Raw genomic sequence first — 41422 nt, 5'->3', positions numbered from 1 at the left:
GAAACAGCGCGCAAAAGCCCTGCCTGTTGAACCGGTAGTACATCTCTATGCGCTCCGGCGTGTCATTTTCCAATACCAGCAGCAACTCTTTCGCAAACTCTAACGCTGCCGACCCGTTGGCCGTCACCGTCATTCCGTCGCTAACAGCCTGACTGTGCACATACATTTTCTCACCGGTATAGTTGCTGCCTCCCCACGACCGGAGTTGCTCCAAGCCGTTACCGGTATGCCTCACGGTATTGAGAAAACCATGCTTTGCCATGAACGACGCCCCGTTGCATATCGCGCCGACCACTTTACCTGCCTTTAGCGCCTTCTCCACAATCGGCACCACCCTGTCGGCCACGGGCTGATACCAGCCGAAACCGCCTATAAGAACTATTGCGGCATAATCGTCGGGCATCGTGTCGAACGAATAGTCGGGCATCGTGCGGAAACCACCGATAGACCTTACCGGGTCCATCGTGGGCGCCACAACCTTGTTGACATACTTTGGAGTCTCCTTCAACGACTGCTCATCCGATGCTATCGCCTGGGAGAGGTACACTGCCTCATGCGCTGCGTAATCAGGCAGAAGGATATATAAAACTTCGTTGCTCATAATTATATTCTTTAAAATGAATGTATTTATATCTGCATGGCTTCAAGCGTATATACGGATACGCCATCATGCGATGCCCCGTCATCCCAAAACCATTGGTCGTATATAAAATGGTTGTATATGAAAAAAATCTCCGCCCGGGCAAACTATCACGGGCGGAGACTATCATAAAGCCTTTGGCAAGGCTGTCTATTGCACTATAATCATTTCCGGAATGTATGCTACCCTACTCCGGAAACCATCTTCCACCGTTTAGAAATCCATGTGGTCGAGAGAGTCGTTGAAATCTTTCGGCTCGTGGTTTTCCTGCACCGGAGCTTCGTTGAAGTCATGATGCTGGCGGCGCTCGCCGTGCTCGGGGCGCGGACGACGCTCTCCACGATCAGGACGTGGACGGCGCTCACGACGCTCGCCGCGTGCGGGACGCTCCACATAATCGGCCGGTTTCTCGATGAGCACACGGTGAGAGAGCTTGTACTTGCCGGTCTTGGGGTCTATCTCCATCAGTTTCACCTGAATCTTGTCACCCTCCTTGATACCTGCTTCCTCGACGGTTTCAAGACGTTTCCAGTCTATCTCGCTGATATGAAGCAGTCCGTCTTTGCCGGGCATTATCTCCACGAAGCAGCCGTAAGGCATTATCGAGCGTACTGTTCCGTCGTATACCTCGCCCACCTCGGGTATTGCCACGATGGCGCGTATCTTTCCGAGAGCAGCATCGATGCTCGTCTTGTCCGGTCCGCTCACCTGAACCTTGCCCACACCGTCTATCTCGTCTATCACGATAGTGGCACCGGTGTCTTCCTGCATCTGCTGTATTATCTTACCGCCCGGGCCTATCACCGCTCCGATAAACTCCTTGGGGATCTCTATCTGTATGATGCGCGGCACGTGTGGTTTAAGTTCTTCGCGCGGCTCGGCTATCGTCTCGGTGAGTTTTCCGAGTATGTGCTCGCGTCCGGCCTTTGCCTGCATGAGCGCCTTTTCAAGTATCTCGAAACTAAGTCCGTCGCACTTGATGTCCATCTGTGTGGCTGTCAGTCCGTCTTTCGTACCGGTAGTCTTGAAGTCCATGTCACCGAGGTGGTCCTCATCGCCGAGAATATCGCTGAGCACGGCATACTTGTCTTCGCCCGGGTTCTTGATGAGACCCATCGCGATGCCGCTCACCGGTTTCTTCATCGGCACTCCGGCATCCATCAGCGCGAGCGTGCCGGCACATACGGTAGCCATCGACGACGAGCCGTTGCTCTCGAGGATCTGGCTCACCAGACGCACAGTGTAGGGGAAGTCCTCGGGTATCTGACCCTTAAGACCGCGCCATGCAAGATGTCCGTGTCCTATCTCACGACGTCCCACACCGCGCTGCGCCTTTGCCTCGCCGGTGCAGAAAGGCGGAAAGTTGTAGTGCAGCAGGAAACGCTGATAGCTCTTGTCGAGCACATCGTCCACCAGTTTCTCGTCGAGTTTAGTTCCAAGCGTACATGTGGAGAGACTCTGTGTCTCGCCGCGGGTGAATATCGAGCTTCCGTGAGGCATTGGCAGCGGGCTTACCTCACACCATATCGGGCGTATCTCGTCTGTCTTGCGGCCGTCGAGACGTATTCCCTCGTCGAGGATGCAGCGGCGCATGGCGTCGCGCTCCACGTCGTGATAGTAACGGTCCATCATGGCGCACTTCTCTTCCAGTTCGTCCTCGGTGAGGTCTGCGTGCGCAGCGGCATAGCTTTCCTTGAACTCTTCGATGATCTTCTCGAACGCTTCGGCGCGCGCATGCTTGTCGAGGGCCTGGCGTGTGATATCGTATGCTTTCTGATAGCACTCCTTGCTCACCTGCTCGCGCAGCTCCTCGTCGTTCACCTCGTGGTCATACTCGCGCTTCACATCCTTGCCAAGTTCTTTCGACAGTTCGGCCTGTAACTCGCACATAGGCTTGATTGCCTCCATGGCCACTTTGAGCGCTCCGATCATGTCCTGCTCGGACACCTCCTTCATCTCGCCCTCAACCATCATTATGTTCTCAGCCGAAGCACCTACCATGATATCCATGTCGGCGTCTTTCATCTGGGCGAATGTCGGGTTCACGACATACTCGCCGTTCACACGTGCCACACGCACCTCGCTTATAGGGCATTCGAAAGGTATATCCGAGCAAGCCAGGGCTGCGGAAGCCGCAAATCCGGCCAGAGCATCGGGCTGGTCAACGCCGTCCGCACTGAGCAGCATCACGTTGACGAATACTTCTGCATGATAGTTTGACGGGAACAGGGGGCGCAGCACACGGTCTACAAGACGAGAAGTGAGTATCTCATTGTCGCCGGGCTTACCCTCGCGCTTCGTGAAGCCGCCGGGGAAACGACCCGCCGCGGCATACTGCTCCTTGTAGTCGACCTGCAAGGGCATGAAATCTGTTCCGGGAACTGCATCTTTTGCGGCACAAACAGTGGCCAGAAGTACGGTGTTGCCCATACGCAGTACAACACTTCCGTCGGTCTGCTTTGCCACTTTCCCGGTCTCAATGGTGATGGTTCTTCCATCAGCCAGTTGAATACTTTTCGTAATTACGTTCATCTTTGTATTTAAAAACATCTAATAAATAAAATTCGGACAAAGATAATTAAATTCGCACTAACAAACGAATAATGTATGCTATTTTTCGTTTTATTATGATATGACGTGTCTCCTACCTGACGTTCCGATAAAATGGAGGATCCGGCAATCAAACGTGGACGAAGTGTTAAAAACGGTAATCAATATTTACAACAGCCTCAAAATTAAGACCTGTATTTCAAAAAACAAATCGCCTGGTCTCGATTTTCCGAGTATCCGACCGATTAGCGCAACCTCCTCAATACCAGCGATTAACACAAAAACACCCACATCATGACAAGCCGCCCGCGGCAAAAAATCCGGACTTTTTCCTGTAACGGGCATCCCGTTGGGTCGCGTTTAGCCGCCTTTCATCCTCCAACGGGATACCCGTCGCGTCGCAAAACCATGCCAAACGCGACCCAACGGGACGCTAAACGCAAAACCGAAGCCTGGAAACGGCCTCCCATATATCGTGCCGTATATCGTTTCCGCGTCTATTTCACACCAAATCCAAGTGTTAAATTATTGATAATAATATTTACATACGTCCAAAATTCCTATCTTTGCACCATCAATCGGCAAGCCCGTACGGTGTTGCCGGCAGACTTATATCCTCAAAACAATATATGAAAAAGATTATTTTCGTGGCCGCCACGCTGATGGCAATGGCCTCCTGCGATATCGGAAACAAGTATGTCGTGAACGGCGAGATTACCGGAGCGGAAGACTCGGTGCTGTATTTCGAGAACATGAGCCTCACAGGCCCCGTGGCCGTAGACTCAGCCAGGCTCGGTGCCGACGGCAAGTTCGCTTTCAGCGACAAGGCAGGCATGTCGCCGGAGTTCTACCGTCTGCGCATAGGCGACCGGATTATAAACCTTGCCTGCGACTCGGCACGCGATGTCACCGTGAAAGCGTCATACGCCACCATGCCCACAGGCTATACCGTCAGCGGTTCTGAGGACTGCGAGCGCATCAAGGAGCTGTCGCTAAGACAGATTGCGCTGCACAAGCGGGTGATGGCGCTCGAGAACAACCGCGACATGAACCGCGAGGAAGCGCTCGACAGCCTGATGAAAATCATAGACGAGCACAAAGCATATGTCAAGACAAACTACATATTCAAAGACCCCAAGGCGGCATCGTCATACTTCGCCCTCTTCCAGACACTCGGCAACTTCCTGATATTCAACCCACGCACAAACAGGGACGACATAAGGGTGTTCGCCGCCGTAGCCACGGCATGGGACACCTACTACCCAGAGGCCGAGCGTGGCAAGAACCTGCATAACATAGCTATCGAGGGAATGAAGAATGAGCGCATAGCCGCGGCCGACAGAGACAAAGAAATAGACCCGGCAAAGATCTCGACAGCCGGAGTGATAGACATCAAACTGCCCGACAACACCGGCACGATACACACACTGACAGAGCTGGCCGGCAACGTGGTGCTGCTCGACTTCCACATATTCGGCATGGAAGAGTCGCCCAAACGAATACTCATGCTCCGCGAACTGTACAACAAGTATCACGACCGGGGCCTGGAGATATACCAGGTGTCGGTAGACGCCGACGAGCATTTCTGGAAGCAGAAGACAGCCGCCCTGCCGTGGATATGCGTATACGACAAGAGCAGTCTCAGCTCGAGATACCTGTCATTATATAATATAAGCAACCTGCCTGAGTTCTTCCTGATAGACAGAAACAACAATCTCGTGAAGCGCTCGGAGCAGATGGACGACCTGAGCCTGGAGATAGAGAGACTGCTGTGACAACGGCATGACCGCATGAGAAGACCGGCGGAGACATGTATCAAAGTAAAAAAGGCAAAAAAACGTTGGTTAAAGGCTGCAGTATGATAATTCGGTCGGTCCCACCTTGGTGGTATGTTACTTGCCACCCGTCTCCTAACCACCCAACTACCAAATAGATAAGTAAAAAAAGCCATGCGGGCTCTTTATCGACAGGTTGTTCTCTGTCGCTCATTAGTCCGCATGGCTTTTTTACCTTTTTACTTTTTTACCTTTAAAAACTGTTCAGCCACGCTTTCAGGTTGAGAATCATCTCTATGTAGTAAGGGAAACTTTGCTGAATACCCCATCCGTGACCGCCGGCAGGATAGACATAGAGCGATGCCGGCACATCGTGGCGATAGCATTCAAGATAATAATTGGTGCCGTTTGCCGGAAGAACAACGTCATCGTCGTCGCTCAGGGCAATGAAAGCGCGTGGCGTGGTATGGGTGACCTGCTGATCGCTGCTGTACAGCCGCTCCAGTTTCTTGCCCGGATTGGCTCCGAGGAGATTGTCGTGTGAGCCTTTATGGGTGAAGCTCGGATCCATCGTTATCACCGGATAGAACAATATCTGGAAGTTGGGAGCGGCGTCACCCTTGGCCTTGGTAGCCACTGTAGAAGCAAGATGACCGCCTGCCGACGAGCCCATTATACCAACCTGATTGCGGTCTATATGCCAAGCCGTGGCATTGCGCCGTACCATCCGCATGGCCTCCTCGGCATCACTGACAGGAATGTTACGGTTACCGTGCGGCATACGGTACTTCAACACGATAGCCGCTATGCCCTGGCCATTAAAGAACTGTGCCCAGTCTTTGCCCTCGTGCCCCATAGCCAGCACCGTATAAGCACCGCCCGGACATATCACCACGGCACGCCCCGTGGCTTTCTTGGCATCCGGAAGATATACATACACTTTGGCAACGTCATTCGGGTCGCCGTTATTTCCCGGTGCTTTACCAGGCCACAAATCAAACTCCATGCCTTTCTGAGCCGACGCGGCGAGCACGGCGGCAAGCATGACAAACAGTGTTTTAAATCTTTTCTTCATAATTATCATAGTAATATTCATCCGCAAATATGGCACAAGCCGATGGCCGCGAACCAACATATAAACGGTGTCCCACAGCCTACCGACACACGCAAGCCACAATCTGTCCACTGCAAAGATAACGATTTTTTTCCGTTCGGCACAGTGTTTTCCCCTTTCAGTCGGCTCACAGCCCATCAAAGAGAAGCCGCAAAGGCATAATGCCGCATCATAAAACCCAAATGTTTCCACATAAAACCAATAACGCCGCCATCCGATAAAAAACATACGCTTTATATTGCGGCTGCAAATATTTTTTCGTAATATTGCACATGATATGACATCCGTATGGCTACATGCCCACGTAATTAATACGAAAAAACAGAATACCGAAATGCTGGACAAACTCAACTATTGCCCCAAGTGCGGCAGCAAGCACTTCAACATAAACAACGAAAAGAGCCGTGTATGCGCCAAATGCGGACTCGTGTTCTATGTAAACCCAAGCGCTGCAACGGCCGCTTTCATAGTAAACGACAAGGGAGAGTTGCTCGTGACAAAGCGTGGGAAAGAGCCGGGGAAAGGCACCCTCGACCTGCCGGGCGGTTTTGTGGACAACGACGAGACGGCCGAAGAGGGCATCGCACGTGAGATAATGGAGGAGACGGGACTGGAAGTGAAGAAGACCGAATACCTGTTCAGCCTGCCGAACATCTATCTCTACTCCGGCCTCGACATCCATACTCTTGACATGTTTTTCCGGTGCGAGGTGAGAGATTGCTCCTGCGCACGACCGGCGGACGATGCCGACGAGTGTTTCTGGCTCGCGCCCGGCGACATCCACACAGAGCAGTTCGGGCTGCGCTCCATCCGCCATGCGATAAGGACATATCTCGATATTCACAATAAATCATTAAAAAAGTAGAAATTTTACCTTATATATAATGTAGTGGAAAAGTTTTTGCTTACTTTTGCACCCCAATTATAATAATATCAGTCGATTATGCAAAAGAATTTAGTTATAGTCGAGTCTCCGGCAAAAGCGAAAACAATAGAGAAGTTTTTGGGAGACGAATATAAAGTGATGTCGAGCTACGGCCACATCAGGGACCTGAAAAAGAAAGAGCTTAGCGTCGATGTCAACACGTTGCAGCCCGACTACGAGATTCCCGAAGAGAAAGAAAAGCTCGTCAAGGAACTGAAAAGCAACGCCAAGAAAGCCGACAAGATATGGCTCGCATCCGATGAGGACCGCGAGGGAGAAGCCATATCATGGCATCTGTGCGAGGTGCTGGGTCTCGACGAGGCCAAAACAAGCAGAATAGTATTCCACGAAATAACAAAGCCTGCCATACTCGATGCCATCAACAAGCCGAGAAACCTCGACATGAACCTTGTCAATGCGCAGCAGGCACGCCGAGTGCTCGACAGAATTGTGGGCTTCAAACTCTCACCTGTACTGTGGCGCAAGGTGAAACCGGCTCTGTCGGCCGGCCGTGTGCAGAGCGTAGCGGTACGCCTGATAGCCGAGCGCGAACGTGAGATACAGGCTTTCAACAGCGAGCCATACTATCGTGTGAACGGTATTTTCGCCATCAAGGGCGGCGACGGAAGCGTGACAGAGGTGAAAGCCGAACTCGGTACACGCTTCAAGACGGAGGCTGAGGTTACAGATTTCCTCGAAAAGTGCAAGAACGCACGGTTCACGATAGAGTCGACAAACAAAAAACCGCTCAAACGCACCCCGGCACCGCCATTCACCACATCGACGCTTCAACAGGAGGCGGCACGCAAACTCGGCTTCACAGTGAGCCAGACGATGATGGTGGCGCAGCACCTGTACGAGAACGGACGCATCACTTACATGCGTACTGACTCTGTCAACCTATCCTCACTGTGCCTCAACGCGAGCAAAGACGAGATAATAAAAGTGTGGGGAAAGGAATACAGCCATAAACGGCAGTACCATACGAACTCGAAAGGAGCGCAGGAAGCGCACGAGGCGATACGCCCAACATATATGCACGACCATGAGATAGACGGCACCACACAGGAGAAACGCCTCTACGACCTCATCTGGAAGCGCACGGCGGCAAGCCAGATGGCCGACGCGGAGATTGAGAAGACCACCGTGTCGATAAGCATACGGCCGGAAACGGGCGACAAAAGCATGCCGCAGTTCATGGCAACGGGCGAGGTGGTTAAGTTCGACGGTTTTCTGAAAGTATACCGCGAGTCGGCGGATGACGACGAACAGCAGCATGACGACGAGGCCAACAGCCACATACTGCCCCCCATGAGCGAGGGTCAGGAACTGATGTCGAAAGAGATTACCGCTACAGAGCGCTTCAGCCAGGGGCCGCTCAGGTACACCGAGGCAAGCCTCGTGCACAAGCTGGAAGAGCTGGGCATCGGGCGACCGTCTACATACGCCCCTACAATCAGCACCATACAGCAACGCGAATACGTGCACAAGGGCGATAAAAAAGGTGAAGAGCGCACCTTTACCATCGACACTCTCAAAGACAACAAGATTACACGCCACACGAAAAAAGAGATGGCAGGCAGCGACAAAGGCAAACTGCTGCCCACAGACATAGGCATCGTGGTGAACGATTTCCTCATGAAATACTTCCCGGGTATAATGGACTACAACTTCACCGCCACCGTGGAACAGAAGTTTGACGAGATTGCCGAGGGCAAAGAGAAATGGACAGACATGATGAAAGACTTCTACTCGAAGTTCGAACCGATCGTAGAGAACACCATGAACACCCGCTCGGAGCACAAAGCCGGTGAGCGGCAGCTCGGCATCGACCCTGCAAGCGGCCGGCCTGTATTCGTGAAAATCGGCCGTTTCGGCCCCGTTATACAGATAGGCGCGGCAGACGAAGAGGAGAAACCGCGCTTCTCACAGCTGCCGTCCGACAAGAGCATGGAAACCATCACGCTTGAAGAGGCGCTCGAACTGTTCAAACTACCACGGGAAATCGGCGAGTATGAGGGAGAGAAAGTGATTATCGGCGCAGGCCGTTTCGGCCCTTACGTGCTGCACAACAGAAAATACGTGTCGCTGCCAAAGGGCGAAGACCCGATGACCGTGACACTCGACACGGCCATAAGCCTCATAGAAGAAAAGCGCAAGCAAGAGGAGCAGCGCCACATCAAGGCATTCGCCGAAGAGCCGAAACTTGAGATTCTCAACGGACGATACGGCCCGTACATCGCCTACGACGGCAAGAACTACCGTCTGCCGAAACCCGTTCACGACAAGGCGGCCGAGCTGACGCTCGAAGAGTGCATGGAGATAATAAAGGCCGCTCCCACAAAAAAGAAATGAAAAGAACGCACCTTCCGACGAGAAAGCGATAATCCCCGGAATTAAGAAGCTGATGAGGAGAATAATAATAGTAGGCTACATGGGAGCCGGCAAGACAACTGTAGGCAAGGCTCTGGCCAAGGAGACCGGCCTACGGTTCTACGACCTCGACTGGTACATCGAGAGCAGGATGCGCAAGACCGTACCCATGATTTTCGCCGAGCGTGGCGAGGAGGCTTTCCGGCAGATCGAGCACAACATGCTCCACGAGGTAGCTGAATTCGAAGACGTGATAATCAGTTGCGGCGGAGGAACCCCCTGCTTCTTCGACAATATCGAATACATGAACGGCCAGGCGCAGACAGTATATCTGAAAGCGTCGCCCGACGTACTGTACAAACATCTTATGATGGGCAAGACGGAAAGACCTCTGCTTAAAAACAAGACTCCGGAAGAACTGATGACATTCATACACGAGCAGCTCGGCAAGCGCGAGCCTTTCTATTCGAAAGCGCGTCACACGCTCGATGTAGACCTGATGGACAACTACGAGAAAATAAAAATATCTGTATCAAGACTCAGGGAAATCCTGAAAATATGATTGTTAACCGCCGGCGGGCATCCCCCTTTCCCGCCGGCCGTAATCCGTTGCGGACAGCACCGGCGCTCCGCAAGATTACAACCGCACCGTTAATATTTTATTCACAACCCCTAACTTCTTTATTTTTTTTAGCAAACGAGATGAAAAAGTGGACAATCGAAGACTCTAAGGAACTTTACAACATCAACGGCTGGGGCACGTCCTATTTCAGCATCAACGACAAAGGCAACGTCTACGTCACGCCAAGCAAAGACGAGGCACAGATAGATTTGCGTGAGGTGATGGACGAACTGGCGCTGCGCGACGTCACAAGCCCTGTGCTGCTGCGCTTTCCCGACATCCTCGACAACCGCATCGAGAAGACAAGCAGTTGCTTCAAGAAAGCGGCCCAGACATATAACTACAAGGCCGAGAACTTTATAATATATCCCATCAAGGTGAACCAGATGCAGCCGGTGGTGGAAGAAATAATATCGCATGGCCGCAAATTCAACCTCGGCCTCGAAGCCGGCTCGAAGCCGGAACTGCACGCCGTGATTGCCATCCAGTGCCAGAGCGACTCTCTCATAGTGTGCAACGGCTACAAGGACCAAAGCTATATAGAACTGGCCCTGCTCGCGCACAAGATGGGCAAGCGCATATTCATCGTCGTGGAAAAGCTCAACGAACTTGAAATCATTGCCCGCGAGGCAAAGAAGCTCAACGTGAAGCCCAATCTCGGAATACGCATCAAGCTGGCGGCAAGCGGCAGCGGCAAGTGGGAAGAGAGCGGAGGAGACGCCAGCAAGTTCGGACTCACAAGCAGCGAGCTGCTCGAAGCGCTCGAACTGCTCGACAAGAAAGGCATGCACGACTGCCTGCGCCTGATACACTTCCACATCGGAAGCCAGATAACGAAGATACGACGCATACAGGCCGCCCTGCGAGAGGCATCGCACTTCTACATACAACTGCACAAAATGGGGTATAACGTTGACTTCGTAGACTGTGGCGGCGGACTGGGAGTAGACTACGACGGCACACGCTCGCCGAGCAGCGAAAGCTCGGTGAACTACTCGATCCAGGAGTATGTCAACGATTGCATATACACATTCGTGGACGGTGCCGACAAGAACGGCATACCCCACCCCAACATCATCACCGAAAGCGGACGCTCGCTGACGGCCCATCACTCGGTACTCGTCATCGACGTGCTCGAAACGGCATCCCTGCCCGAGATGGACGAACAGTACGAACCGGATGATAACAGCCATCAACTCGTCAAAGACCTATACGAAATATGGGACAACCTCAACCCACGCACCATGCTCGAAGACTGGCACGACGCCGAGCAGATACGCGAAGAGGCGCTCGACCTGTTCTGTCACGGTATTGTAGACCTTAAAACCCGTGCCGAGATAGAGAGCATGTATTGGAGCGTATGCCGGGAGGTCAACATATTGGCGAAGCACCTCAAGCACACGCCCGAGGAGCTGATGAACCTCGACAAACTGCTTGCCGACAAGTATTTCTGCAACTTCTCGCTATTCCAGAGCCTGCCCGACTCGTGGGCTGTAGACCAGTTGTTCCCCATCATGCCCATCCAGAAGCTCGACGAGCGGCCCAACCGCAGCGCCACGCTGCAAGACATCACCTGCGACAGCGACGGCAAGATAACCAACTTTGTCACAAACCGCAACAACTCGCACATCCTGCCCGTACACCCCCTGCGCCGCAACGAGCCTTACTATCTCGGTGTTTTCCTCGTGGGGGCGTACCAAGAGATACTCGGCGACATGCACAACCTCTTCGGAGACACCACGGCGGTGCACATCAGCGTGAAAGACGGACACTACCACATCGACCAGATATTCGACGGCGAGACGGTGGCCGAGGTACTCGACTACGTGCAGTACAACCCGAAGAAACTCGTGCGCCAGCTCGAAGTGTGGGTGACCAAGAGCGTGAAAGACGGCAAGATCAGTCTCGAAGAGGGCAAAGAGTTCCTCAGCAACTACCGATCTGGACTGTACGGATATACTTACTTAGAATAGAGAAACCACTCCCTGCCTCCCCGAAAGGGGAGGTCAAGGGATGCCCGGCTCATAATTCCCATTACTACCATAAAACCACATTATTCCCATAAAATCCGATGAATCCCATCACTCCCCTCACCCAATACCACAATTCCTCTCCTTCGGGGAGACCTGAAGGAGCCAATCCCCACCTCACAATCGTGAAAGTAGGCGGTGCCGTGGTCGAAGACACGGTCCAGCTCGAAAGGCTCCTCAATGACTTCGCCGCCATTAAGGGACGCAAAATCCTTGTGCACGGCGGCGGACGACGTGCCACTCAAGTGGCCTCACGCCTCGGGATAGAGAGCAGGATGGTCGGCGGACGACGCATTACCGACTCCGACATGCTCGAAGTGGTGACAATGGTATACGGCGGACTGGTGAACAAGACGATAGTAGCCGGGCTGCAAGCGGCGGGAGTGAACGCCCTCGGACTGACCGGTGCCGACATGGACATAATCCGAAGCCGCAGACGACCGGTGAAAGACGGTGTCGACTTCGGTTTCGTAGGAGACGTGGAGCGTGCGGACGCCGACGCTCTCTCACACCTGCTCGACGCCGGAGTGACCCCCGTGATTGCCCCGCTGACCCACGACGGACTTGGAAACATACTCAACACCAACGCCGACACCATGGCCGCCGAGACGGCAAAAGCGCTCGCCAAGAGCCACGACGTGACGCTGATATACAGTTTCGAGAAACCCGGAGTACTCCGAAATCCCGACGACGACAGCAGTCTTATACCCACAATCACACATGACGACTTCGCCCGATACAAAGCCGACGGCACCATCAGCGGCGGCATGATACCGAAAGTAGAAAACGCCCTCGCCGCCGTCGATGCAGGCGTGAGCCGTGTGATCATCACCCTCGCCAGCGCAATAGACGGACGGCACGGCACCGTGGTGACAAAATGACGGCAAAACGGATTAAAGGTAAAATGGTAAAGAGCCGCTTTTAAAGACAAGTGGACCTAAAGGCGGAAAGATGCGCTTACACATAACTCAGGCATATATTTTCAATAATTTGAGATTGCTTTCACCATAATGCCTGTTTTCATTTTTCAACGATGCATGTCGTTACATGACAACACATCTGCCTGTATAGCTTTTTACCGTTAAACACACGGACAAAGTCACGGATTTAATACTTTTTTCCTCAACACGGAAGCACTAAGATTTCAATATTCTCATTATTTAAAGACATATTTCACTGATGGAAGCCACAAAGCGGCCGGAGTGCCGGTGGTTTCCTATTAAATAACATTAATATCAAAAAATCACACGGGCGTGTAACTTTTCGCTTCCACAATCGTCATATATACAGAGAGGATGAAAAATATCTGCTTCCGGGACGACGTGTTGCCGTTGAAGAACAAACTCTTCCGGCTCGCTCTCCGCATTACTCTCGATAAAGCGGAGGCGGAAGATGTCGTGCAGGATACGATGATAAAGGTATGGAACCGCCGTGACAACTGGGAACGGATAGAGTCGATGGAGGCATTCTGCATGACGATATGCCGCAACATCGCCCTCGACAAGGTAAAAGCGGCGGCAAGGCGCAATATCGCCATAGACGACAACATTTCCGAAGCGCCCGCCGACACGTCTTATGAGGCAAACCCAGAGGAGCAGGCGGTGCAGCGCGACAGGATGGACACTGTAAAAAGGATTATGGACAGCCTGCCGGAAAAGCAGCGCAGCGCCATGCACCTGAGAGACTTCGAGGCAAAAAGCTACAAGGAGATTGCCGCGATACTCGACATTACGGAGGAGCAGGTGAAGATAAACATCTTCCGTGCCCGACAGACAATAAAGCAGAAATATGCAAAAACAGAGAGTTATGGACTATAAGTATATAGAGCAACTGCTCGAACGCTACTGGAACTGCGAGACATCGCTCGAAGAAGAGCAGATACTACGCACATTTTTCAGCCAGAACGACTTGCCGGCCGAACTTGCGCAATACCGGGAAATATTCACGGTGACGGGATGCGGTGACGGCAACGACATTCTGGGCGATGACTTTGATACCAGGATTCTGGCCGCAATAAACGAGCCGGCACGGGTTAAGGCGCGGACCATAAGCATCAGGCAACGGCTTGCCCCGCTATTCAAGGCCGCGGCCATGGTGGCAATAATAGTGACAATAGTGAACGCGGCCCAGTTCTCTTTCAACAAGCAGGACAACAGCGACGAGATAAACTATGCCGCCTATACCGACACATTCAGTGACCCGGCAATGGCATACGACAACATACAGAACGCCCTCGAACTGGTATCGGAAGGCATGGCGCAAGCCCAACCGGCCGACTCCACTGTCGGAAGCCTTATCCTAAACGACACGACAGACGAGCGATGAGAAGACTGGTTTGCATAATGACGGTGATGGCAGTGGCCGCGACGGCACTCGCCCAGAGCGCGCAGGATTTCGCTTCACGGTTCATGCAAATGTGCGATGAGGACACAGCGGTGGTCTGCGTGACGGTAAGCCCGAAGATGATGGAACAGCTCGGCAGGCAAAACGATGCCGAAATAAGCGAGGACATGGCACAAGCGATACACAAACTGAAAAGCGCGCGCATCGTGACGGCCACCAGCAACAGCGACGTATACTACGACAGGGCGGAGAAACTGCTCGTCAAAAACAACAGACGGTTCCGCAGAAGCAAGAGCTACAACACCCAAAGCGCCCACGGAACGTTCTACACAAGACAGACCAAAAACGGCAATACGGTGGAACTCATACTGCTGCACAACGACACCCGGAAAGGCACAATGGTGATAGTCAACCTGACAGGAGACATCGACAAGGAGTTCATCGACAGCCTGGCAAAGCATTTCGGAGTGAAAACAGCCTGTGCCTGACCGCAAAACGACAAAAGAAATTTCTATGCTTTCTCAATAATAATCATGTTTAGTAAAACAAAAACGAAACTGCGAAGTTTCAAATCTCTCAAATTTTTCATAACATACTAACGTTGAAGAGAGAGCCGCCGGACTGAATTACAGTCGGCGGCTCTCATTGTTTCCGCTTTTTTTCACTACCTTTGCATCCGGTAACGGAAATATGAACACACGATAAAGGAAGCGTAAACACACAGTAAAAGGCGCGTGAGCATGCAGCCAAGGACACATAAGCACGCAACAACCGGAACATAACATCAATATATAATGACACTAAGAGCAATGATAACGGCCCTCGCCGCGGCTTTCGCCATGGCGGCGACGGCACAGCATAAAAGCACCGCGACCGCAAAGGGCAGCGGCGCTTCACGGCAGGAAGCAGCCAAGGCCACAATAAAGGCCTCCACGGCCGGGAGCATCGCCAAGCAGGGCTTTACGGACATAGCGGATATTGACCCTACGATACATGTCAGCCTGATGTACTCTCGGACCGACAACTTCACGGGACGCATACTCTATGAAGACCTGCGACAGGCATATCTGCACCCTCTGGCGGCCAAGGCCCTCAAAGAGGCACAACGCCTCTTGAAGAAAGAACGCCCCGACCTGAGCATCAAGGTGTACGATGCCGCACGGCCGATGAGCATCCAACAGAAGATGTGGGACACCGTGAAAAACACCAACCACAGCTTCTACGTGAGCAACCCGAGAAACGGCGGCGGACTGCATAACTACGGACTGGCAGTGGACATAACGCTGTGCAAGGCCGATGGCGACACAATCCCGATGGGAACGAAGATAGACAACATGAACAACCTGTCGCACATCGACAATGAAGACGGGCTGCTCAAAAGCGGAAAAATTTCCCGCGAGGCGTACGACAACCGCCGGCTGCTGCGCAAGGTGATGCGTGCCGCCGGCTGGAAACCGCTCCGCACGGAATGGTGGCACTTCAACCTGCGCACAAGAGCCGAGGCTAAAAAATACTTCAAGGTAATAAAATGACCTGCCGGAAGACAGCTGAGTTCATACAGGCGCATGCCGATGACGACATAAGGACACTGGCACTGAAAGCCGGCGGCCGCGAAGACATCGACCTGCCGTTCGCCCTCGACCAGATAGCGGGCAGGCAGACGGCACGCCGCAAACTGCCGTCGTGGGCCGCTACGGAAGGCATCACCTACCCGCCACACATATCAATGGAGCAATGTTCGAGCGAACAGACCGCCCGATACAAGGCCGATGTGGCACGGCGGATTGCCGGCGGCGGACTGCTGATAGACATCACCGGCGGTTTCGGGGTCGACTTCTCGTTCATGGCACGCGCTTTCGACACGGCGGTATACGTGGAACGGCAGGAGCATCTGTGCGCCATAGCCCAAAAAAACCTTGCCCTGCTCGGTGCCGCCAACTGCCGGATAGTCAACGGCGACGGCGTGGATCACGTGCGCACGACAAACGTGCATGCCTCGATGATATACGCAGACCCGGCACGCCGCAACGGCAACGGAGGCCGCACATACGCCATCGGTGACTGTACTCCCGACATGACAGAGGTCATGGACACACTGCTCGACAAGACGGACCACGTGATGATAAAGCTCTCGCCTATGCTCGACTGGCACAAGGCTGTGTCCGACATAGGGCGAAACGTGCGCGAAGTACACATCGTATCTGCGGCAAACGAGTGCAAGGAGTTGCTGCTCGTGATATCAAGGGAATGCGACAGGCCGCTGACTGTATTCTGCGCGGACGACGACAATGTGATATCATACACCCCCGAGACCGGTCGCCTCACACCGGCAGAAAGCCCGACACACACGGATGCCCACCCCCAATCGGAAAACGGAGATGGGACCGAAGATAAAACAGAACCCTCACGAGCGCCACTGTTCCTCTATGAGCCGAACGCATCGATAATGAAAGCCGGCTGCTTCGCACTCGTCGGGCGGAGATACGGCGTGCGGCAGATAAGCAAAGACAGCCACCTGTTCATCTCCGACAAGCCCGCCGACAACTTTCCGGGACGTGAGTTCACCGTAGAGGCTATGACCGGAATGAACAAAAAAGAGCTTAAAAAGACTCTCGGCACCGTCACGCAAGCCAACATAGCGACACGGAATTTCCCGCTGTCAGTGGCCGAACTCCGGCGACGGCTGAGACTCAAAGACGGCGGCGACACCTATATATTCGCCACCACAACGGCCGACAGAAAGCACATATTGTTCATCTGCAAAAGAAAAACAACATAAACGAAAAATACCCGTTTTCTTTCTTCGTTTTGATTTTTAGCGTTATCTTTGCAGAAGACAGCCTGCCATTCGACACTGATACACCGGCACCGCAGATGAATTGGAGCCAACGCCGCCACATGCGCGGGCCGCACTGTCTTTCCAAACAGCACTCAATATAATAACAAGATAAAAAACGACTGTAATGTCATCTGTAAGAATAGAGAAAGTCACTGACAAGAAGGGATTAAAGACTTTCATTGAATACCACCATGAATTGTATGAAGGCAACGAGTTCGATGCCCCCAACCTGTACTGTGATGACTTTGCCACTTTGAGCAAAGACAAGAACGCGGCGTTCGACTTCTGCGAGGCAGAGTACTTCATCGCCTATAAAGACGGAAAGCCCGCAGGCCGCATAGCGGGAATAATCAACCACAAGGCAAACGACAAATGGGAGCGCAAGAGCGTGCGTTTCGGATGGGTCGACTTCATAGACGACCTTGAAGTGTCGGCCGCCCTGTTCGACGCCGTCGAGCAATGGGGCCGAGGCAAAGGCATGACAGAAATAGTGGGACCGCTCGGTTTCACCGACCTTGACCCGGAGGGAATGCTCATCGACGGATTCGACCAGCTCGGAACACAGGCCACAATATACAATTATCCCTACTATCCGGAACACATGGAGAAACTTGCCGGTTGGGAGAAAGACAACGACTATGTGGAATACAAGCTGATCGTGCCCGACGAAGTGCCCGACAAATACGCCAAAATAGCCTCCATGATAGAGAAGCGTTACAATCTGCACGTGAAGAAACTGAAACGCGGCGAGATATTCGGCACCGACGGTTACGGACAAAAGATATTCAACGTCATAAACGCTACGTTCGGTCACCTGTACGGATACTCGGAACTTTCACAAAGACAGATAGACCAGTACATAAAGATGTACCTGCCCATGGCCGACCTCAATCTCATCACACTGATAGAAGACCGTAGTGCCGACAACAAGGTAGTAGGAGTGGGAATAACCATCCCCTCGCTCACAAAGGCATTGCAGAAATGCCGCAAGGGCAGACTGTTTCCCCTCGGCTGGTGGCACGTGCTGCGCGCCCTGAAATTCCACAAGACAGAGGTTGTGGACCTGCTGCTTGTCGGCGTGCTGCCCGAGTACCGATCGAAGGGAGCCAACTCGCTGCTGTTCGCCGACCTGATACCGTGGTACCAGCGCTACGGCTTCAAATGGGGAGAGACGCACGTCGAGATGGAGACCAACGAAAAAGTGCAGAGCCAGTGGCAATACCTCGAATCCATACTTCACAAACGCCGCAGATGCTACGTGAAAAAGATTACGCTTTAAAAAACAGACATAGATGACCGACAACATAACAGACATAGAAAACGAGCTCGCGCCGCAGACGGAATATACCGACGACAACATCAGGCACCTGTCGGACATGGAACACGTGCGCACCCGACCGGGCATGTATATAGGCCGGCTCGGTGACGGCAATCTGCCGGAAGACGGCATATACGTACTGCTGAAAGAAGTGATAGACAACTCTATAGACGAGTTCAAGATGCACGCCGGCAACAGGATAGAAATCAACGTGAGCGAAAACCTGTGCGTGTCGGTGCGCGACTACGGCCGCGGCATACCGCAAGGAAAGCTCATCGAGGCGGTGAGCGTGCTCAACACCGGCGGCAAATACGACTCGAAGGCGTTCAAGAAGAGCGTCGGACTGAACGGCGTGGGCGTGAAAGCGGTGAACGCACTCAGCTCGCGTTTCGAGGTACGGTCGTACAGGGACGGCAAGGTGCGCAAGGCGACGTTCGAGCGCGGCTCGCTCACGAGCGACACCACGGAAGACACCGAGGACGAGAACGGCACGTACATATACTTCGAACCGGACAACACGCTGTTCGTCAACTACTCGTTCCACAACGACATAGTGGAGACAATGCTCCGCAACTACACATACCTGAACACCGGACTGGCCATCATGTACAACGGCAGGCGGATACTGAGCCGCAACGGACTCAAAGACCTGCTCAACGACACGATGACCAACGACGGCATATACCCCATCATACACCTCAAAGGCGAGGACATAGAGATTGCCTTCACGCACACCGGACAGTATGGTGATGAGTACCACTCGTTCGTCAACGGACAGCACACCACACAGGGAGGCACACACCAAAGCGCGTTCAAAGAGCACATAGCCAAGACGATAAAGGAGTTCTACGGCAAGAACTTTGAGTACGGCGACATCAGAAACGGACTGGTAGCGGCAATAGCCATAAACGTCGAGGAACCCATGTTCGAGAGCCAGACGAAAATCAAGCTCGGCTCGCTCACGATGGAACCGAACGGCGGGGTGAGCATAAACAAATACGTGGGCGACTTCATAAAGACCGAGGTGGACAACTATCTGCACAAGGCGCCCGACACGGCCGAGGTGATGCTGCAAAAAATCCAGGAGAGCGAGAAAGAGCGCAAGGCCATGGCCGGAGTGACGAAGCTGGCCCGTGAAAGAGCCAAAAAGGCCAATCTGCACAACCGTAAGCTACGCGACTGCCGCATACATTTCAGCGACGTGAAGAACGAACGCAAGGAGGAAAGCTCGATATTCATCACCGAGGGCGACTCGGCCAGCGGAAGCATCACCAAGAGCCGCGACGTGAACACGCAGGCCGTGTTCTCTCTCCGCGGAAAACCGCTCAACTCCTTCGGGCTGACGAAGAAGGTGGTGTATGAGAACGAGGAGTTCAACCTGCTGCAAGCGGCGCTCGACATCGAGGAAGGTCTCGACACATTGAGATACAACAAAGTCATCGTGGCCACGGATGCCGATGTCGACGGAATGCACATCCGGCTGCTGATAATAACGTTTTTCCTGCAATTCTTCCCCGACCTGATAAAGAAAGGACATGTCTATGTGCTGCAAACGCCGCTATTCAGGGTACGCAACCGCCGCACGAAGATAAAAGACAAGGGCGTGCTCGCAGAGGCGGCGGCAAAAGGCGACGGCAAGAAGAGCGACTTCGTCACCCGCTACTGTTACAGCGAGGACGAGCGGCTCAAAGCCATCGGCGAGCTGGGTCCCGACCCGGAGATAACCCGATTTAAAGGTCTCGGCGAGATTTCGCCCGACGAGTTCGCCAATTTCATCGGTCCGGAGATGCGCCTCGAACAGGTGACGCTCCACAAAACGGACCAGGTGCAGAAGCTCCTCGAATACTACATGGGCAAGAACACACCTGAAAGACAGAACTTCATCATAGACAACCTCGTGATAGAAGAAGACCTCCCGGAAGACGTTTAAAGGTAAAAGGGCAAAAAAGGTAAAAAGGTAAAAAAGCCATGCGGATGGAACATCGGCATGGCTTTCATATACCATCAGAAACAGAATATCATAATAAAAAGACTACACATCAATACATCATGAAACAGAACATAAGCAAATACATCAGCCGCACAGCCAAACACCTGCGTGCCATCCCAGGGCGAAGAGTACAAGCGTTCTTTTTACCTTTTTACCTTTTTACCTTTTTACCTTTAAACGCCCAGTTGCGCATCAACACGAACAATAACGAGGCGTTGCAGAAGCTCACCATAGCGCACCTCGCGGTGTCAAACCTATATGTAGACAGCGTCGACGAGAACAAGCTCGCAGAAGACGCCATCAAGGGGATGCTCGAAAAGCTCGACCCGCACTCATCATATTCGACACCGAAAGAGGTGAAAGCCATGAACGAGCCGCTCGCAGGCAACTTTGAAGGCATCGGCGTGCAATACAACATGATAGACGACACGCTGATGGTGATACAACCGATAGCTGGCGGCCCGTCGGAGAAAGTGGGTATCATCGCCGGCGACCGCATAGTGACGGTGAACGACACGGCGATAGCGGGAGTGAAGATGAACCGCGACGAGATAATGCGCCGCCTGCGGGGAGCCAAGGGAACGAAAGTGAGGCTCGGCGTGACGCGTAACGGAATAAAGGACAGGCTGGCTTTCACCGTCACCAGAGACAAGATACCGGTGAAGTCTGTCGATGCCACATACATGATACGTCCGGGCGTGGGATACATCAGGATAGGCAACTTCGGAGCCACCACGCACGCCGAGTTCCTGGAGAGCATTGCAAAACTGAACGCGCATGGCATGAAAGACCTGATACTCGACCTGCAAGAGAACGGCGGCGGCTATCTGCAGGCGGCGGTAGAGATAGCCAACGAGTTTCTGGGCCGCGGCGACCTGATAGTATATACCGAGGGCAGCAAGACGCCCCGCACGGACTACAAGGCGAGGGGCAACGGAGCGTTCATGGACGGGAAAGTGGTGGTGCTCGTAGACGGATACACGGCATCGGCGGCAGAGATTGTCACCGGGGCGATCCAAGACCATGACCGTGGCACGGTGGTGGGACGCCGCACTTTCGGCAAGGGTCTTGTGCAGCGGCCCGTCAACCTGCCCGACGGCTCGATGATACGCCTCACCGTGTCGCACTATTACACCCCGTCGGGACGGTGCATCCAGAAACCATACACCAAGGGTGAGCACAAAGACTACGCCATGGACATGCTCAACCGGCTGAAAAGCGGCGAGCTGACAAATGCCGACAGCGTGCATTTCGCAGACTCGCTGAAATACCGGACACTGAAAAAACAACGCACCGTATACGGCGGGGGAGGCATCATGCCCGACTTTTTCGTGCCGCTCGACACCACACGATTCACCAAGTTTCACCGCGAGCTGGCGGCCAAGGGACTGATAGTGAATGCCAACCTGAGATATATCGACACGCAGCGCAAGAACCTCGTGAAGGCATATCCGACGTTCGAGAGCTTCAAGGCCTCATACAGCATACCGCAAAGCGTGATAGACGGTATAATGGAGGAGGCCGCGAAACAGAACATAAAACCAAAGGACGACGAGGAAAAGAGCACCACCCTCGCCTACCTGAGACTGCAAATGAAAGCCCTCGTGGCGCGCGATCTGTGGGATCTGAACCAATACTTCGACATCATCAACGAGAGCAGCGACATTGTGAAGAAGGGAATAGAAGTGATAACCGGACGTTAGACATGCCTCATATGTAAGAATAAAATCACGGATTTAACACTTCGTTTTCTGTTGAAATAGAAAACGAAGACGATACACACCGATATATAAGACGCGATATGCCGCTTTGAGCCGGATGGCTGAAAGCGGCTTTTTTTGCGACGGGATGCCCGTTGGAGTGCGTTCGGTTGCCGGTTGCGTCGCGTTTGGATACCCGTCGGCTTCCGTTTAGCGTCTAAATGCGGGGCAACGGGACGCTAAATGGAAAAAATATTTCGGGTTGGTGTGGTAAGTTCGGTAATGTATGCAGTTATGGTAGGTTTATTTGGTTGATATACAGGCGGTTGCGCAAAACGTCCCATAATCCGCTTATTTTCGGGCAACCGGCCTTTTATTTTGAAACGGGCGAAATACGGAGAACGTTTTGTAAAAACAATTCAGAACACTCATAAATATAAAGGCCATCAAGCCCGCCAATGGAATTGGAAACAGCGAAAGTCATCTTCCCGCCGGTACAAGCATAGCCAGAGCCTTGTTCTCCTCGGCTTCCATTATCTCACGCTCGCCCGGTCCCTTGTCGTCTATGCCGCACAGATGGAGTATGCCGTGGATAATGACCCGGCGCAACTCGTCGTCATAGTCTTTTCCGAACTGTGCGGCATTGCTTCTCACCGTGTCGAGACTTATCACTATGTCTCCGTTTATGACATCTCCCTCGTCGTAATCGAAAGTGATGATGTCCGTATAGTAGTCGTGGCCGAGATACTCGTTGTTCACTTCGAGTATGCGTTCGTCGCTTACAAACATATACCCGATCTCACCCACCTTTCGCCCGTGCGCCGCTGCCACAGCCTTTATCCATGCGGTGGTATCACGCTTTTTTATGGCCGGCATCTTCACGCCTTCGGCACTGTATGTAATCATTGTCCAATATTAAAATAACACAAAATTATTAATAAATCTTTATCACAAGTATTTCAAGCGCAAAATTAATACTTTAAAAAGAGGTCATGTCTTAAAAAAAGCTAAAATAAAATTTATTGGATAATTTTTTACCTTTGTTATTTTTCTTTTTTGAAACATTAACCTAACTTTGCCACGTGATAATCTATCTACCGAAGAAAACAAACCATGAAAAAATCTATCAAACCTAATTAATAACAATCATTATGAAACAAATCAGGAGAATCTTTACGATTTTGATCATGTCCATGATTTGTGTCCTGGGCTATGCCCAAAAGACCATTCACGGAACGGTCAGGGACGCATCTGGAGAACCGATGATCGGCGTTACCGTCTTTGCGGGCGGCAAGGCAGGTGCCATCACCGACATGGAAGGCAAGTTCACTTTGAACAACGTGTCGCCACAGACAGTATTGAAAATCACGTACATCGGCTATGTGGAGCAAAACATCAAGGTGGGCGAGAAGACACAGGTCAACGTGGTGATGAAAGAAGACAGCAACACACTCAGCGACGTGGTCGTAGTGGGATACGGAACGATGAAGAAATCGGATCTCACGGGAGCGATAGCGTCTGTGAACACCGACAAGCTGAACGCCAAGGGAGCCACCACGGTGATGGAAAACCTGCAAGGCTCCGTGCCGGGCGTGAACATCACACAGACATCGAGCCGTGCCGGCGGAGGATTCAACATCGAGATACGCGGCCAGTCCACACTGGGAAGCAACAAGAGCCCGCTATACGTGGTAGACGGGATAATCTGCGATGACATCAACTTCCTAAACCCGCAGGACATAGAGCGCATCGACATTCTGAAAGACGCCTCGTCGACAGCCATCTACGGATCGCGCGCCACAAACGGCGTGGTGATCGTATCGACAAAGAGCGCGAAGGAACAAGGCGGAAAAGCCTCGAAGCCGACCATCAGCTATGACGGCTACTACGGAGTGACGAAAGCAGCGCGCATGCCCGAGTTCATGACTGCAAGCGAATTCGCGCAGTACCGTCACTTCCGCTACCTCAACCCGGTAGACGCAAAAGGCTCGCAGACACTCAAAGGATACGGCGCGCAGAACTTCTGGGGAATGACCGAGGGCAACTACAAGACTGCCTGGCTGACAAGGGCGACCCTCGACGACTCATACCTGAAATCGGTAATCCGCAACGGCAGCGAGACTGACTGGCAGGATCTCGTGATGCGCACGGCATCGCAGCAGAACCACTATCTCAGCGTGAGCGGCAACAGCGGCGGAAACACCAACTATCACTTCGGTGCCGGATACCAGAAAGAAGAAGGTATCTACAAGGACGACCAGATGGAACGCATCAACCTGAAAGGTACCGTGGACACGAAAATCAACAACTGGATAAGCGCGGGTATCAGCTTCAACGGCGCTTACACCAACCACTCTACAGTGGACGACTCGGCAATAGGACAGGCATTCCGCCTCAACTCGTTCTGCAACCCCTACGACGAGAACGGAAACATCGTTGACTACCCGGGCAAGTCGGAGGCCCTCGGCACAAGCGGCGACCAGTTTACAGGTACGGCCAACCCGATGCTCGACTTCGAGAACTCATCATACAACACCAAGACATACCAGTTTCTCGCAAACCTGTATGTCGAGGTTCGCCCGATAAAGAACCTGTCGCTCAAAACGACATTCTCCCCCAGCTACACCAACTCACGCGCAGGACAGTTCGAGGGCAGCGCCACAGCCGCACGCAACTTCGGCGAAAACCGCGCATACGTGAACAACACGCAGAAGTTCAGTTGGACATGGGACAACCAGGTCAACTACAACCTGAAGATAAAAGACCACAGCATCGGCATCATGGGACTCATAAGCGCAAGCGCTTTCAACCAGGAGAAATATGAGCAGCAAGCATTCGGAGTGGTCGAGCAGGCCATGTGGTACAACCTGTCGCAGGCATCTGGAACGGCATATACAAACGCCTCGGCATACACGGAGTGGAGCATGCTCTCGTATGCCGCACGCCTGAACTACTCATACAAGGACCGCTACCTCTTCACGGGAACCATACGCCGGGACGGCTCATCAAGATTTGCCGAAGGAAACAGATGGGGCTCGTTCCCGTCGGCGGCAGTGGCATGGCGCATCACGGAAGAGCCGTTCATGGAGAAGACAAGCGAGTGGCTCTCAAACCTGAAACTGCGCGCCAGTGTCGGTGTCACGGGAAACAACTATACACAGGGAACCAACTATCCGGTGACCGTATCGGCAAACGGCGGAAACGACTACTACGGATTTGCCGACGGAACAGGCACCACGCCATACTGGCCGGGCGCCCTGGTGAACAAAGACCTCACATGGGAGAAAACCACGGAATACAACGTCGGTGTAGACTTCGGATTCCTCAACGGACGCATCAACGGTTCTATCGACTGGTATACCAAGACAAGCAAGGACTTGCTCATGAGCCGCCAGCTGCCATACGAGACAGGAGGCAACGCGACGGTGATCGACAACATCGGAAAGGTTCGCAACAGCGGCTTTGAAGTGGTGCTCAACACCGTCAACGTAAGCACGAAAGACTGGAACTGGACCACATCGTTCACATTCTCGCACAACAAGAACGAAATTCTCGAAGTGAACGGCGGAAAAGTGGACGACATTGCCAACAGCTTCTTCATCGGAGAGTCGATCAACGCACTATACAACTACACATGGGCGGGCATCGTGAACGATCAGGCCATGACCGTGCCGAACACCAAAATCGCAAAGGACAAGGGATTCACCCCGGGCGAATCGGTGCCGAGCCGCGACTATTACCATACATGTTACGGATGGGGCGAGGGTATGCCGATCATCGCCGACCTCAACGGCGACGGCGTGATAGACCAGCACGACAAGAGCATCATCGGCAAGAGCAACCCCACATGGACAGGAAGCATCAACTCCACACTGACATACAAGAACTGGGATTTCTCATTCTCAATATATACAAAGCAGAACTACAAGGTTTACTCTCCGTTCTACAAACAGTACATGAACTACGGAGACCGCGGCATGCAGCACGCGTACATGGACTTCTACATCCCCGACGGCACACTGCTGAGCTGCGACTACGACGAGAACGGAAACCGCATCAACGAGGTCTACCAGCAGGGTACACACTACGGAGAATATCCTTTCCCGACCAACGAGGCCGCGTCTAACGCAGGAGCCGGTACCTACTGGGCTTCAGGAAACGCGAAAGACGGAGCGGACAACATGGACAAGATGGCTGACGCGAACAGGAAAGGCGCGCCCTACCAGATCGTGGACGGATCTTATTGGAAAGTGAAGAACATCAGCCTGGGATACACATTCCCGAAATCCCTGCTCTCAAAGACGTTCATCAACTATCTGCGGCTGTATGTGAACATCACCAACCCGTTCGTCTTCTCGAAAGACTATAAGGGATTCGACCCTGAATGGGCAGGCGCAAGCATGTCGCAAGGCGGTCCGAGCACAGTGACATATCAGTTCGGAGCAAGCATTAAGTTCTAATTTTAAAATTGAAAAGAATATGAGAAACAAAATATTAATGTCGGCATTGGTAATGGCAGGATGTATCGGACTCACCGGATGCAGCGACTTCCTTGATGCCGAAAACAAATCGAACGTGGAATCTGAAAAATATTTCATGTCGGAAGAGGGCTTCGAGAACCTCAGCACCACCCCCTATTTCAAATTGAGGGCCATATATGACGGTGACCCTGTAAACCTGTTCATCAGCGGAACAGACCTCTACGAGAAAGGACGCTCGAACTATGCCGACGCCGCACTGGCAACATACAAGAACCTGAACGCGGAGAACAAGACGCTGCTCAACTTCTACAAGGCATGCTACGACGGCATACAGCAGTGCAACACCGTCATCGACTATGCAAACAAAGGCGCGGCTGGCAGCAACGTACAGAAAAGACTCAACGAGGCGAAATTCCTCAAAGCCCTTTACTACTACCTGCTGACACAGCAGTTCGGAGGTGTGCCCGTGTCTGACAGCTATATCACAAGCGTGATGACTTCGTTCCCGCGCAAGAGCCAGACAGAGGTATATGGCTATATAATAAACCTGCTGAAAAGCGTGGAAACGGCCAACGCACTGCCGGAAGAAGACCACACCGGACGCGTGTCCATGAGGGCGGTATACAACCTGATGGCCAAAGTGTATCTCGCATGGGGATGGGATACCGGAACGACAGCCAACGACGACGGCAGCAACCTGGCGGTTACCGACCGCACCTACTTCGGGCTGGCGGCACAATATGCCGACAAGGCCATCGCCGGAAAGACGCCATCGCTCTCTTTCAGCGACATGTGGGACGTGAAGAACGACAACAACGACGACATACTCTTCGCCATACAGTACACCCGCGGCATATCGGGACAGGACGAGACCACGACAGGCAACAAGCAGATGGCCCACTTCGGAAACTACTATAACGACGACCTGCCAGAGACAAAGTATACCGACTCGCAATTCCCGGCAAGCGAGAAACTGATATATCTTTTCGAACCGGGCGACGAACGATTTGACGGAACGTTCATGGTAAGCCAGTTGCGCTCGTATATGAGCTGGTACACGGAACCGGTAACGGACAAGACAGAGATCCTTTATTACTTCCCGGCATGGTATACGGACCTCAGCACGCTCGATAAATACAACACAAGCGCGGAAGGACATAAGACGACCAATGTCTACTCGACATCCGATCCCTGCATTTACATCAAGGTGTCTATAAACAAGCGTACAGGCAAAATCACATATACGAAAAGCGAGCAAAGATACTCCGTCAGCCGTACACAGACAAGCCAGACGATATGCGTGCGCAAGTTTGACGACTACGAGTCGAAGAGAAACACGACAAAGGGCGTATCGTTCCACAATATCGTGCTGGCCCACCTGACCGAATCTTACCTCATGGCAGCCGAGGCATACTACATGGCGGGCGACGAGCCGCTATCACTGCAACGCCTCAACGTGGTGCGTGAACGCGCAAAGGCGGAAAAACTGACAAGCTATGCGTCATACAAGCGCCACTATTCAGACGGAACGGCCAACTCGTATAACAACGGCTCCGGCATAGGCAACGTCCCGTTCGAGACAAATCTCGACCCGATCGATGTAATCCTCGATGAGCGCGCACGCGAACTGTGCGGAGAATACTACCGCTGGATGGACCTCCGACGCACCAAACGACTGGTAAGCTACAACGTGAAGCATAACAGCGGCGTGACATCGGCAGACGACATGAAAGGTCCTGACGGAAGAATACGCTGGTTCAGACCGCTGCCGCAGGATGTCATCAACCTCAACGGCGCCATCAGTGAGAAAGACCAGAACCCGGGATACGTGGCTGCAAGCACAGACGGCGAATAGTGCCGAATGCTGACATTGATAGCACAAACCGGAAAACAAACCGTGGGACAACATGGCGGGCGATTGATCCGATGAGACCATCAAGATTAAAATCAATCATATCGGCTCGCATTAGCAGAAAAAAGGAATAAGTACTACTTAGTGAACAACGGCTTGCCGGCAAATTCTCCAAAAAGTGTTGCCGGCAAGCCATATAAATACAATCATTTTATTAACAATCAAAAACAAGTAATTATGAAAAAGAGTTTACTTTTTGCAGCAGCGCTGTTTGCGAGCGTTGCGGTTAACGCCCAATCAGTAAAATGGTCTTGCGAGACCGCTTCTGCCGATGGCAAGAACATGACTGAGGCTGATTACACACTGGATGGCGTGGTAAGCGGCAGCGAATCTATCAAAGCCCATGCCGTTACGGCAGGAACAGGAATAATCTTCCCTCCCACAACATGCCAGAAAAGCCACAAGGACGCAAGTGGAACATCTATCCAATTCGGTTCTGAGGCTACACCGGCTATCATCAAGTGGGTTCCCACATGTGCTTCTGATGCAGCTATTAAGACTATCGACGAGGCTTATGCCGCCGGCCAGTACATTGACTTCAAAATCGAAGAAGGCGATATAAAAAAGGTATTGTCATTGAATAACGTACAGTTCAACGCCACACGTCTCGGTACAGATGCCGTGCGTATCAACGCAAAACTTATCGCGGCAGCCGAAGCCGACTATGAATCAGACTGGCTCATCAACGGTGAAAACTGGGCAACAGTGTCTGACGGAACAGGCGCATGGGTTGAGGCAACTGGCGCAGAAGGAGAAATCGTAGGCGCAGAGCCTTCCCGCGAGGACGCATCAAAACCCGCTTCATGCGATGCCGGTGCCACGACATACACTATCCCGGCACCAGCCGACTTCCCCGAGGACGCATACGAGATTACTCTCCGCATCGTTGTATACGGTATCGGAAACAACAAGGCTGTGGCTTATCAGAACGTTTCGATAAACCTCGGAACAGAAGACGGTATCAACGACATCAAAGCCAATACAGAGAATGTTGACGCTCCGGCATACAACATGGCCGGTCAGCGCGTAAACAACAACTTCAAAGGCCTGATGATCAAGAACGGCAAGAAGTTCATCAACAAATAATGACAAAGACAATAAGTCTTATCGAAAACGTGAAAACGTCATCTTCCGTTGAATGAAGTGCCCGGACAGAAAAACAGGAGAAAACCAATCCGATAAGGAAAAGGCTCCGTAATAATAAGGGAAAGGCATCACATGAACGGTAAATATACTCCATTCAACATGAAAAAGAACTCAATCAAAAAGAAAGGAATGAGGTATACGAACCATATATCATATATGTTTAACATGTAATGAGGTATCAAGCAGACGTTCGTGGTTAGCAAAATACAGAAGCTGCCAAATATAATACTTCATTGAACGGTATTCTATAAACTTCCGGGGCATGAAATATTCATGCCCCGGAAATGTTTTTATCATATACTCGAAATGTTTTACCGTCATAATAGGCACTATAAAATATTTTGTGTAAATGGAAATACGGGATTCAAGTTTGAGTCTCGTATTTTTTATTTTATACATTTGCAAAATGAAGAAAATTTTATGAAAGAAAAGAATCAAGTAGTGCCCGATCATATTAGACCGAAAATATATCCTTACCCCCCCAAAAAAAAATTCTCAATGCTTCAAATAACACACACTCATGCCCATTTCATAAGCATTCATACATAAAAGAAGCATCTGTCAGCGCCGCGGCAGGAACTCACTTACATCACGCCCGAAGTGCATAAGTTCACGCACTACACTGCTACTGACACTCGCCAGGTGTGGCTCGGCATAGAAAAGAACCGTCTCTATATTACCAATTCTGAGGTTGATATCAGCCTGCTCACGCTCATACTCAAAGTCACGCACACTTCGCACTCCCTTGATTATAAAGCCAGCACCCTCATTCCTGGCAAAGTCTACCGTGAGATTGGAATACGACTTAACCTCTATCTTCGGCTCATCTGCATATAGAGCGGCAATATCAGCCACCCTTTTCTCCGGTGAATGCATATATTTCTTGTTCTCATTCACCCCTACACCGATTATAATCTTGTCAAAAATAGGAAGCGCACGCCTCACTACTGAGTCATGTCCAATGGTAAACGGGTCGAAACTGCCCGAAAATATCGCCGTTTTAAACATAAATTTTTATGATATTTACTTAGTGAAACAAGGGTAATTAAATTGTAAATCCGAAGCATCAAGAGACCTCTTGCCTATATTATCTGTCATGAATCAAGTCAAATGACAACAGTGAAAAGCACAGAATAATGAACTTTGAGATATTATTTATCTATTACTTAACGTCCCGCATCTCTGTATTTCCATATTTACCAAAAGAATATATCACACCAACCGTAATCCCATATCATACGTATCCCTCGGACAGATATTGCGACACCATGGATATCGCATGCCAATCATCCTTCTGCGTGATACGCTCTTAGTTCCGAACTTTTCATATCAAATCTTTCATTACAACCTTTCATGCTTCTGGGACAATCACTCACGACTCCCATATTATCTCCCGACTTAGTCAGAACAGTTCCGGATGCATGATGTTTCCGGTGTAAGGATTACGCCCGAAATGACGGTAAGCCAGTTCGGTTACCATACGTCCGCGCGGAGTCCGCTTTATGAAACCCTCCATTATGAGATACGGTTCGTATACCTCCTCCACCGTACCGGAGTCTTCTCCTATCGCTGTGGCAATGGTACTGATGCCCACCGGGCCACCCTTGAACTTGTCTATTATAGTCAATAAAATCTTATTATCTATCTGATCAAGCCCATACCGGTCAATGTTCAGTGCAGAGAGACTCATCGTCGTGATACCAAGGTCAATGCGTCCAGTGCCTCTCACCTGCGCAAAGTCACGCACACGGCGCAGCAAAGCGTTGGCTATACGCGGCGTACCTCGGCTGCACCTGGCTATCTCCATGGCCGCATCGTCATATATCGGCACCCGAAGAATATCTGCCGAGCGCTTTATTATCTTCGTCAGCGTATCCGGGTCATAATATTCAAGATGCATGTTTATACCGAAACGGGCACGCAACGGCGCCGTGAGAAGTCCGCCACGCGTTGTAGCTCCCACGAGTGTAAACGGGTTCAGGTCTATCTGTATAGAGCGCGCCGATGGTCCTTTGTCTATCATTATGTCTATCCGATAGTCTTCCATGGCAGAGTACAGATATTCCTCCACCACAGGCGACAATCGATGTATCTCGTCGATGAACAGCACATCGTTGCGTTCGAGCGAGGTCAGTATTCCAGCCAGATCGCCGGGCTTGTCGAGCACCGGCCCGCTCGTTATCTTAAATCCCACTCCAAGCTCATTAGCGATAATATTGCTCAGTGTTGTCTTTCCCAGTCCGGGAGGTCCGTGGAGCAAGGTATGGTCGAGCGGCTCACCACGATATTTGGCGGCCTCGACAAACACTTCGAGATTCTCCACCACCTTCTGCTGTCCGCTGAAATCACCAAACCGCAACGGCCGCAATGCATTCTCAAAGTCTTTCTCTGCCGAAGCCCGTTCCTGCCTTATGTCAAAATCTTCGTTCATCCGTTTGTCCGTGTATATCTTAGAACTGCAAAGTTAGCACTTTTTTTAAAGGTAAAAAGGTAAAAAGGTAAAAAAGTAAAGAAGCTAAAGCTGTGATTTACCGTATTTACCACTTTCACCATTTTACCCTTTAAGTTCTAAGTTTCCTTGATATATCTTTTTCTCACCTCTATACGTATGTCGCACCGAGGGCACCGAGCAGTGCCGTGGCCACGGTTGCTATCACTTTTATTATCAACTTGATGTTCTTTATGGTTATCTTACTCATTTTTGTGTCGTTGTTTGTCATGGTATTCTTTTTCACTGAGCGTGGCGGCTCATGCCTAAAACAATCTCGCCGCCACGCATTTATTATCCCGCTTCCGTCCTGAAAGACGGACATTCACTGCCGACCGGCATCAAAACCGTCTTCCCGCATACCGTGAGTCTCATCGTCATACCACGGGTACGTCAGCCCCGGCGGTCTCTTTCATCACGGTGTTCTTTGGCAGCTCGGCTACCTTGCATCCTTCGAGAAACGCCTTCACCCGTCTGCCTTCCTTGGATATCTTCACCTCCGGCTGGAATATAATGTGTATGTCGCGAAGGTTCTGGTTCACACCGAAATCTCTCACCGTTTCACTCGGCGATGTACTGATGCCGAGCTTGAACGAACCGAAACGGTCGAGTTTCACCCTCTTGGAGTCTTGCAACTCTTTTCTCATCGTCACCACCAGTTCACTGATCACCGCGAGAATATCCGCCCGCTTCACCGTACAGTTGGCCTCTATGGTGTCTGCCAGTTGGTCGGTAGTCACGGTATCGAGCACCACCGCCCTGCCATACCACTTGTTGAAAAAAGCGCTTTTCTTGTTTTTGTTCTGATAAAGTCTGTAATGTACTGCCATAGTTTTTGTTCCTTTCCTTAATTTTAAAATGGTTAATGAAAAATTGTTGTCGCTTGTCTTTCCGGAAGACATTGCAAAGGTAGTGAATTTTAAACCCTTTGTCAAGCGTTATCACGATACACATCGGCCTACTCTTCCCGATAGCATGCCGGCCGTCCGGCATCCGGCCGCTCTCCGGCATCTGAAAACATGCCGTCTCCGTCAGCACCGCACGGTCTGTGCCTGCCTTCGGTTTGTGCGCCGCGCGGTATATGAAATGTGCAGCCAGCGGCATCCGTTGCTCATCCTGTGCTCAAAAAGCATCTGGTCGAAGTCCAAGTGCTTCCGCACGAAGTCATATATCTTCATCCCCGTCTCCATATCTGATATATGTATGTCCGCCGCCTCTCCCCTCATGTGCTGCGAGGATGGTGCCCCTCCCACGGCTTTGTTTAGCTCCCGCGAGCGGTATCCGCTCGAAATCCTCGTCACCCCGAACCGCCGACGTATCGGTTTGAGCACATTCTCGCACAGCAGGCACATCCGCTCTATGTCCTCCACTGTCGGCGTGTTGTCTATTCTCCGGCTTATCGCCACGCCCGAGCGTATCATCTCTTCGAGCGAAAAGTGTGTTGTCAGTTTCATGGTATCTGTTTTTATTTGATCACTTTACTTGAAAGCGGTTTTTCCACGGCCGAGTGAAACATTTGCCGCATATATCTGTATATCAATGAGTTCTTCCGCACTCCCTTCCGCTGTGCGGCCTGATATGCGCATCCGGCCGGATTGCGCGGCCGCTTTACGTGCAGCGTATCGCAAATACCGGTCACCAACTGCGTGAATGTGCACGTGTTTCCCTCCGAGTCGCATATCGTGCCCTGCGTGTATGCTATGTGTGTCGCCTCCATCAGGTCGGTCACCGTTCCCGTCCACCTTGCCCCCTCGTCAGGATCAAGACTCAAAAGAGCCACAAACTCCTCCGTAATACGTTCGCGAGCCTCCCTTTCCTGTCGCGCTTCGATAGCCCTGCGGCTTTCGTCGCCGGCTTTGACGTGTGTGTTGTTGTAGTAAATCATCATTGTCCTTAAATTATTAAAGTTACCTTCATACATTCCGCCGCATCATCGGCAGACGCTTTCTAAGAGTCGCATGCCACTCTGTTTTTGTTTTTGATATCGATTGCAAAAGTAATACGCCGAGATGCACATATAGTTCACTTTTTATTCTTTATGGTTAAATTTATTAAACATAAAGTACGTTTGCGCATGTTTATTCACCGGCAGTCGCATATTGATCAGAGTCCATTTCTACCGGTTTATTGCCGGCCGTGAATTGACAAAAGCACAAAAACAGTACAGACAGTTTGCAAAAACGGTATAAATATGCAAAAACACCGACCGACATGTTGCATTGAATCCTCCCGTCACGGTGCATCCATAGTTTTCTTGCCCATCAACGGCATGCCCGACACGCTACGTCCGGACACCGCCGCAAACCGTTTGTCCGTCAGATTCGGCACTGCCGTTATCTAAATGCGATTCAACGGATTGCATATACAATAAAGGCGCAACCTGATGATTTTTACAACTGCCTTTCCTACCTTTTAAAAAAACCGCTCGCTACAGCAACCGCTATCAACGCCAACCGCATGCCAAACATTGCATAAATATACGTTTTTAAGAAAAACCACAAACAATATTTACAATACTGGCATCATAACTGCATAAAAACGTTAATTAAAGTTTAATTAATCGCATATTTATAATGTACTTATCAACAAAAACTTAACTTTGCAGTTTAGAATTAGACGTTTTTATCAAAATGCAATTTTAATTATTTTTAATATTCAATAATCGTTTATGAGAAAGTTTACACTTTTCGCCCTGTCACTCCTGATGGCAGGAACGGCTGTTGATGCCAATGCGCAAAGCAAGGCAGCCAACGGCCTAAGGCGTTTTAACAACGCCAAGCGCAACTTTGTCGCCGTGCACTCCGAAAGGCAAGCAGCCAAGTCTGCCACAGCGGCGAAATTTGAAAAAGCAGGCTTCGGCCCATCATCGGTATCATACAGCCCCACACAGACAGGTGCCGGCGACGAACCGATATTCAACATGAAGAGCCATCAGTTCGGCTACATCGAAGGTCCGGACAAGACCACATGGACCTATACCCAAAGTATAGCCACACGCAACGACTGGTACTACGACAAGACCGAAATCGTGGTCTACGACAACACCCACAAAGAGCGTGGCCGTATCAATATCCAAGTACCACAGGATAAGGTCGTGAACGTGATAGAGCCGTTCGGCCAGATTACAACAAAGTTTTTTGACAAGAACGACAAGACACTCGAAATACCCATCTACTATCATGAGGTTCCGTCTCCCGGAGTCACCATCGACTCGACCTTCGCCTACAACATGAACAGTGAAAAGGTGGCCGCTTTCAAGGGAGTGGCACAGATGACAGAGTCCGTCAAGAACTCATGGGACGTATATCAGAGACTGTTGCTCACAAACAACTACATCGGCGAGGATACCTCTTACATACAGGTTGACATCTACAAGCCGGGAGGATGGAACAACACAACACCCGAACTGGAACACACTTTCACTATCGACTTCGAGAAAGTCAGCTACAGCGACGGTCCGGCTTTCCACGCATACGATGTAGAAGGCACCCCCTACTATCTGTACACCCACTATGAGAAACCGTGGGCTTCGGGATATGACTTTGATTTCGACTCCGACTCAAACATCGGGCTCGACCCCATACCCACAGAGAACAACTTCTACGTGATAGAGACATTCGACAGAAACTTCAACCGCATAGACTCCCTGGCCATACCGCTCACCAAAGCTCCCGACGCCCTGTGGCCGGCATTTGCCTCGTTCGGCACGTTCTCATACAATGACCTCACGAAAGGCTACTTCACCGGCGACGACAAGCTGAACTATACGGTGACCCTATACGACTACATCAAGTCTGACGACAGCAACAGGTTCCGCTTCGAGGTCTACTCGGAAGGCAAGCATGTCAACACCATCTGCGACTATGTCACAGACACATGGTTCCCATTGTCTTCGATAAACGGACAAAGCGACCAGTATGCCTTCATACAGACCATCGGCAGCGACCAGTTCATCCAGATGGTGGATATACCCTCTTGCGAGAAGAAGACACGCATACCGTCATCCATCGAAGGCAACAAGATTTCGGCCGACATAAACCGCGCTCCGGTGGGCGACTCTTACCAGTACGTCATTAAGATGGCATACGCCGAGGGCGACGCGGACAAGAACGTAATAGCTCTGCTCGGATGGTACACCACCGACCTGAAACTCGATCACTTCACTAAGTTCAACCTCGGTCCAAACGCACAGTACTTCACACCGCTGCTCAACGACGACGCCATGAATCCCTATACATTCGACACCGACGACGAGCACGAATACTGCTTCATCGCCAAAATAAAACGCGACAACAGCACCGTACTCGACAACGTGGTGGTCGTGGCTAAGGAGAACGGCGAGTTCATCCGCAAATACAGCGGAGACGACGAATATAAGATGATGACAAGTGCCATTCTCGACAACAACACTTCACGTCCTGAGTTCATCGTGGGTTATATGAACAACAATACCGGCGAATACAGCATTGATTTCTACCCGCTGCCGTTCAACAAATTTGCCAAAGGCGGAGACGGAACCGAGAACAACCCCTATCTCATATCCACCGCCGGCGATATGAAGCAGATAGAGAAAGCCCCGAAAGCGGCTTACAAGCTGGCTGCCGACATCGACATGTCAAACAGCCTGCAGACATGGAAGCCGATAGACACGTTCGGCGGCATACTCGACGGTGACGGACACAAACTGATGAACCTTACAATAGACGACAACAACGGCAAGGCCGGACTGTTCCGCCAGACGGAGGAGGGCACACAGATAAAGAACATCATCATCACCGACCCCACTCTCGTTGTCAACCCGCAGACCACATACGCAGGATTCGTGGCCGGAGCGACGACCAAGACATCGATCACGGACATCCACGTCTATGGCGCACGCATTGAGGGCAACGGCTCTACAGACGCCATCGGCGGTCTGATCGGCCAGGGCACTACATACACCGCCATCGCTTCAAGCTCGTTCAACGGCGTCATCAACCTGCCTGAGACAAGCGTTGCCGGCGGTATCGTAGGCAACATGCGCACCGGAACAACGGCCGACCACTGTGCCGCAACCGGAACATTCACCGCCGCCAACACACTCGGCGGAATAGTCGGAGAGACCGAGAGAGACGCCAATGTGACCAACTGCCGTGTAGACGCTGCAATAAAGGCTCAGAACACCGTGGGCGGTATCGTCGGAGTGGACAACAACAAGGGCCTGATCACAAACTGCATCGCCAACGGAACCATCGACGCCGACGCTCCCACACGCTGGGGTAAGTTTGCCGTTGGAGGCATAGCGGGCGAGCTTGTCGAGGCAACCGACGTCACAGGCAACATCATGAATGCCGAAATCAATGTCACGGCAGAGCCTAATGTGACCACCGATCCCGACACCGGAGCGGAAATCGACCTCACTGCCAAAGCCATGAAGAGCGTTCACCGCATAGCCGGATACACCATCGTAAACGCCGCTGAGGATGCCGGCGGAAAAGCGGAAGACAAGGGCTTCGCCAAGAACTATGCCACAACAGCCGTAAAATGGAACGACGCCGCCGTGGAATATACGGACGACACCACATCCGAGGGTGCCACAAAGAGTGTTGCCGACCTTACGACCGACTTCCTCAAAGGCATCGGTTTCGCATACGGCAACACAGCGGCAGAGCCTTGGAAAGAGGCTGGCAAGCTGCCGGTGCTCTACTTCGAGAACATCCCAATGTCGCTGACACTCAGCCAGAGCGCCGTAAACGTGGTTGAAAACGAGAGCATACGCATCGTCGCCACACTCTACGGAGCCGACCCGAGCATGATAGACGTAGTGTCTTCAGACAACAGCGTGGCCGAGGCTGAAATCGTCGAAGAGGGCGACAACAGCATCACCATTGAGGTAAAATGCAAGAAAACGGGCACGGCCACCATCACGGCTACCGCCGGCACACTGACCGCAACATGCCTCATCAACGGTGTCACCACAGCAATAGACGGAATAACAGCCGACGGCAACGGCCCGGCCATCACATTCCGCGACGGCAACATCGTAGCCGATGGCGCTTCCAGGATTTCCGTTTACAACATCAACGGACAGCTTGCTGCCGACAACGCCGGCTCAACCATGAGCACATCGGGCATGAGCAAGGGTGTATACGTCATCGTGGCGACAGACACCGCCGGACATACGGCCACAAGCAAGATTGTATTAAAATAACATACTACGGGATAAACGATAAAGTAAGGCAAGCGGGACGGATGCGGAGGTGTCGAAAGACAGCGGCGCTCCGCCCCGCTTTTTAATTGCCTGACGGCAGACGACGGGTTACCGAGCCAAGCGAACACAGCCCCACCACCCGGCGGATGCCGCCAAACACAGATAATACCAGTACGTAAAAATGAACATAAAGCAAATCACACTCGCACTATTCGCGGCGGCAATAATGTCGCAATCGGCAACAGCCGTGCCCGCCGACCCACGCCCCAAACAAGTAAGGCAGGCCGACGGGAGCTTTGTAACGGTGGTGATGGCCGGCGACGAGCATGCCCACATCACACGGACGACAGACGGGTACCCGTTGTTCTACAACCGTGACACACGCAACTTCGAGTACGCATGCATCACGGCAGACGGCCGGATAGGCGGCAGCGGAATGGTCGCGGCAGACGCATCACGGCGCGATGCCAAGGCAGCGGCATATCTGCGTACCATCAACATAAGCGGAATAGAAAAAGCCGCACTACTATCCACGGCCAGGAAAAGCGCCTGCGGTAGCGCCACAGCCGCCAAGAACAGGAGTAAAAGCAGGGCCGGAATCCAGCAACGCATAAAGCTGACCGACTTCCCTACCATCGGCAGGCAGAAAACCCTCGTGGTGCTCGTGGAGTTCAGCGATATAGGCTTCACGGCCATGACAGACCCGCACGACTTCTACAACCGCATGCTCAACGAGCAAGGATTTACCCACAGCAACGGAGCCACCGGCAGCGCGCGCGACTTCTACATCGCAAGCTCGGCCGGAATGTTCGATCCCGACTTTGTTGTCGTGGGGCCCATAAAGCTCGACAAGCCGTCAGACTACTACGGAGGCGACACGCCGGGCACGGACTATCATGCCCACGAGATGATAGTGGACGTGTGTAAGGCCATCGACAGCGGCGTTGACTTCACACAGTTTGACGGCGACGGCGACGGTTATGTGGACAACATCTACTGCTTCTATGCCGGTCCGGGACAGGCAGACACCCCCGGAGCCACATTGTCTATATGGCCGCACTCCGCCGAGCTGGCCGGCTGGGGCATAGACCTGACCTGCGACGGCAAGAGAATAAACCATTATGCGTGCAGCAACGAACTGCGCTTCCACATCACAGACAAGGTACCGGCAGGCATAGGCACGTTCGTACACGAGTTCGGACACGTGCTCGGACTGGCAGACCACTATGACTCGGCCGACTCGCGGACATACACCGTGGGCGAGTGGGACACCATGGCTACAGGCTCTTACAACAACGACGGCAACACACCGCCGGTATTCTCGGCATTCGAGCGCGCCGAGCTGGGATGGCTCGACTACACCGAGATGGCACCGGACGAGGCAGGAGTGAAGGCCATAGCCGACCTGAAACAGTCTAACAAGGCATACCGCGTGACCGTGCCGGGAAAGGAAAACGAGTATTTCATCTTCGAGAACCGCCAACAGACCGGCTGGGACACATATCTGCCGGGACACGGCATGCTCGCATGGCACATAGACATGGACGAAACGGCATGGAAAGAAAACACGGTGAACACTGTGACAAACCACCAGCGGGTAGACATCGTCGCGGCAGACGGAGTGAGGAGCACAGGCACACGCAAGGCCGACCCGTTCCCCGGAACAGACAACATCAGGCAGTTTGACTTCAAGGCTTGGGACGGCAGCAGCCTGCTCGCTCTCGACGAGGTGATGGAAACGCCCGATAACATACGCTTCGCACTGGCCGGAACAGGCTACAAGCCCGCATCACCGGAGGCCATCACCGTGACCGAGACCGCCGACAGCAGCTTCACCATCACATGGAGCGGCACCGAAGACGCCGCATACTACATAGTAAGCATTAACGAAATCGGGCCTGACGACGGCAGGACTCCCATAGAGGGCATGGACAACGCCACGTTCGACAAGGCACAGACACTGCACATCAACGGCCTGAAACCGGCCACGGAATATGAAATCACGGTGACGGCCGGTTTCGGAAGCTACCGCTCGGAGCCGCGGACCACAAGAGTGAAGACACTCGAACTGGCATTCGAGAAGGTCATCCCGACAGGTGTCACGGCCACCGCTGTATATTCTGACGGATTTACAGCCGCATGGGATGCCGTGCAGGACGCGGACGGATATATCGTCAACCTGTATAAGCACTCTGCCGGCACAGAAACCGAGACCGGCGGTTACGACTTCGGCGAGCGTGCCGAGGGTATACCCCAACTGTGGAGCACCAGCAGCACCACATACTATTCGATAGCCGGATACTACGGCGAGGCGTCTCCCTCGCTGCGCATGTCGGCAGACGGCGACTACATAGAGGTGGCCTATCCAGACAGCAAGATCACCGGCCTGTCGCTCTGGTGCCGACTGAGAAACGGCAACGGCAGCGTGTGCATTGACAGATTTGCCGACGGAGAGTGGCACGAGGTGGAGCAGATAGTGCCGCAGGATGAAGGCGGAGTGGTGACGGCCGCCATCGACCCGGCCGACAAGGTACGCATAAGATACAGCCGGGAGAGCGGTTTCCTTGTTGTGGACGACGTGACCGCAAGCTATGTAAGAACGGAGCGCACACCGGTCGACGGCTACCGGGACTTGAATGTGGGCAACGTTTTGTCGTACACATTCAATACGCTTGAGCACAATGCCAAATACGGGCTGCGCATAACGGCGACATCGGCCGACCTCAAATCAATGCCGTCGGAAGAATACACCGCGACCGTATCCGGCGAGACAAGCGGTATCTCGACCACGGAAACATCCCGTGGACAGGCGGAATACTACGACCTCTCTGGAAGGAAAGTATCTAAAAACAATCTCGGAAAGGGTATATACATCATCCGGGAAAAAGGCAGGACCATAAAGACCGGCAAGGTCTTTTAATGGGTGAAAGACGATGATATGTGAGCGCCCCGACAGAATATTCTGTCGGGGCGCTCACATATCATC

Annotated in this window: 29 protein-coding genes; 19 read left to right on the top strand and 10 right to left on the bottom strand. The window is 52.2% G+C overall.

Features of this window, described 5'->3' with window-relative positions:
- Together MoGM_RS06465 and pnp are read right to left on the bottom strand one after the other, a co-directional pair.
- Positions 1-601, bottom strand: a 601-nt coding sequence (locus MoGM_RS06465) for a DJ-1/PfpI family protein (RefSeq protein ID WP_104369286.1), incomplete at its 3' end; no start/stop codon positions are given.
- Between the two features lie 252 nt (positions 602-853).
- A complete protein-coding gene (gene pnp / locus MoGM_RS06460; RefSeq protein ID WP_104369292.1) occupies positions 854-3172 on the bottom strand; it encodes a polyribonucleotide nucleotidyltransferase in 2319 nt (772 codons plus the stop codon).
- A 647-nt stretch (positions 3173-3819) separates the two neighbouring features.
- On the opposite strand from pnp, the gene MoGM_RS06455 reads away from it, so the two are divergent.
- On the top strand, positions 3820-4965 hold the full coding sequence (locus tag MoGM_RS06455; RefSeq protein WP_104369291.1) for a thioredoxin-like domain-containing protein: 1146 nt from the start codon (positions 3820-3822) through the stop codon (positions 4963-4965).
- Between the two features lie 253 nt (positions 4966-5218).
- Here MoGM_RS06455 and MoGM_RS06450 read toward each other — a convergent pair whose 3' ends face one another.
- Complete coding sequence (locus MoGM_RS06450) at positions 5219-6040, bottom strand: alpha/beta hydrolase (RefSeq protein ID WP_104369290.1); 822 nt, start codon at positions 6038-6040, stop codon at positions 5219-5221.
- A gap of 373 nt (positions 6041-6413) precedes the next feature.
- Here MoGM_RS06450 and MoGM_RS06445 point away from each other — a divergent pair, with 373 nt between their 5' ends.
- From MoGM_RS06445 to MoGM_RS06385, 13 genes are all read left to right on the top strand, one after another.
- Positions 6414-6944 (top strand): NUDIX domain-containing protein, encoded by a 531-nt coding sequence (locus MoGM_RS06445; RefSeq protein WP_104369289.1) that lies wholly within the window; start codon positions 6414-6416, stop codon positions 6942-6944.
- 78 nt (positions 6945-7022) lie between these two features.
- Positions 7023-9359 carry a type I DNA topoisomerase gene (gene topA, locus MoGM_RS06440; protein WP_104369285.1) on the top strand — a complete coding sequence of 779 codons (2337 nt, stop codon included), beginning with the start codon at positions 7023-7025 and terminating at the stop codon, positions 9357-9359.
- A 52-nt stretch (positions 9360-9411) separates the two neighbouring features.
- Entirely contained in the window at positions 9412-9939 is a 528-nt protein-coding gene (locus tag MoGM_RS06435) for a shikimate kinase (protein ID WP_104369284.1), read from the top strand.
- 140 nt (positions 9940-10079) lie between these two features.
- The gene (gene speA / locus MoGM_RS06430; protein WP_104369283.1) at positions 10080-11972 is read left to right on the top strand and encodes a biosynthetic arginine decarboxylase; all 1893 of its coding nucleotides are present in this window, start codon (positions 10080-10082) and stop codon (positions 11970-11972) included.
- Between the two features lie 98 nt (positions 11973-12070).
- Positions 12071-12910, top strand: coding sequence for an acetylglutamate kinase (argB, locus tag MoGM_RS06425; protein ID WP_104369282.1), 840 nt, complete (start codon positions 12071-12073; stop codon positions 12908-12910).
- 414 nt (positions 12911-13324) lie between these two features.
- Positions 13325-13846, top strand: a complete 522-nt coding sequence (locus tag MoGM_RS06420; RefSeq protein WP_104369281.1) for an RNA polymerase sigma factor — start codon at positions 13325-13327, stop codon at positions 13844-13846.
- A complete protein-coding gene (locus MoGM_RS06415; RefSeq protein ID WP_104369280.1) occupies positions 13836-14354 on the top strand; it encodes a hypothetical protein in 519 nt (172 codons plus the stop codon). Before MoGM_RS06420 ends, MoGM_RS06415 begins: the two co-directional genes overlap by 11 nt.
- The gene (locus MoGM_RS06410; RefSeq protein WP_104369279.1) at positions 14351-14860 is read left to right on the top strand and encodes a DUF4252 domain-containing protein; all 510 of its coding nucleotides are present in this window, start codon (positions 14351-14353) and stop codon (positions 14858-14860) included. Before MoGM_RS06415 ends, MoGM_RS06410 begins: the two co-directional genes overlap by 4 nt.
- Before the next feature lie 303 nt (positions 14861-15163).
- On the top strand, positions 15164-15904 hold the full coding sequence (locus tag MoGM_RS06405) for a M15 family metallopeptidase (protein WP_371410509.1): 741 nt from the start codon (positions 15164-15166) through the stop codon (positions 15902-15904).
- On the top strand, positions 15901-17151 hold the full coding sequence (locus MoGM_RS06400) for a class I SAM-dependent methyltransferase (protein WP_104369278.1): 1251 nt from the start codon (positions 15901-15903) through the stop codon (positions 17149-17151). Before MoGM_RS06405 ends, MoGM_RS06400 begins: the two co-directional genes overlap by 4 nt.
- Before the next feature lie 184 nt (positions 17152-17335).
- The gene (locus tag MoGM_RS06395; RefSeq protein WP_104369277.1) at positions 17336-18490 is read left to right on the top strand and encodes an N-acetyltransferase; all 1155 of its coding nucleotides are present in this window, start codon (positions 17336-17338) and stop codon (positions 18488-18490) included.
- Between the two features lie 13 nt (positions 18491-18503).
- Entirely contained in the window at positions 18504-20459 is a 1956-nt protein-coding gene (locus MoGM_RS06390; protein ID WP_104369276.1) for a DNA topoisomerase IV subunit B, read from the top strand.
- A gap of 119 nt (positions 20460-20578) precedes the next feature.
- Positions 20579-22222, top strand: a complete 1644-nt coding sequence (locus MoGM_RS06385; RefSeq protein WP_104369275.1) for a S41 family peptidase — start codon at positions 20579-20581, stop codon at positions 22220-22222.
- 477 nt (positions 22223-22699) lie between these two features.
- Here the strand turns inward: MoGM_RS06385 and ybeY are convergent, their stop codons facing one another.
- Positions 22700-23125 (bottom strand): rRNA maturation RNase YbeY, encoded by a 426-nt coding sequence (gene ybeY, locus MoGM_RS06380; RefSeq protein WP_104369274.1) that lies wholly within the window; start codon positions 23123-23125, stop codon positions 22700-22702.
- A 287-nt stretch (positions 23126-23412) separates the two neighbouring features.
- On the opposite strand from ybeY, the gene MoGM_RS06375 reads away from it, so the two are divergent.
- The 3 genes from MoGM_RS06375 to MoGM_RS06365 all read left to right on the top strand — a co-directional run bounded on the left by MoGM_RS06375 (position 23413) and on the right by MoGM_RS06365 (position 29698).
- Positions 23413-26679, top strand: a complete 3267-nt coding sequence (locus tag MoGM_RS06375; RefSeq protein ID WP_158249566.1) for a TonB-dependent receptor — start codon at positions 23413-23415, stop codon at positions 26677-26679.
- A 19-nt stretch (positions 26680-26698) separates the two neighbouring features.
- Entirely contained in the window at positions 26699-28555 is a 1857-nt protein-coding gene (locus MoGM_RS06370) for a RagB/SusD family nutrient uptake outer membrane protein (RefSeq protein WP_104369272.1), read from the top strand.
- A 234-nt stretch (positions 28556-28789) separates the two neighbouring features.
- On the top strand, positions 28790-29698 hold the full coding sequence (locus MoGM_RS06365; protein WP_146078672.1) for a hypothetical protein: 909 nt from the start codon (positions 28790-28792) through the stop codon (positions 29696-29698).
- 621 nt (positions 29699-30319) lie between these two features.
- Here the strand turns inward: MoGM_RS06365 and coaD are convergent.
- The 6 genes from coaD to MoGM_RS06335 all read right to left on the bottom strand — a co-directional run bounded on the left by coaD (position 30320) and on the right by MoGM_RS06335 (position 34134).
- Entirely contained in the window at positions 30320-30766 is a 447-nt protein-coding gene (gene coaD / locus MoGM_RS06360) for a pantetheine-phosphate adenylyltransferase (RefSeq protein WP_104369270.1), read from the bottom strand.
- A 394-nt stretch (positions 30767-31160) separates the two neighbouring features.
- Positions 31161-32189, bottom strand: coding sequence for a Holliday junction branch migration DNA helicase RuvB (ruvB, locus tag MoGM_RS06355; RefSeq protein ID WP_104369269.1), 1029 nt, complete (start codon positions 32187-32189; stop codon positions 31161-31163).
- 169 nt (positions 32190-32358) lie between these two features.
- Complete coding sequence (locus MoGM_RS13025; protein ID WP_158249565.1) at positions 32359-32457, bottom strand: smalltalk protein; 99 nt, start codon at positions 32455-32457, stop codon at positions 32359-32361.
- Between the two features lie 166 nt (positions 32458-32623).
- Positions 32624-33076 carry an HU family DNA-binding protein gene (locus tag MoGM_RS06345; protein ID WP_104369287.1) on the bottom strand — a complete coding sequence of 151 codons (453 nt, stop codon included), beginning with the start codon at positions 33074-33076 and terminating at the stop codon, positions 32624-32626.
- Positions 33077-33277: 201 nt separating this feature from the next.
- Complete coding sequence (locus MoGM_RS06340) at positions 33278-33700, bottom strand: D-Ala-D-Ala carboxypeptidase family metallohydrolase (protein ID WP_104369267.1); 423 nt, start codon at positions 33698-33700, stop codon at positions 33278-33280.
- An 11-nt stretch (positions 33701-33711) separates the two neighbouring features.
- The gene (locus tag MoGM_RS06335) at positions 33712-34134 is read right to left on the bottom strand and encodes a hypothetical protein (protein ID WP_104369266.1); all 423 of its coding nucleotides are present in this window, start codon (positions 34132-34134) and stop codon (positions 33712-33714) included.
- Between the two features lie 780 nt (positions 34135-34914).
- Between MoGM_RS06335 and MoGM_RS06330 the strand changes: the two genes are divergently transcribed.
- Together MoGM_RS06330 and MoGM_RS06325 are read left to right on the top strand one after the other, a co-directional pair.
- Complete coding sequence (locus MoGM_RS06330; protein WP_104369265.1) at positions 34915-38436, top strand: T9SS type A sorting domain-containing protein; 3522 nt, start codon at positions 34915-34917, stop codon at positions 38434-38436.
- A gap of 181 nt (positions 38437-38617) precedes the next feature.
- Positions 38618-41356 (top strand): M6 family metalloprotease domain-containing protein, encoded by a 2739-nt coding sequence (locus MoGM_RS06325; RefSeq protein WP_104369264.1) that lies wholly within the window; start codon positions 38618-38620, stop codon positions 41354-41356.
- Positions 41357-41422: the final 66 nt, after the last annotated feature.

The organism is Prevotella sp. MGM1, from assembly GCF_002933775.1.
Lineage (GTDB): Bacteria > Bacteroidota > Bacteroidia > Bacteroidales > Bacteroidaceae > Prevotella.
The sequence above is the reverse complement of the archived record's forward strand: the minus strand, read 5'-3'. Positions and strand labels throughout refer to the sequence as shown.

What these genes read in the sequence shown, in the direction of transcription:
- MoGM_RS06420 (WP_104369281.1), top strand. Translation starts at nt 13,325, where the DNA reads ATGAAAAATATCTGCTTCCGGGACGACGTGTTGCCGTTGAAGAACAAA.
- MoGM_RS06325 (WP_104369264.1), top strand. Translation starts at nt 38,618, where the DNA reads ATGAACATAAAGCAAATCACACTCGCACTATTCGCGGCGGCAATAATG.
- MoGM_RS06345 (WP_104369287.1), bottom strand. Translation starts at nt 33,076, where the DNA reads ATGGCAGTACATTACAGACTTTATCAGAACAAAAACAAGAAAAGCGCT.
- ruvB (WP_104369269.1), bottom strand. Translation starts at nt 32,189, where the DNA reads ATGAACGAAGATTTTGACATAAGGCAGGAACGGGCTTCGGCAGAGAAA.
- MoGM_RS06410 (WP_104369279.1), top strand. Translation starts at nt 14,351, where the DNA reads ATGAGAAGACTGGTTTGCATAATGACGGTGATGGCAGTGGCCGCGACG.
- coaD (WP_104369270.1), bottom strand. Translation starts at nt 30,766, where the DNA reads ATGTTTAAAACGGCGATATTTTCGGGCAGTTTCGACCCGTTTACCATT.
- MoGM_RS06455 (WP_104369291.1), top strand. Translation starts at nt 3,820, where the DNA reads ATGAAAAAGATTATTTTCGTGGCCGCCACGCTGATGGCAATGGCCTCC.
- MoGM_RS06395 (WP_104369277.1), top strand. Translation starts at nt 17,336, where the DNA reads ATGTCATCTGTAAGAATAGAGAAAGTCACTGACAAGAAGGGATTAAAG.
- MoGM_RS06435 (WP_104369284.1), top strand. Translation starts at nt 9,412, where the DNA reads ATGAGGAGAATAATAATAGTAGGCTACATGGGAGCCGGCAAGACAACT.
- MoGM_RS06390 (WP_104369276.1), top strand. Translation starts at nt 18,504, where the DNA reads ATGACCGACAACATAACAGACATAGAAAACGAGCTCGCGCCGCAGACG.
- MoGM_RS06375 (WP_158249566.1), top strand. Translation starts at nt 23,413, where the DNA reads ATGATTTGTGTCCTGGGCTATGCCCAAAAGACCATTCACGGAACGGTC.
- argB (WP_104369282.1), top strand. Translation starts at nt 12,071, where the DNA reads ATGAATCCCATCACTCCCCTCACCCAATACCACAATTCCTCTCCTTCG.
- MoGM_RS06445 (WP_104369289.1), top strand. Translation starts at nt 6,414, where the DNA reads ATGCTGGACAAACTCAACTATTGCCCCAAGTGCGGCAGCAAGCACTTC.
- pnp (WP_104369292.1), bottom strand. Translation starts at nt 3,172, where the DNA reads ATGAACGTAATTACGAAAAGTATTCAACTGGCTGATGGAAGAACCATC.
- MoGM_RS06415 (WP_104369280.1), top strand. Translation starts at nt 13,836, where the DNA reads ATGGACTATAAGTATATAGAGCAACTGCTCGAACGCTACTGGAACTGC.
- MoGM_RS06365 (WP_146078672.1), top strand. Translation starts at nt 28,790, where the DNA reads ATGAAAAAGAGTTTACTTTTTGCAGCAGCGCTGTTTGCGAGCGTTGCG.
- topA (WP_104369285.1), top strand. Translation starts at nt 7,023, where the DNA reads ATGCAAAAGAATTTAGTTATAGTCGAGTCTCCGGCAAAAGCGAAAACA.
- ybeY (WP_104369274.1), bottom strand. Translation starts at nt 23,125, where the DNA reads ATGATTACATACAGTGCCGAAGGCGTGAAGATGCCGGCCATAAAAAAG.
- MoGM_RS06335 (WP_104369266.1), bottom strand. Translation starts at nt 34,134, where the DNA reads ATGATGATTTACTACAACAACACACACGTCAAAGCCGGCGACGAAAGC.
- speA (WP_104369283.1), top strand. Translation starts at nt 10,080, where the DNA reads ATGAAAAAGTGGACAATCGAAGACTCTAAGGAACTTTACAACATCAAC.
- MoGM_RS13025 (WP_158249565.1), bottom strand. Translation starts at nt 32,457, where the DNA reads ATGAGTAAGATAACCATAAAGAACATCAAGTTGATAATAAAAGTGATA.
- MoGM_RS06330 (WP_104369265.1), top strand. Translation starts at nt 34,915, where the DNA reads ATGAGAAAGTTTACACTTTTCGCCCTGTCACTCCTGATGGCAGGAACG.
- MoGM_RS06370 (WP_104369272.1), top strand. Translation starts at nt 26,699, where the DNA reads ATGAGAAACAAAATATTAATGTCGGCATTGGTAATGGCAGGATGTATC.
- MoGM_RS06400 (WP_104369278.1), top strand. Translation starts at nt 15,901, where the DNA reads ATGACCTGCCGGAAGACAGCTGAGTTCATACAGGCGCATGCCGATGAC.
- MoGM_RS06385 (WP_104369275.1), top strand. Translation starts at nt 20,579, where the DNA reads ATGAAACAGAACATAAGCAAATACATCAGCCGCACAGCCAAACACCTG.
- MoGM_RS06340 (WP_104369267.1), bottom strand. Translation starts at nt 33,700, where the DNA reads ATGAAACTGACAACACACTTTTCGCTCGAAGAGATGATACGCTCGGGC.
- MoGM_RS06450 (WP_104369290.1), bottom strand. Translation starts at nt 6,040, where the DNA reads ATGAAGAAAAGATTTAAAACACTGTTTGTCATGCTTGCCGCCGTGCTC.